This is a genomic window from Selenomonas sp. GACV-9 (genome assembly GCA_900116485.1).
GTDB classification, from domain to species: domain Bacteria; phylum Bacillota; class Negativicutes; order Selenomonadales; family Selenomonadaceae; genus Selenomonas_A; species Selenomonas_A ruminantium_G.
The window spans coordinates 57,672-115,342 of sequence record FPAX01000001.1 but is presented as its reverse complement, the minus strand read 5'-3'; the positions used below and the strand labels follow the sequence as shown (position 1 = coordinate 115,342).

The 57,671-nt window shown below is 51.9% G+C and carries 51 protein-coding genes (2 of these 51 cut by a window edge); 5 read left to right on the top strand and 46 right to left on the bottom strand.

All coding sequences use genetic code 11. The annotated features are described in order from the left end of the window. The 10 genes from BM322_RS00515 to recG all read right to left on the bottom strand — a co-directional run. Window positions 1-64 carry the start of an acylphosphatase gene (locus BM322_RS00515; protein WP_075427959.1) on the bottom strand. 212 nt of this gene lie to the left of the window's left edge, so the window shows 64 of its 276 coding nt (coding positions 1-64); it begins with the start codon at window positions 62-64; its stop codon lies beyond the left edge, outside the window. Window positions 65-157: 93 nt separating this feature from the next. Continuing rightward, complete coding sequence (locus BM322_RS00510; protein ID WP_075427958.1) at window positions 158-1,393, bottom strand: U32 family peptidase; 1,236 nt, start codon at window positions 1,391-1,393, stop codon at window positions 158-160. Window positions 1,394-1,412: 19 nt separating this feature from the next. Beyond that, window positions 1,413-2,033, bottom strand: a complete 621-nt coding sequence (locus tag BM322_RS00505; RefSeq protein ID WP_318254483.1) for an O-methyltransferase — start codon at window positions 2,031-2,033, stop codon at window positions 1,413-1,415. Window positions 2,034-2,056: 23 nt separating this feature from the next. Continuing rightward, window positions 2,057-3,169: an endolytic transglycosylase MltG gene (mltG, locus tag BM322_RS00500; RefSeq protein ID WP_075427956.1), complete on the bottom strand. Its 1,113-nt coding sequence runs from the start codon at window positions 3,167-3,169 to the stop codon at window positions 2,057-2,059. Between the two features lie 71 nt (window positions 3,170-3,240). After that, complete coding sequence (locus BM322_RS00495; RefSeq protein ID WP_075427955.1) at window positions 3,241-3,561, bottom strand: DUF1292 domain-containing protein; 321 nt, start codon at window positions 3,559-3,561, stop codon at window positions 3,241-3,243. 79 nt (window positions 3,562-3,640) lie between these two features. After that, a complete protein-coding gene (gene ruvX / locus BM322_RS00490) occupies window positions 3,641-4,057 on the bottom strand; it encodes a Holliday junction resolvase RuvX (RefSeq protein ID WP_075427954.1) in 417 nt (138 codons plus the stop codon). Further along, entirely contained in the window at window positions 4,058-4,309 is a 252-nt protein-coding gene (locus BM322_RS00485) for an IreB family regulatory phosphoprotein (RefSeq protein WP_075427953.1), read from the bottom strand. It lies immediately after the preceding gene. Window positions 4,310-4,458: 149 nt separating this feature from the next. Next, on the bottom strand, window positions 4,459-5,493 hold the full coding sequence (locus tag BM322_RS00480; RefSeq protein WP_075427952.1) for an aspartate-semialdehyde dehydrogenase: 1,035 nt from the start codon (window positions 5,491-5,493) through the stop codon (window positions 4,459-4,461). Between the two features lie 42 nt (window positions 5,494-5,535). After that, window positions 5,536-6,330: a 4-hydroxy-tetrahydrodipicolinate reductase gene (gene dapB / locus BM322_RS00475; RefSeq protein ID WP_075427951.1), complete on the bottom strand. Its 795-nt coding sequence runs from the start codon at window positions 6,328-6,330 to the stop codon at window positions 5,536-5,538. Window positions 6,331-6,433: 103 nt separating this feature from the next. Then, window positions 6,434-8,500 carry an ATP-dependent DNA helicase RecG gene (recG, locus tag BM322_RS00470; RefSeq protein ID WP_075427950.1) on the bottom strand — a complete coding sequence of 689 codons (2,067 nt, stop codon included), beginning with the start codon at window positions 8,498-8,500 and terminating at the stop codon, window positions 6,434-6,436. Window positions 8,501-8,637: 137 nt separating this feature from the next. On the opposite strand from recG, the gene BM322_RS00465 reads away from it, so the two are divergent. Further along, on the top strand, window positions 8,638-9,501 hold the full coding sequence (locus BM322_RS00465) for a Cof-type HAD-IIB family hydrolase (protein WP_075427949.1): 864 nt from the start codon (window positions 8,638-8,640) through the stop codon (window positions 9,499-9,501). Between the two features lie 61 nt (window positions 9,502-9,562). Here the strand turns inward: BM322_RS00465 and BM322_RS00460 are convergent, their stop codons facing one another. From BM322_RS00460 to thrC, 3 genes are all read right to left on the bottom strand, one after another. Then, window positions 9,563-11,167, bottom strand: coding sequence for a DUF4127 family protein (locus BM322_RS00460; RefSeq protein WP_075427948.1), 1,605 nt, complete (start codon window positions 11,165-11,167; stop codon window positions 9,563-9,565). Window positions 11,168-11,294: 127 nt separating this feature from the next. Further along, a complete protein-coding gene (gene pckA / locus BM322_RS00455) occupies window positions 11,295-12,911 on the bottom strand; it encodes a phosphoenolpyruvate carboxykinase (ATP) (RefSeq protein ID WP_075427947.1) in 1,617 nt (538 codons plus the stop codon). Between the two features lie 234 nt (window positions 12,912-13,145). Further along, on the bottom strand, window positions 13,146-14,657 hold the full coding sequence (thrC, locus tag BM322_RS00450; protein WP_075427946.1) for a threonine synthase: 1,512 nt from the start codon (window positions 14,655-14,657) through the stop codon (window positions 13,146-13,148). Window positions 14,658-14,873: 216 nt separating this feature from the next. Here thrC and nadE point away from each other — a divergent pair, with 216 nt between their 5' ends. Both nadE and BM322_RS00440 read left to right on the top strand, forming a co-directional pair. Continuing rightward, the gene (nadE, locus tag BM322_RS00445; protein ID WP_075427945.1) at window positions 14,874-16,763 is read left to right on the top strand and encodes an NAD(+) synthase; all 1,890 of its coding nucleotides are present in this window, start codon (window positions 14,874-14,876) and stop codon (window positions 16,761-16,763) included. 60 nt (window positions 16,764-16,823) lie between these two features. Then, complete coding sequence (locus tag BM322_RS00440; protein WP_075427944.1) at window positions 16,824-17,252, top strand: peptidylprolyl isomerase; 429 nt, start codon at window positions 16,824-16,826, stop codon at window positions 17,250-17,252. 44 nt (window positions 17,253-17,296) lie between these two features. Here the strand turns inward: BM322_RS00440 and BM322_RS00435 are convergent, their stop codons facing one another. The 15 genes from BM322_RS00435 to BM322_RS00365 form a co-directional block, all read right to left on the bottom strand. Continuing rightward, entirely contained in the window at window positions 17,297-18,019 is a 723-nt protein-coding gene (locus tag BM322_RS00435) for a metallophosphoesterase (protein ID WP_075427943.1), read from the bottom strand. 25 nt (window positions 18,020-18,044) lie between these two features. After that, window positions 18,045-19,265, bottom strand: a complete 1,221-nt coding sequence (locus BM322_RS00430) for a type II secretion system F family protein (protein ID WP_177220789.1) — start codon at window positions 19,263-19,265, stop codon at window positions 18,045-18,047. Next, complete coding sequence (locus BM322_RS00425; protein WP_075427941.1) at window positions 19,262-20,314, bottom strand: PilT/PilU family type 4a pilus ATPase; 1,053 nt, start codon at window positions 20,312-20,314, stop codon at window positions 19,262-19,264. The genes BM322_RS00430 and BM322_RS00425 overlap by 4 nt, the downstream gene beginning before the upstream one ends. Window positions 20,315-20,447: 133 nt before the next feature. Continuing rightward, window positions 20,448-22,061 carry a PcfJ domain-containing protein gene (locus BM322_RS00420; protein WP_177220788.1) on the bottom strand — a complete coding sequence of 538 codons (1,614 nt, stop codon included), beginning with the start codon at window positions 22,059-22,061 and terminating at the stop codon, window positions 20,448-20,450. Window positions 22,062-22,074: 13 nt separating this feature from the next. Further along, window positions 22,075-24,225, bottom strand: a complete 2,151-nt coding sequence (locus BM322_RS00415) for a sel1 repeat family protein (protein ID WP_075427939.1) — start codon at window positions 24,223-24,225, stop codon at window positions 22,075-22,077. Between the two features lie 228 nt (window positions 24,226-24,453). Further along, window positions 24,454-24,744 carry a hypothetical protein gene (locus tag BM322_RS00410; protein WP_075427938.1) on the bottom strand — a complete coding sequence of 97 codons (291 nt, stop codon included), beginning with the start codon at window positions 24,742-24,744 and terminating at the stop codon, window positions 24,454-24,456. Between the two features lie 2 nt (window positions 24,745-24,746). Next, window positions 24,747-24,959, bottom strand: coding sequence for a DUF1653 domain-containing protein (locus BM322_RS00405; RefSeq protein WP_082334345.1), 213 nt, complete (start codon window positions 24,957-24,959; stop codon window positions 24,747-24,749). A gap of 2 nt (window positions 24,960-24,961) precedes the next feature. Continuing rightward, window positions 24,962-25,474 (bottom strand): AAA family ATPase, encoded by a 513-nt coding sequence (locus BM322_RS00400; RefSeq protein WP_075427937.1) that lies wholly within the window; start codon window positions 25,472-25,474, stop codon window positions 24,962-24,964. Between the two features lie 54 nt (window positions 25,475-25,528). Then, complete coding sequence (locus BM322_RS00395; RefSeq protein ID WP_075427936.1) at window positions 25,529-26,122, bottom strand: hypothetical protein; 594 nt, start codon at window positions 26,120-26,122, stop codon at window positions 25,529-25,531. Window positions 26,123-26,145: 23 nt separating this feature from the next. Next, window positions 26,146-27,396 carry a GspE/PulE family protein gene (locus BM322_RS00390; RefSeq protein ID WP_075427935.1) on the bottom strand — a complete coding sequence of 417 codons (1,251 nt, stop codon included), beginning with the start codon at window positions 27,394-27,396 and terminating at the stop codon, window positions 26,146-26,148. A 109-nt stretch (window positions 27,397-27,505) separates the two neighbouring features. Further along, a complete protein-coding gene (locus BM322_RS00385; RefSeq protein ID WP_075427934.1) occupies window positions 27,506-28,522 on the bottom strand; it encodes a methyl-accepting chemotaxis protein in 1,017 nt (338 codons plus the stop codon). A gap of 12 nt (window positions 28,523-28,534) precedes the next feature. Further along, window positions 28,535-29,650 carry an FIST N-terminal domain-containing protein gene (locus tag BM322_RS00380; RefSeq protein ID WP_218154587.1) on the bottom strand — a complete coding sequence of 372 codons (1,116 nt, stop codon included), beginning with the start codon at window positions 29,648-29,650 and terminating at the stop codon, window positions 28,535-28,537. A 222-nt stretch (window positions 29,651-29,872) separates the two neighbouring features. Next, window positions 29,873-30,847 (bottom strand): asparaginase, encoded by a 975-nt coding sequence (locus tag BM322_RS00375; protein ID WP_075427933.1) that lies wholly within the window; start codon window positions 30,845-30,847, stop codon window positions 29,873-29,875. A 31-nt stretch (window positions 30,848-30,878) separates the two neighbouring features. Then, on the bottom strand, window positions 30,879-32,150 hold the full coding sequence (locus BM322_RS00370; RefSeq protein WP_075427932.1) for an SLC13 family permease: 1,272 nt from the start codon (window positions 32,148-32,150) through the stop codon (window positions 30,879-30,881). 225 nt (window positions 32,151-32,375) lie between these two features. Then, complete coding sequence (locus BM322_RS00365; protein ID WP_075427931.1) at window positions 32,376-32,945, bottom strand: class I SAM-dependent methyltransferase; 570 nt, start codon at window positions 32,943-32,945, stop codon at window positions 32,376-32,378. A 143-nt stretch (window positions 32,946-33,088) separates the two neighbouring features. On the opposite strand from BM322_RS00365, the gene BM322_RS00360 reads away from it, so the two are divergent. Together BM322_RS00360 and BM322_RS00355 are read left to right on the top strand one after the other, a co-directional pair. Then, window positions 33,089-34,204, top strand: coding sequence for an SLC13 family permease (locus tag BM322_RS00360; protein WP_082334261.1), 1,116 nt, complete (start codon window positions 33,089-33,091; stop codon window positions 34,202-34,204). Window positions 34,205-34,231: 27 nt separating this feature from the next. Continuing rightward, window positions 34,232-35,158 carry a ketopantoate reductase family protein gene (locus tag BM322_RS00355; protein WP_075427930.1) on the top strand — a complete coding sequence of 309 codons (927 nt, stop codon included), beginning with the start codon at window positions 34,232-34,234 and terminating at the stop codon, window positions 35,156-35,158. A 75-nt stretch (window positions 35,159-35,233) separates the two neighbouring features. On the opposite strand, the gene BM322_RS00350 is transcribed toward BM322_RS00355, so the two are convergent. From BM322_RS00350 to BM322_RS00265, 18 genes are all read right to left on the bottom strand, one after another. After that, window positions 35,234-36,592 carry a threonine/serine exporter family protein gene (locus BM322_RS00350; RefSeq protein WP_318254481.1) on the bottom strand — a complete coding sequence of 453 codons (1,359 nt, stop codon included), beginning with the start codon at window positions 36,590-36,592 and terminating at the stop codon, window positions 35,234-35,236. Next, window positions 36,589-37,374, bottom strand: a complete 786-nt coding sequence (locus tag BM322_RS00345) for an alpha/beta hydrolase (protein ID WP_075427929.1) — start codon at window positions 37,372-37,374, stop codon at window positions 36,589-36,591. Before BM322_RS00345 ends, BM322_RS00350 begins: the two co-directional genes overlap by 4 nt. A gap of 40 nt (window positions 37,375-37,414) precedes the next feature. Next, window positions 37,415-41,269 carry a PolC-type DNA polymerase III gene (locus BM322_RS00340; protein ID WP_075427928.1) on the bottom strand — a complete coding sequence of 1,285 codons (3,855 nt, stop codon included), beginning with the start codon at window positions 41,267-41,269 and terminating at the stop codon, window positions 37,415-37,417. Between the two features lie 30 nt (window positions 41,270-41,299). Then, a complete protein-coding gene (locus tag BM322_RS00335; protein ID WP_082334258.1) occupies window positions 41,300-41,914 on the bottom strand; it encodes a lytic transglycosylase domain-containing protein in 615 nt (204 codons plus the stop codon). Continuing rightward, complete coding sequence (gene coaE, locus BM322_RS13635; RefSeq protein ID WP_075427927.1) at window positions 41,895-42,503, bottom strand: dephospho-CoA kinase; 609 nt, start codon at window positions 42,501-42,503, stop codon at window positions 41,895-41,897. The genes BM322_RS00335 and coaE overlap by 20 nt, the downstream gene beginning before the upstream one ends. A 23-nt stretch (window positions 42,504-42,526) precedes the next feature. Then, entirely contained in the window at window positions 42,527-43,354 is an 828-nt protein-coding gene (mutM, locus tag BM322_RS13630) for a bifunctional DNA-formamidopyrimidine glycosylase/DNA-(apurinic or apyrimidinic site) lyase (RefSeq protein ID WP_075427926.1), read from the bottom strand. 1 nt (window position 43,355) lies between these two features. Next, entirely contained in the window at window positions 43,356-45,971 is a 2,616-nt protein-coding gene (polA, locus tag BM322_RS00320) for a DNA polymerase I (protein WP_143102136.1), read from the bottom strand. 68 nt (window positions 45,972-46,039) lie between these two features. Continuing rightward, window positions 46,040-47,287, bottom strand: coding sequence for a L,D-transpeptidase (locus BM322_RS00315; protein WP_082334256.1), 1,248 nt, complete (start codon window positions 47,285-47,287; stop codon window positions 46,040-46,042). Between the two features lie 139 nt (window positions 47,288-47,426). Then, complete coding sequence (fusA, locus tag BM322_RS00310) at window positions 47,427-49,490, bottom strand: elongation factor G (RefSeq protein WP_075427925.1); 2,064 nt, start codon at window positions 49,488-49,490, stop codon at window positions 47,427-47,429. A 135-nt stretch (window positions 49,491-49,625) separates the two neighbouring features. Next, window positions 49,626-50,063: a nucleoside-diphosphate kinase gene (ndk, locus tag BM322_RS00305; protein ID WP_075427924.1), complete on the bottom strand. Its 438-nt coding sequence runs from the start codon at window positions 50,061-50,063 to the stop codon at window positions 49,626-49,628. A gap of 35 nt (window positions 50,064-50,098) precedes the next feature. Continuing rightward, window positions 50,099-50,617, bottom strand: a complete 519-nt coding sequence (locus BM322_RS00300) for a gamma carbonic anhydrase family protein (protein ID WP_075427923.1) — start codon at window positions 50,615-50,617, stop codon at window positions 50,099-50,101. Between the two features lie 98 nt (window positions 50,618-50,715). Next, window positions 50,716-51,957 (bottom strand): HD domain-containing protein, encoded by a 1,242-nt coding sequence (locus BM322_RS00295; RefSeq protein WP_075427922.1) that lies wholly within the window; start codon window positions 51,955-51,957, stop codon window positions 50,716-50,718. A 70-nt stretch (window positions 51,958-52,027) separates the two neighbouring features. Continuing rightward, entirely contained in the window at window positions 52,028-52,960 is a 933-nt protein-coding gene (gene thrB, locus BM322_RS00290; RefSeq protein WP_075427921.1) for a homoserine kinase, read from the bottom strand. Next, window positions 52,960-54,258, bottom strand: coding sequence for a homoserine dehydrogenase (locus tag BM322_RS00285; RefSeq protein WP_075427920.1), 1,299 nt, complete (start codon window positions 54,256-54,258; stop codon window positions 52,960-52,962). The genes thrB and BM322_RS00285 overlap by 1 nt, the downstream gene beginning before the upstream one ends. Window positions 54,259-54,279: 21 nt before the next feature. Continuing rightward, window positions 54,280-54,726, bottom strand: coding sequence for an ACT domain-containing protein (locus BM322_RS00280; RefSeq protein ID WP_033170805.1), 447 nt, complete (start codon window positions 54,724-54,726; stop codon window positions 54,280-54,282). A gap of 141 nt (window positions 54,727-54,867) precedes the next feature. Then, the gene (plsY, locus tag BM322_RS00275) at window positions 54,868-55,464 is read right to left on the bottom strand and encodes a glycerol-3-phosphate 1-O-acyltransferase PlsY (protein WP_075427919.1); all 597 of its coding nucleotides are present in this window, start codon (window positions 55,462-55,464) and stop codon (window positions 54,868-54,870) included. Continuing rightward, complete coding sequence (der, locus tag BM322_RS00270; RefSeq protein ID WP_075427918.1) at window positions 55,464-56,795, bottom strand: ribosome biogenesis GTPase Der; 1,332 nt, start codon at window positions 56,793-56,795, stop codon at window positions 55,464-55,466. Before der ends, plsY begins: the two co-directional genes overlap by 1 nt. Before the next feature lie 37 nt (window positions 56,796-56,832). Further along, window positions 56,833-57,671, bottom strand: partial view of a DUF512 domain-containing protein gene (locus BM322_RS00265; RefSeq protein WP_075427917.1) — the 3' portion only. It continues 556 nt past the right edge of the window; 839 of the gene's 1,395 nt are visible here — the last part of the coding sequence; its start codon lies beyond the right edge, outside the window — the gene reads right to left on this strand; its stop codon occupies window positions 56,833-56,835.

The following is a 57,671-nucleotide window of genomic DNA, read 5'->3' as shown; positions in this document are numbered from 1 at the left end:
CGAACATGCGAAAGCCGACACCCTGAACCTGGCCGGCAGCGGTACCAAAATAACGAATAGCCATAATCAACACCACTTTCCCAATTTATTATTTACAATACATCTTTATCATAGCACGGTATGATTAAAATTTACAATATAAATCAGAAAATATGACTCACTGTTTCGTTTGTGTAATGTCGCGGCGCAGGATTGTGTACGGTTCTACAGGCTGTTCCATCTTCATGGAAAGAATCATCTGCGGATGCGGTGCCACGTCGATGCTCTCGCCATCGGCATTTTTCATCGCCGTGATCTTCTGGCGGTAAAGCGGACCTGTCGGCTGGAATACCTCGATTTCCTGACCGAGCTTCATATTGTTGCGCTGCTCAACCACAGCCCAACCTGTTGCCGCATCATAGGACCGCACTAAGCCGACGAACTCCGAGGTCTGGTCGTAGGACGTCTTGCCATAGATCTGATCGTCAGCCGTTGGCTGATGATAGTAGAATCCTGTCGTATAGGTGCGATGCGATACCTTCTCGAGCTCATCGAGCCAGAGCTGCTGCACCTCAAAATGCTCAGGATCAGCAAAATAAGCATCAATGGCCAGACGATAGGCCTTGACGACGCTGGCTGCATAATGCACGCTCTTCATGCGCCCCTCAATCTTGAGGCTGTCAACACCGCTTTCGATGACGTCGCGGATATTCGGCATCAGGCACATGTCCTTCGAATTCATGATATAGGTGCCACGCTCGTCCTCAGCGATGGGGAAATACTGACCGGGCCGCGTTTCCTCAACCAGTGCATACTTCCAGCGGCAGGACTGGGCACAGCTGCCACGGTTCGAATCACGTCCCGTGAAGTAGTTCGACAACAGGCATCGGCCCGAATACGAGATGCACATAGCACCATGCATGAACATCTCGAGATCCACGTCACATTTTTCGCGGATCTCGCGGATCTCGGCCAGTGACATCTCACGGGCCAGCACGACGCGCTTGGCACCTAGTTTTTTCCAAGCATTCACCGTCGCCCAGTTCGTGTTGTTGGCCTGGGTGCTGATGTGGAGCTCCATCTCCGGGATCAGCTCGCGGCACATCATAAATACGCCCAAATCAGCCACAAGCAGGGCATCGACCTTGATCTCGTCCAGATACTTCAAGTAATCTGGCAGCCCAACAAGATCGCTGTTATGCGGAAAGATATTGACCGTCACATAGACCTTGCGTCCCCGCGCATGGGCAAAATCCACCGCCTCCTTGAGCTCTTCGCGCGTGAAGTTGCCGCCAAAAGCTCGGAGGCCAAAGGCCTTGCCGCCCAGATAAACAGCATCGGCCCCGTAGAGTATCGCCATCTTCAATTTTTCCAGTGTTCCCGCCGGTGCTAAAAGCTCTGGCTTCTTTATCATAAACAGGATTCCTCCTAAATCAATCTTTTGTCAACCGCCGATACCGCGTAATCGCAAGTCCATCGCCATTTTCAAGGATTTCCGTCGCATAGCCTGGCATCTCTGTCACAAACTCTATATACTCGCGCAGCCGCTTGACGATGGTCCGGAACCGGCGCGGCGGCTTTTCCTCAGAACGCACATAGCCGCGGAACAGCACATTGTCAGCCAGGATGACCGCCTCATCTGCCAGCAACGGCTCAATCTTCTGGAGATAATCGACATACTGGCCTTTGGCCGCATCGATGAAGACAAAATCATAAGGCGCCGCCTTGGGCGCCTCCGTAGTCAATAGCTCAGCCGCATCGCCAGTATGGATATGGATGCGTCCAGCATATCTTGATTGGTCAATATATGCCTTAGCGATCTTTGACCGGTCAACACTTAGCTCCAGTGTCGTTATGTCTACATCTTCCGCGCCATTATGGGCGATCTGCAGGGCCGAATAGCCGATTGCCGTACCTACCTCCAGCACGCGCTTTGGCCGGCATTCCCTTATCACCTGCAGGAAAGCCACGCGCCCCTTCTCATTGATGATAGGCACATGGTTTTCCTTAGCATAGCGTTCCATTTCCGCAAATAATGTTTCTATCGTTTTCAAAATATCTCCTCTTTGTTGACCGGTCAGCGCACCTGCTCGACAATGACCTTATGGTCTTCGTAATTCGTCGAATAATGATTATGCCCCTTGCGGTCAGCGACAAAGTACAGGTAGTCCGTATCGGCCGGATAGAGTACGGCCTTGATGGCTGCCATGCCTGGGCTTGCAATCGGCCCTGGCGGCAGACCGCGATGCTGGTAGGTGTTGTAAGGCGACTCGATTTTCGTGTCCTTGATGGATACATCCTCCTTTGGCGCATCCATCAGATACTGCAGCGTCGTATCCGACTGCAGCGGCATACCAAGCTTCAAGCGCTTGAAGAATACCTGCGCGATGATGGGCCGGTCTTCCTCATAGAGCGCCTCTTTCTCCACCAGCGAGGCCAGTGTAATGACTTCAAAGATTGTAAGATTCATCTCTTCAGCCCGAGCGCGCAGTTTTGGCGTCAGCCGCGTATCGAAGTCCTCCGCCATCATCTTCATGATGGACTCCGGCGTAGCCTCTTCGTGCAGCTCGTAAGTGTCCGGAAATAGGAAGCCCTCACAGGCATAGCGGATCTCTGGCTTGCGATCGATATAGTCATAGGGCGCATAAGTCTTGGCCTTACGCAGGAACTCCTGCTCATCTACAAGGCCCTCATCTGCCAAGCGCTTGGCAATCTCCTTGATGCCAAAACCCTCGGGAATCGTAAACTTCACGACAGCTGTATCGCCTGCCACGAGCTTTGCGAGCACCTCTTCAGCTGACATGTTGGGATGCATGGCATACATACCGGTCTTGAAGGAGCTGGCCACATCGCTAGTCTTGACCTTCCACCAGAACGGCCACTTGCTGCTAAGCACGCCGTGCTGCACGAGCTTGTCGCAAATCTCATTCGCCCCCATGCCCGGCTTGACCGAGACATAGATGGTCTGATCTGCAGACAGCGCGGCCCGCGGCGCTGATTTTCCCTGGAACAGCCACATGCAGCTGCCAAGCAGCACCACCAGGGCAATAGCACTTGCCACACCCCAACGCTTCCACGTCATCTTGTCACTTATCTGTTCCAGCTTATCCGTTACCCAGTCTAAACTCTCCTGATGGTCCGACATCCACTTTTCGAGGCTTGCCTGCCACGCTTTGAGTTTCTCTCCCACAACAACATCTCCATTCCTTATAGATGCGAAAAAGCTGCCAATCCATCTGGATGGCAGCCCCGCAACAGGATTTACTCCTGCTCTGCTTCGTCAACCAAAGCGTTATAGGCCTTCTGAACCTCTTCGAACTCTTCGTCCGTCGGCTCAATGTATTCCTCTTCGCCATTCTCATCGACAACGATCTTGGCAATCAGGACATCCTCGTCACCGTCTTCACAGCCGCAACCACAGCCATGCTCATGCTCATCATTGTGCAGGCCAACAAGCAGTGCATACTTCTGATCGCCTACTGGGATGATCATCTCTTCTTCGTAGTAATATTCATTGCCCTGATCGTCCGTCATGACGACGACAACGCCGTCTTCGTTCATTTCTTTTTCCTTATCTGCCATTCTGGTCACCTCTCGTCACAAAATCAGTCTACATGCATTTTAGCTTATAATGAGAAAACTTGTCAAGCTAAACCACATATCACCGCAGGCTGTCAAGATACCCCTGCAGGATAAACACGGCTGCCATCTTATCGATGACCTTCTTGCGTTTCTTGCGCGAGACATCGGCCTCAATCAGTGACCGGGTAGCAGCCACGGTCGACAGGCGTTCATCCCAGAACACCACCTCAACATCCGGATATGTTTCCTTGACCTTGGCCATGAACTCCTTGACGATGCTGCAACGGTCACCTTCCGTGCCATCCATGTTCTTGGGCAGTCCCGAGACCAAAGATTTCGTCTCATACTGCTCCATAAGCTCACCAAGGCGCTTCAAGTCATCTTCTTCCTTGCGGCGGCGGATTGTCTCCACCCCCTGAGCCGTAAGGCCTAATAGATCGCTTACGGCAATACCGATGGTCCGGTCGCCGATATCGAGCGACATATAACGTTTCATTTACTTATTCTTCTCCAAATATGCTCTAACCAACTCTTCGAGCAGCTCGTCGCGCTCCAGCTTGCGGATCTGACTGCGCGCATCGTTATGGCTCGTCACATACGCCGGGTCTCCCGAAAGCAGATAGCCAACCAACTGATTGATGGGATTGTATCCCTTCTCTTCCATCGCTTGGCAGGCGTTACGGATAATCGTCGCGGCCTTGTTCTCATCATTGCCGAATTTAAACATCATAGTTTCTTCGCTGACCATATCTGATTCCTCCCGAATATGTTTTCGCTCTATCTATTGTATCATATTCTATCCGCATTTCCTAGAAATATTCTGAAAAGCCCTGCCCCATGCAGATAAAAAATACCGTCCGGCACAATGCGTGCCAGACGGTAAAGTTTTCTTGGCAATTATTTTATCATGTCGTGCTCGATCATGTACTCAGCAATCTGCAGGGCATTGAGTGCTGCGCCCTTGCGGATCTGGTCGCCACAGCACCAAAGGTTCAGAGCGTTCTCGCAGGAGTAATCCTTGCGGATACGGCCAACCTCAACATCATCCTTGCCCGACGTGAAGAGCGGCATCGGATATTCCTGCTCATCGGTGTTGTCTTTGACAACTGCGCCTGGGAAGGCATCGATAGCCTTGCGCGCTGCCTCGACGCTGACCTCATCCTCGAACTCGATATTAACCGATTCTGCATGACTGCGATAGACCGGTACGCGAACCGTCGTTGCCGTCACGCGGATATCCGGATCATCGAAAATCTTCTTCGTCTCATTGACCATCTTCATTTCCTCTTTCGTGTAGAGGTTATCCTGGAAGACGTCAATCTGCGGAATCAGGTTGAAGGCAATCTGATAATGCTTGTTGAGGGCCGCACCCGGCAGGATGTTTGCCGTTACCTCGCGGCCGTTCACGATATCATCGACCTGCTGCTCAAGCTCAGCCATAGCCTCTTTGCCACCACCCGAAACAGCTTGATAGGTCGATACGACAACGCGCTTGATCTTCGAGATATCATAGAGCGGCTTGAGTGCCATGAGCATGATGATCGTCGAGCAGTTCGGGTTGGCGATGATGCCTTTATGCTTGCTGATGGCCTCAGGATTGACCTCCGGCACGACCAGCGGGACTTCCGGATCCATACGGAAAGTACTGGAGTTATCGATGACTACCGCACCGGCCTTGACGGCAGCCGGAGCAAAGACCTTGCTGGCACCGCCGCCAGCAAACAGAGCAATCTGAACATCCTTGAACGAATCTTCCGTTGCCTCTTCCACCGTATATTCCTTGCCCATGAACTGGATCTTCTTGCCAGCACTGCGCTTGGAAGCGAGCATCTTGAGGTTGGCGAACGGGAAGTTGCGCTCCTCGATGAGATTGAGGAACTCCTGCCCAACGGCACCCGTGGCACCGAGGATTGCTACATTGTACTTTTTCATATAGATACATCCTTTCGATGATTGATAGCAAATGCTTCTGAATCAGAACTCCAACAGCTGGTCAAGACCAATCGTAAGGCCCGTAAGAGAACGTACCTTCTTGGCCGCCAGGCAGACACCCGGCATGAAGGACTCACGATTCATGGAATCATGACGGATCGTCAGCGTCTGTCCCAGGCCGCCGAAGATGACTTCCTGATGGGCGACATAGCCCGGCAGGCGGACACTGTGGATATGCATGCCCTCATAGTCAGCGCCACGGGCGCCAGCCATTTTTTCCTTCTCCTCCGGATGGCCCTGCTTATGCGCCTCACGGACTTCGGCAATCATGGCTGCCGTCTGGATGGCCGTACCCGACGGCGCATCGAGCTTATTGTCATGATGCAGCTCGATGATCTCCACCTCAGGCATATACTTGGCGGCCTGCTTGGAAAGAACCATCAGCAGCACCGCCCCGATGGCAAAATTCGGGGCGATGAACGCCGGCGTGCCATTCTTCTCTGCCGCCTGCCGGATCTCAGCCTTCTGCTCCTCCGAAAGCCCCGTCGTGCCGACGACTGGCGAGACCTTATGCTCCAGTGCCGTCATGACATTGCCAAATACGACATCCGGCCGCGTGAAGTCCACCATGACCTCCGGCTTGAGCCGTGTAAGTGCTGCGGCAAGGTCGGTCTCCACCAGAATTCCATTTGCCGGCAAACCGACGAGCGTGCCGGTATCCGCACCGCCACGAATGTCACAAGCTCCCACGAGCTCAAGGTCCTTATCCTCCTGGACCGCTTTGAGGACCGCCTGTCCCATACGGCCACAGGCACCATTTACGAATACTGTAGTCAAGCTATGCGCCTCCTAGAATTTTTTACGCACAAAAGATAACTTTATTGTATAGTATGTCCATCAATTATGTCAAGATGTTCTCGGATAAAAGACGGTAATTTTATCACGTTTCTGTAATGTTGAGGAATTGCTGCTGATATTGTAACGCCAAAATCGGCAGGATATCTTGCACATCGGCCTGATTTTCCATGGTCTCCAGTGCCGCCCGGCGCGCCTGCAGCAGGATGTCCATATCCTGCAGCACATCGGCAATCTTGAGATCCGGCAAGCCGTGCTGCATCGCACCGAAGAACTGGCCCGGGCCACGCAGCCGCAAATCTTCCTCGGCCAGCTTGAATCCATCAGTCGTCTCAGCCATGATCTGCAGACGCTCCTTGGCATTTTCCGTCTTCATCTCCGAGACCAGGATGCAGAACGATTGGTAAGGACCGCGGCCAATGCGGCCGCGCAGCTGGTGGAGCTGCGCCAGGCCAAAGCGCTCGGCATTCTCGATGACCATGATGCTCGCATTGGGCACATTGACACCGACTTCGATAACCGTCGTCGAAACCAGCAGCTTGATCTTATTCTCATAGAAATCCTGCATGACCTGTTCTTTTTCTGCCGCCTTCATCTTGCCATGCACCAGGCCGACAGGCACATCGCGGAAAATCCCGTAACGCAGTTCATCATAGATTTCCTCTGCCGATGGCAGCGGACTGTCCTCATTCATCTCAATCAGCGGACAGACGACATAAGCCTGCCGCCCGGCCTCAAGCTGCGTTAGCACATACTTATAGATGAGTTCACGCCGGTCAGGCTGACGGACAAAGGTGCGGATTGGCTGCCGTCCCGGCGGCAACTCCTGAATCAGCGACACATCGAGGTCACCATAAACCGTCAATGTCATCGTGCGCGGAATCGGCGTTGCGGTCATGACGAGGACATCTGGCATGAGCTCCCCCTTCTTCTCGAGCTCAGCCCGCTGGGCGATGCCGAACCGGTGCTGCTCGTCGGTAACGACAAGACCAAGTTTCGCAAAGCGCACCCCCTCCTGGATAAGTGCATGGGTGCCGATGACGATATCCACCTCGTGGGCTGCGATGGCCGCATACATCGCCTCGCGCTTCTTCTTGGTCAACCGCCCCGACAGGAAGCCAATGCGAACGCCAAGCGGCTCAAGCTGGGCCTTGAAGCCTTCATAGTGCTGGCTGGCAAGGATTTCTGTCGGCGCCATAAGCGCCCCCTGATAGCCGTTTTCCACTGTCTTGACGAGGGCCAGCATGGCAATGACCGTCTTGCCCGATCCGACATCACCCTGCACCAGGCGCCGCATCGGCACAGGGCTTTCCATATCGTGACAGATTTCCTGCCAGACCTTTAACTGGTCATGAGTCAGCTTGAAGGGCAGGCTTGCCTCCAGGCGATGTAGCAGCTCACTTGACAACAAATGACGGATGCCCTTCTTCTTTTCCCGTGACTGACGCTTGAGGATCAGCAGGCCGCACTGGATCAGATAAAGCTCCTCAAAAGCCAGGCGGTTGCGCGCCGCCTGGAGCTCAGCAAAGTCTGCCGGAAAATGGATTTTCTGCAACGCCTCGCGGCGCCCCTGCAGCTGATAGCGTGCCCGGATATCTGCAGGGATGACTTCAGGCAGCTCAAACTCCGCCTGCAAAAGCCCGGCCATGGTCTTGCGGAAGAATTTCTGATTGAGCCGTTCCGTTGCCGGATAGACTGGCAGGATGCCGCACATTTCTTCCGGCGTATCCTCATCATCAAGGATCTGAAATCCGCTGAGCTGGCTCATGGCAAACTGGCCGCGGCCGCCATAGGCATACTCAGCCTTGCCGGTCACGAACACCCGCCGCCCCGTCTGCAATTGCTTTTTCAGATACTTCTGATTGAACCAGGTCACCTGCAAAAAAGCGCTGCCATCGCCGATAAGCGCCGTTAGGATCGTCATACCGCGCCGGCCAGCCTGGCGCTCATTCACATTCATGATTACCCCTGAAACTGTCGCGCGCTCGCCTGGCTGCAATTCCGCAATCTTGGTCAGCACGCTCTGGTCCTCATAGGTACGCGGGAACCAGGTCAAAAGATCATAGACCGTGCGGATGCCCAAACGGTTAAGCTCCGCCTTCTTCTTTGGGCCAACGCCCTTGACATATTGAATCGAATCTCGTAACTTCACTCGCCATCACCTAAAACATTCGTTTGTTCCCTATCATTTTAGCAAATTACGCCCAGCCCTTCAATGGCAAAACCTGCCGGATACCTTGCCATCCCTGCTGCTTCTATTTATAATATTAGCAGTCAGGAGGGATATGTTTGATCAAATTAATTGCAACGGATATGGATGGCACGCTGCTCGACGGCGCCCATCGGATCTCGTCCGAAAATATCGCAGCCATCCGTCAGGCAGAGGCTGCCGGCATCAAATTCGTCATCGCCACAGGCCGTATCATGGCCGACGTCCGAGCTTTCATCGAAAGTTACGACCTGCATCCCTGCTATCTCACGATGAACGGTGCCGAACTCCACGATGAGCAGCATAAGCTTTTGCATGCCGCCTATATCGACCACGAACGCGGCCGCAGGATCTACGAGACCATCGCTAACTTCCACCGCTTCAATCTGGAAATCTACACCGACCAGGGCCATTATAGTGCCAACTCCCGTCTTAGGACATACCGCGGCCTGATTGACCGCATGCGCGAGGTACGCCCCGGCACGACTTTCTTCAAGAATTTCTATTGGGCACTTCGCAATCCCCACTTCCGCAAGCTGCAATACATCCACGACCTCGAAGGCTTCTGGCAGAGCGATATCCACATCGCCAAGTTCATCACCTTCAGCCAGAAGCCTGAGCTGCTCGCAGCACTCAGCGACAAGCTCAGGCAGGAAGTCCCGGGACTGGCACTTTCAGCCAGCTTCCGCACCAACATCGAAATCAACGACGCCAAGGCCACCAAGGGCAATACGCTGCGCGTACTGACCCAACGGCTCGGCATCCGCGAAGACGAAGTCCTCGTGCTCGGCGACGGCACCAACGACCTTTCGATGTTTGAGGCCTTCCCGACCCACGCTACCGCCATGGAAAACAGCGTCCCATCCTTAAAAGAGAAGGCTGCGCACATCACAGCAGACAATCTGCACAACGGCGTAGCCCAAGCGATAAGACGCTATCTATAAAACATACTGATAGAAAAAGAACAGGCTCACCACGCCATGCGTCGGTGAGCCTGCTTTTTTGTTAGTATTTGAAATTCGCCTCAAACATGCGATGCCACGGCAGCGTTACCTGAAGATTATCGAGGTTCGCAAAGGGCGGCAAGTTCTTGACGGCAAACTCGCGCATCAATGTGTTGATGCGGTTTACGATACCTGTCTCATAACTTCCCATGTTGCTGTAGACATCCCAGCGGCGGAAACCGGCAATGCTAGTTGCCATCTGCGGGCGGACGTTGGCCTGATACCCCCAGTCATCCAAATAGCGTTTGGTCAGGAGATTATCGCAGGCATCATCGGGCATCCGGCTCGACAACAGCCCTGTCGCAATGACAAAGCCCGTGCTGTTCGTCGGTGTATTCCAGCCCGCATAGGCACGGATCTTATAGAGAAGTCCACCAGCCTGCAAGGATTTGAGCAACGCGTTATCGGCGCCATTGGCAAAGGCGATGTCAGCCACGCCCACGGCCTTGCCAGCGGCCACATAGTCGTTGACCTGCTGCGTGAAGTATTTCGCTGTACCACGGTCCTCCCCATTATTGGCAAGAGTTCCTTTCGCCGCCGTTACAAGGTTGGCCTCGCCAGTACGGCCATCTTCATTCGTATTGACCAGCAGCACGAAGTCCGCCCGCTCCGGCGTATTGACGACCAGACCGCCAGCCGTGCGCACCGAGGCGCGGATGGTGTTATCGATGCGCGTATCGGAGTAACCCGGCACCGTATCAGCGCCTTTTCCCTTGTTGTACTTGACATAGATGAACGGAATCTCCTTTTCCGTATCGTTGACTGCGCGGCTGAGCAGCAGCGCGCCAAACTCATCGATGCCTGCGAGAACTTGATAGCGGGTATCTGGAAGATCCTTGCCATAATCCTCCAGCAAGAGTCCCTCATGATGGGTCTGCGAATATGGAGCGTTGTCATCCTTGCCGACCACCAGGTAATTGATGACACCTTGACGCGTCAAATCCACCAGCTGCTCGCTGACCTTGAGGTTCTTGGCACGGCGTGCGCGCCAATCCTGCCAGACCTCCTGCGGCACTGCTTGCTCATGCTGCTGGAGCGCCTGTTCTTCAGCAGCAGTCAGCCCCTGCAGCGACTTCTTGTCTGCCAGCGCCGAATACTGGAAGATATCTGCACCATAGGGCTGGTAATAAGCTGGTTCGGCGTTGCCTGAGTACATGCCGCTCTTCGGCGTGCGCATGATGGAATCAAACACATAGAGCTTGAGACGCGGATTTTCCTGCCGCAGCTGGGCAAATTCCTGCACACGCGCGGCCAGCGTATCCTCATCAAGCTCATGCTTGCGCGACGGCACCAGACCACCATAAACCATCGAGTCCGAGGAGAACATCGCCGCATCGGCGCCGCGGACATTTTCCTTGGCCCATTGCCAAAGCTTGTCCGGATCTCCCGGCTTATCAACACCACCACTCAACAGCTCCTGTGGCGGCGTGATGACCTCATAGCCCGCCGCCCGCGCCACATCAGCTGTATCCTCACAGGAAATGGGCCGGTTGTCGTGCGGGATAAAAACCAGCCGCCCTTTGCTGGCAGCCTCCACGCCGCCAAGCGAACAAGCCTGCAATGCCGTGATGAGCAATCCGCTAAGCACCATAGCCTTGATTTTCATTGAATCACTCCCTTTTTATCTATACTATCCATATTATACTGCAAAAATTTTAAAAATACCTAAAAAAGAGGAACCTCGCTCAGAGGTTCCTCCCATAGGTGAAGATATATTCGTGTCAGCGAATGAATCAGAGCTGCGGGCCAGCAGCGACGAGAGCCTTGCCTGCTTCGTTCGTCGTGTATTTGTCGAAGTTCTTGATGAACATCGATGCCAGTTCTTTGGCTTTCTTTTCCCACTCTGCCGGATCAGCATAAGTGTTTTTCGGATCGAGGATATTCGTATCTACGCCCTCGAGCTCCGTCGGAACTTCCAGACCGAAGAACGGGATCTTCTTCGTCGGTGCGTTAGCGATAGCACCGCTGTGGATTGCATCGATGATGCCACGCGTATCCTTGATGGAGATGCGTTTTCCCGTACCATTCCAGCCCGTGTTGACCAGATATGCTTTCGTGCCGTTGGCTTTGACGCGTTTTACGAGCTCCTGCGCGTACTTCGTCGGATGGAGTTCGAGGAAGGCCTGGCCAAAGCAAGCCGAGAACGTCGGCGTCGGCTCCGTGATGCCGCGCTCCGTGCCAGCAAGTTTAGCCGTGAAACCAGACAGGAAGTAGTACTGCATCTGCTCCGGCGTCAGGATGGAAACCGGCGGCAGGACACCGAAGGCATCAGCCGACAGGAAGATGACGCTCTTAGCTGCCGGGGCAGCGCTGCGATCGTTGACGAAACCTTTGACCGTCCCTTTGATGTGGTCGATAGGATACGATACGCGCGTGTTCTCCGTGATGCTCTTATCAGCAAAGTCGATCTTGCCTTTCTCATCGAGGACAACGTTCTCGAGCAGAGCATTGCGTTTGATAGCGCCATAGATATCCGGCTCCGACTCCATATCAAGGTTGATGACCTTGGCATAGCAGCCGCCCTCGAAGTTGAAGATACCTTCGTCATCCCAGCCATGCTCATCGTCACCGATCAGCAGGCGTTTCGGGTCCGTCGACAGCGTCGTCTTACCCGTGCCGGAAAGGCCGAAGAAGATAGCCGTATTCTTGCCTTCCTTATCCGTGTTAGCCGAGCAATGCATAGCAGCGATGCCCTTGAGCGGCAGGAAGTAGTTCATCATGGAGAACATGCCCTTCTTCATCTCACCACCATACCAGGTGTTGATGATGACCTGCTCGCGGCTTGTCAGATTGAAGACGACAGCCGTATCAGAATGGAGGCCAAGCTCCTTGAAGTTCTCGACTTTAGCCTTGGAGGCATTGTAAACCGTGAAGTCCGGCTTGAAGTTTGCCAGCTCTTCTTCGGTCGGTTTTACGAACATGTTCGTTACGAAATGAGCCTGCCAAGCAACCTCGACGATGAAACGGACAGCCATACGCGTGTCCTTGTTGGCGCCGCAGAAAGCATCAACAACATAGAGTTTCTTGTTAGAGAGCTCCTTCTTGGCAATCTCTTTGCAAGCTTCCCAAGCCTCTTTCGTTGCGCGGTGGTTATCGTTATGATAAGCCTCAGAATCCCACCAAACCGTGTCATGCGAGGTTTCATCATCCACGATGAATTTATCTTTCGGGGAACGACCCGTGAAGATACCCGTCTTGACGTTTACTGCTCCGAGCTCCGAAATCTGGCCGATTTCAAAACCAGTCAGACCTTCCTTGGTCTCTTCCTCGAACAACGTCTTATACGAAGGGTTGTGAAGAATTTCCGTCGTGCCCGTGATTCCATACTGAGTAAGATCGATGTTTGCCATTTTACATTCAACCTCTTTCATAAAATGTATTAACTGTTGATAAGGTTTTCACACTTCACTTTCCTTACCACGAATATTATATTAGCTTATTTTTCCATAAATGTCAACTATTTGCATGGTAAAATTTTAAAAATGCCATTTATCGAAATTGTTTGTCAATAAAATAAAACAAATGAAAAACGCAGTATGGATTGCTATTATTCCCACTGCGTTTTTCGTGTTCATATCATTCTATCATGCCTCAGCAAAGGCTAGCACGGCCTGACGCATACCCTCGCATGCACAGACACCATCGTGGCGCTGCGCCTTGGTGCGCAGCGAAGCAAGTCCCTGCGGCGTCGGATCATCATTGAGGTCCTGGAGCCTATCCAGCATGGCAAACTCATCAAGGCCTGCTGTATCCACGCCCAGTGCCTCCAATACACTGCCGTTGAATTTATACGGGCTCGCCGTCGAGGCAATGACCATGTAATGGTCATCCCCCGTCACCTGCTGATAGTTTTCGGCTACTTTCCAGGCCACAGCCGTATGGGTATCCGGTACATAGTGCTTGTCGTTATAGACACGGCCAATGAGCTCCTCGGTATCCGCGTCACTGGTCCAGTCAGCCCAGAAGGTCTGCTGGATCTTCTGCAACAGCTCGGCGCCGATATCATAGCGGCCCGTCGCAGACAACTCCTGCATCCAGCCAGCAACCTTAGAGGTATCCTCAGTCATATGATAGAGCAGGCGCTCCAGGTTGCTGGAAATCAAGATATCCATCGACGGTGTGATCGTCTTATAGAAATCACGGTTGCGATCATAAACACCCGTGCGCAGAAAATCCGTCAGCACGTTGTTTGCATTCGAGGCACAGATGAGTTTATGTACAGGCAACCCCATGCACTTGGCATAAAAGCCCGCTAGGATATCGCCGAAATTGCCTGTCGGCACCGTGAAGTTGATTTCCTCGCCCGCCTTGATCTTGCCAGCTTTGACAAGATCGGCATAGGCACTGAAATAATAGACAATCTGCGGCACAAGACGGCCCCAGTTGATGGAGTTAGCCGAAGAGAGTTTGACACCTTTTTCCCCGAGCTCCTCGTTGAAGGCCTTGTCGCCGAAGATGCTCTTGACGCCGCTCTGGGCATCGTCAAAGTTACCGCGCACAGCCGTGACATTGACGTTTTCCCCTTCCTGGGTAAGCATCTGGAGCTGCTGGATGCGGCTGACACCACCCTCAGGATAGAATACCATGATCTTGATCTGATCGACATCACAGAATCCCTCCAGCGCAGCCTTGCCCGTATCACCGGAAGTAGCCACGAGGATCAACACTTTATCTTTCTCGCCAGTCTTCTTGAGGGCCGTGCTCATGAGCTGCGGCAAAAGCTGCAGTGCCATATCCTTGAACGCACTCGTCGGGCCATGCCAGAGCTCCAGTACTCCCAGATCATCGAACACCTTGACCGGTGCCCGCATCACCGCATCGAATTTATTGTTGCCATAGGCGCGCTCTACACAGCCTTTGACCTCGTCAGCTGTATAATCCGTGAGGAACAGTCCGAGCACTTTAGCCGCACGCTCTTCATAACTGAGCTCGCCGAGCGATGCGATAAACGCAGCATCAACCTTTGGCATATTATCGGGCACGAATAAGCCGCCATCCGCTGCGAGTCCCTGGATAATGGCCTGCGCCGAGTCAAGTTTTACGCCATTGCCTCTCGTGCTGCTATACTTCAAATCAACCGCCTCTTTCTTTTCCATAATACTATAAACTGCTCATCTTTTGCGCCTGACTTCGTGTCAGAAATTGGTTCTAGACTGTATTCGAGGTTTATTATATCATATATTGAGGACGAATCCTATAGAAAATATAAGATTGTCGGCTGAGAAAATACGTTTTCTCGATAATATTACATTTTATTTCCATATTACATGATTTTATTTATTTTATGTAATTGATTAAGGAGTGTTTTTCTCTTGTTGAAAATTGCTATGGGCCAGATGGAAGTCATCCCTGGCCATCCTGACCAGAACACCGCCAAGATTCTCGCCATGATTGCTGATGCTAAGGCACAAAGCGCCGATATCGTCATCTTCCCGGAGATGGCTGTACCCGGCTACCTGCTCGGCGACACCTGGGAGCAGTCCTCGTTCCTCAAGGATTGCGAAAGCTACGGCCAGGATATCATCGCTGCCTCGGCGGGCATCACGGTCATCTTCGGCAACATCGCAGTTGACTGGTCAAAAAAGAACAACGACGGCCGCGTCCGCAAATACAACGCCCTGTTCACAGCGCAGAACGGCAAGCTCATCCAGCCTGACAACATGCCGTATCCATACGTCATCAAGACCCTGATGCCCAACTACCGGGAGTTTGACGATACCCGTCACTTCTTCAGCCTGCAGAAGCTCGCCCGCGAGCTCGGCACCACGCCGGACCAGCTGCTCTCGCCAGTGACCGTCAAAGTCAAGGGCCAGCACTACCGCATCGGCTGCCTGCTCTGCGAGGATGGCTGGGGCGATAACTACGAGCTTGAACCATTCACGATACTCGGCCGCCATAAACCTGACTTTTTCGTCAATATCTCAGCCTCACCGTATACGCTCGGCAAGAATGACAAGCGCAACCGCGTCTTTGGTGCCCAGGCGCAGCAGGCTGATGTCCCACTCTTCTATGTCAATGCCATCGGCCTGCAGAACAACGGCAAGACCATCTACACCTTTGACGGGTCAAGTACGGCGTACAACGCCCAGGGCCATGTCGTTGCCGTCGCACCAGAATACCAGGAAAACCTGGCCCTTATCGATATGGGGCAGATTGACAAGTCAAAGCCAGTTGACAAGTCAACGGAAAAAGACATCGCGCATATCTATCGCGCACTCCACTACGGCGTCAAACGCTTCCTCGAAAACATCCATATGAAAAAAGTCGTCATCGGCATCTCGGGCGGCATCGACTCAGCGGTCGCCGCTGCTCTCTACGCCAAGATTGTCGGCCCCGAAAACCTGCTGCTCGTCAACATGCCGAGCGTCTTCAACTCGGAAACGACCAAAGGTCTTTCGCAGCAGCTTGCCAACAATCTCGGTTGCCAGTATATGATTGTCCCGATCCAGCAGTCCGTCGACCATACCGTTGACCAGCTTGAGCACACGCCGATGACTTATCTGACCGATGGCAGCACGACGAATCTCTCTGTCTCCTCCTTTGTCACCGAAAACATCCAGGCACGCGACCGCAGTGCCCGCGTGCTCGCCGGTGCCGCGGCAGCCTTTGGCGGTGGCTTTACCTGCAACGCCAACAAAGCCGAAACGACAGTCGGCTACTCGACACTCTACGGCGATCAGTCAGGTTTCCTCGCTGCGCTCGCTGACCTCTGGAAACATCAGGTCTATGCACTGGCCTACTATATGAACGAAGAAGTCTATGGCCGCGAAGTCGTGCCGCAAGGCATCATCGACATCGTGCCGAGTGCGGAGCTCTCCAATGCCCAGAACGTCGACGAAGGCAAGGGCGACCCAATCAAATATCCGTATCATGACTACCTGTTCCGCGCCTTTATCGAGCGCTGGGAAAAAGCTGCGCCCCAGGATATCCTCGAATGGTATGCGGCCGGTACTGTGGAAGAAAACCTCGGCTGCGAGCCAGGCCTCATCGCCAAATATTTCCCGACAGCCGCAGATTTCATCGCTGACCTTGAGCGCTGGTGGAACCTCTTTTGCGGCATGGCAATCGCCAAGCGCATCCAGGCACCTCCAATCCTTGCCGTCAGCCGCCGCGCCTATGGTTTTGACCATCGCGAGGCCCAGAACGGTCCCTACTATACGCGCCGCTATCGCGAATTAAAAGCTCAACTGCTAAACAAATAAGGCCTGGCTATGGTATACTGATAAGGCTTACGCAATACACAAAGAATGGAGATTCATTTCATGAGCAATGAAAACAAGAAAGTAAAAGTTCATTACACGGGTACCCTCAACGATGGCACGAAGTTCGATTCCTCCTATGACCGCGGCGAACCACTCGAATTCGTCTGCGGTGCCGGCATGATGATCAAAGGCTTTGATGAGGCCGTAAAAGACATGTCCGTCGGCGACATCAAGGACATCCATCTGATGCCCGAAGAGGCCTATGGCATGCCATCTGACGAAAACATCGTCACCATGGAAATCAGCCAGCTGCCTGGCTCCGAGGGCCTGGAAGTCGGCCAGCGCGTCGCCCTGCAGAACGCCTATGGCCAGCCAGTCCCCGTCACGGTAATGGAAAAAACCGAAACGTCCATTACCTTTGACGCCAACCATGAAATGGCCGGCAAGGAACTGAACTTCAAGATTGAGCTTGTAGCTATCGAAGACTAACCATAAAAAACACGAGCATTTGACCGGTCAAATGCTCGTGTTTTTTATTCTGACTGATAGATTGTCCGGCTAAGCAAATCGACACAGGTAACACGTCCATCGGCAAGATAGCTGCCCGTATCCATCAACACCAGCCTGCCATCCTGCAGCCACTGCGGTTTTGCCTGGTACCCAAGCGTCTGCACAGGCGTATGGCCTAAGACAATCACCTGCCGGCCTTGGTGCTGGCTCGGCCTTGCGGCCAACTGCCGATGCCACAGAAGCGTTTCCGCTGGCTGCTCTTCCAGCGGTTCCTCAGGATTGCAATCTGCATGCATGAACCAATATACCTGCTTTTCCGTCTCGACCTTCGCATATAATGGCATCCTTTCGATTAGCTCCGCCCAGCTGCGCCGGAGCTCTTGCCCTGAGCCTGTCTTTTCTATCTCAGCGTCGGTGATGCGCCCGCCATTCATTAGCCAGAGACTTTGCGGCGATCCCCACAGGAACGCGAGCAGTCCCTGTGGCTGCGGCTTTTGCTCTGCCTGCATCGCATCCAGGAACATCTGCTCATGATTGCCGCGTAGAAAAATCATATGTTCTGCGTCAAAATGCGCCATCACCCACTTCATGACCGGCACAGGACTTTCGCCGCGATCCAGATAGTCCCCCAGAAATACCATCATATCTTTTTGCGGATCAAAGGCGGCGCGTTCATATGCCTGCTCGAATTTCGTCCATTTCCCATGAATATCGCCAAAGACCAATAGCCGTTCGATTTTGTCCATGGTATCACCTCCCACCAGACCAGGATCACATCAGTACATCCATCATCTCCAGTAACGGCAGTATCACCGACAAAACGAAAAAGAACACCAAACTGCCCACCAGGAAGATTGCCGCAGGCTCAGCCATCGCCTGCAAGCGCTGCGATTCATTTTCAGCGATTACTGCACAAAGTTCTGCGCCCTTCTTCAACATGAACTCCAGCTCGCCCGACTTCTCGCCAGCCATGACCATTTCCTGCAAAGCAGCTGGAAACACCTGGCAGCCTCGCCATGCTTCCACCAAGGATCTGCCACGCTCAACGCTCTTGTGCGCGCCTGCAATCACTTCACGCAAATAGAAATTGTCCGTTACCTCCGGCAAAAGCTGCAGCGCCTCATGCAGCCGGATGCCGTTTTCGAGCAACACCGCCAGTGTCCCGAGCAACATCAGCCACTCGGAATAGCTGGCCAGCCGACCATAAAAGGGAATCTGCAGCCGCCACCTGTCAACATGGACGCGGATGCGCGGCTGACGCCAGGCAAAAATTACAGTCAGTAGCAACAGGCTCAGCAGCAGCAGTACGCCCCCGCCATGCTGTTGCATGATGGCGGCAAGCTGCAACAAGATCCTGGTCGGCAGCGGCAGCTGAGCCTGCAGATTCGCCAGCATCGCCGCAAAGGTCGGCAGGATAAACACCGTCATGGCTACAAAGGCCAGGAAAGTCGTCACGCCCAAGATAAACGGGTACAGCAACACCGACCGCAATTTTTCTCGTGCGGCAAATGACTTTTCCATAAAATCGGCCAAGCGCGAGAACATCCCATCCAACGAACCTGCCAGCTCCCCCGCCTTTACGAGACTCACCATGCGGACAGAAAACACCTGCGGGAAACTCCCCATCGCCTCATGCAGGGACTTTCCCTGCATGACATCAGCCAGCATTTTCTCCAGCATCCGTTGATAGCTGCTGCCAGACGACTGCTGTCGCAAAGCTCCCAGCGCCTCATGGACTGGCAAGCCAGCCGAAAGCAGCACCGCCAGCTGACGGCAAAACAATACGACCTCAAGCTTTGCCGGCCGTGCATCAAACACCTGCCATACTTTTTGACCAGTCAGCGGCCTTGCAGGTTTCAATTCTTTTAGACTGGCCACCCAGAGTCCCTTAGCCCGGATCTGATGTGCCGCCTCCTTGCGCGAATCCGCTCTGATTTCGCCCGTGAATAACTCGCCAGTGCGGTTGCGCGCCTCATAGGCAAATGCTGTCACGCCCATCCGCCTCCCCTCTCATCCCAGCAGCATTTCTCTGCTGTCTCCCGTGTGATAAGGCCTTGCTGATAGAGCATCTTCCGTGCCAGCGTCTCGGTCTGCATCCCCTGCTGCTGATGACTCAGCATCACCGACTCCAACTGGCTGTATTTCCCCTGCCGGATAAGGCTGCGCACCGCAGGATCTGTCAATAGCACCTCAGCCATGCAGACACGGCCGCCACGCCTGCACGGGAGCAGCCGCTGGGCAAAAACACCGGTCAATACCTCAGCCACCTGTGCCCGGATTGAGTCCTGCTGGTCAAGCGGAAACATCCCCTCAATGCGCATGACCGCATCGACTGCCGAACGCGTATGCAAGGTGCCCAGCACCAGCACGCCAGAGGCAGCAGCCATAAGCGCTGTCTGCATGGTTTCCCGATCACGGATTTCGCCCACGAGGATTACATCAGGCATCTCGCGCAGCGCACTGCGAAGTGCCTGCGAAAAGGAGTAAAAGTCCCGCCCATATTCACGCTGACTGATAAAACACTTTTTAGGTTGATAAACGAACTCTACAGGATCTTCTAACGTGATGATATGATACGATTTCTCTTGATTGAGCTCCTCGATGAAAGCCGCCAGCGTCGTAGTCTTGCCCGATCCCGTCCGGCCCGTAACCAATATAAGCCCCTGCTCAAGCATCTTCATCTTCTGCCACGCCTTAAGCGCGCCAATCTCCGCCAGGCTCAAAATCCTCTCTGGCAGCAGGCGGATAGCAAGCGCAAGGTGTCCTTGCTGATAATAAGCATTGACACGAAACCGCCGCCCCGCAAAGCTCCATGACAAGTCAATATCCTTTTCCTTGGCCAGCCGCGCCCTCTGTTCCTCACTCATAATGACCGAACAGAACTCTGACATAAATTGCTCTGTCAGCGAGAGGTCATCCATAGGCGCCAAGACACCATCACAGCGCATATGCGGCCGCTGGCCTACGGTCAAATGAATATCCGACGCTTCTTTTTTGATTGCTTTATTGATAAAATCCTGCCAACTTATGTCCTCGCACATATCATCACCCCGTAGCTTCAATGATAATGTACTTCTTCTACATACACAGCCAAATACCTGCAAGGAAAAAAACTCCAATGTTTGATACTATAATCCGCAAACCATAGCTATCGTCCCATGCATCTTTCCTACCTCAAATATCATGGCATGCTATGGCAATTTTATTCTGTGCTGACCAGTTTCTACATGCGGTTAACAAGTTGCCTTGTAGTCGACGATTATATCTACCCAAGCATTGCACTAAACTTAGCTTATTTACCAACCCTTCTTCATTCTTACCATCAATGGTAATTTCCATGCAAACCTGGTAATCTTTACTGTCTGAAGCCGTCACAATAACACAAAGTCCTTTCAACATACGATCAGCGTAACTGGCTACACAATTTGATAAATGCCGGCCAATAATAGGAAGTTCAGCTGTATCAGTAACAACATGGAACTTCAATCCATCAAAAAAAGAATTCATGCCTTGAATCATCGGCGACTTATAATCAATAGAAATCCTTTTCATATCTACTGCATAGGATTCATGTACCAAAGCATCATGTGATTCTCCACATATGCCTCTTTTCTTTACAATTTGCTTTGTTTCTTCAGACAAGAAAGGATAGTATTGATGGAACATTTTAAGCATATCATCATACCACCTTTGCCATCCATCTGACAAAAGCTTTACTATCTGCCTGGCAAGATACATTTCACCTTTACCATTACGTAGCATCCAGCGTACATAAAAGACAAAATCCATACCACTTCCAGTACAAGGAAGGCTAAATCGGCGTATCAAACGATATTCAGAATCAAAATACACTTTGCCAAAATAGGTCCTTCCCACGATAGCTTCACAGAAAAACAATCTTATTGCATTAATATCTTTAAATCCCAACCTTATTAACCAAAAGTATATGATTATTGCATACGGATTCTTTAAATACTCTTTTCTTATACTGTCAGGTGGATTAATCCCAATGTACGAGCACACTAATAGATAGTGATCAGCACATTCATCCAAACAGTTTTCTTCAAAAAACTGCTCTCCTAAGAAATTCTGCAAATAACTTATATGCACATCATTTGGAAATTGTGCTATTCTGTGCAGGTCACTAGTATAAACTCCATACTTTTCCATACATTGAGGCAGCATTACATAACGTCCACAGATTATACGTAGCAACTCTGTGATGATCTCCAACACCCTTTTTGTCACTGCTTCTGGAAATTTATCTTGGTATCTACGTGCAAATAACCCTTCCTCAAAACCTATTCTGCTGAATAGGTTGATTTTATATCCAGCTTGACTGACTTTCACAATATGCGGAATAAGCACTGACCCCAATTTCGACAGAATAAATTTCTTTTCACAGGTTACGCTTATCCACTCAGCCAGTATCCTCAAATCATCCTGTGGCGATTCTTGCAATATCCACCAACGCCATATCCCCGTAGCAAAAATCATCTTTTGGGCTTGAGGTACGGCATCAAGTATGCAGTGTTTTTGCTTTAAGTTACAGTGTTCCTTCCTAACTCCACTTGTCCACGGTTCATATCTAAGATGCAAAGGACACCATACCACCTTCTTAGAATCACCACTCCATAAACTATTCCTATTAGCTGGAAAGATTAGGGAAATCTCTTCATCCGTAGGAGGACTATCGCTATGGAGGCCACTTTCATCAGCAATCCACTGCCCTATCTCCGCATCAAAGTAAAAGCTTTCACGAATTGGGAAATGCAGTTTGCTGTCCATGACTAATCCCTCCTTACCCCAGGATAGCATATTCAACAGGAGTTACATTCTCCACACACCATGAAAATGCACTATCGCTCCCCAATTTAGCGGCTTTAACCATTATTTCTTTACCATACTGCTTATTCCCATCTTGTAAGGCACTATTCGCCAACTTTTCCATAGCTGGTAAATATCCATGTCTTGCGGATCGCTTAAGCCAAAATGCTTCACGTTCTTTATTAACAGGTATATATCGACCAGAACTGTAAATAAGCCCTAAAATATATTCAGCACCAGGATTTTCATGTTGTGCATCTTCCCATATAGGAGTTATCCACGGCAATAGATACTGCAAGTAAGATGACTCATCATCAGCACTTTGCCAAGATGCCATTGACATACGTTGAATATTCTCCTGTTTTCTTAATCGGCGCTCTAAAATAACATAATATCCCGTTGTCCTAGTATAGGCTGGAAGATCTAGCATTTCATCTAGATGATAATTATCGTAGACGACACTATTGGGGTCTAACTGCTGTACTCTGTATTTTGTCCGCCTATAGAGCCATTTCTCTTCCCTATCCAGTTTCAGCGCTCCATCAGCCCCATAAAATCTATTCAATGCAGCCCAATAATAGCATAGTAGCTTTATAAAAAGTGGAACCGGCCTATCGTTAGGACCACATAGGGAAATAACTTCGAACTTATTTTTCTCAGTGTATCTATCTACATCCCATCTTACTTCAATATAAGCAACATATATTCCGTTAATATCTATAGTGAATAATATAGTACTGTAATCGGCTATTTCCTGCCACCGGTACTCAAGTTTACTATCCATAGCTTCACTTATACGCCGAAGGTATAACGTATGACGAACAAGTCGAAAATTATAACCATTTATGTTACATTCAAATTCCTGAACACCTACAGGAATGTTTAAATCCATATATAGGAAATTTTGAAGAAACTCAGTCCGCTTCAACACATTATAAACTTCAAAGGTAAAACCTTCTTTTTTAAATTGCTCTAAAACAGGCTTGGGTAATCGCTTTTTAGACCTACTGAATATATCCAGCATTTCCTCAGTATCTATCTCTTCATAAGAATGATAGTACGTATTACTAAGCATCTCTGCTATTACAACTTCATCGCTATCTTTCAGCAACCACGCTATGAAGTTCGCTGTCCGTTTCCACCAAAAGCTCGTTTTATCTGCTTCATCATACTTAAGATCTAACAGCTTTTTCCCAAAACAACTTTTATTATTCCATAACCGCGCTATGGCTTTCTCAGACTTAAACCCAAAAGCTTGATAAACTTTATAGTTTAACGCAGCATATATATTTTCAGAACATGTATCTACCAGAGATTGGGGAGGATTATCTATTCCTATGTATTGGCATAATGCCGCACCAATATCTCGTTGATTCCTAGGAAACAATTCTTGAAAATCATTACTTCTCTCTCGTCTATTATCTCGTATCTTTTGTATCTCAATAACATTTCTATTGAGTGGATACGCCATGAAGTTTTTGATTTTTACAAACCCTGTATAAGCATCATCTTTTATAGGCTCAACTCCATAATACATTTCAGCGTCGTTAATCAACATTGAAAACAATTCGTTTGTGATTTTAGCAGGAATCGGAATAAGCTCATAACGGTACCGATATTTTATGTGTCTCTGTGTATACAAGCTGTTGTATATAAATTTGTCTTTTGCAACATCTATTGATATACTTCTGACTACCCATTCAACCCTAACACCAGACAAAAAAGCAGGCGTCTCACCTTTACCTGGTGTCACCATAAATCGCAATTTTGCCACATCTGCAGCCACAAATATTGGAGATAACGTCTTTTTTTGATAGATACGCCACCTGGTTGGTTTTGCTTCTATAGCATCCTCTTGATGTATATCATCAGGTGTCTCCATAACTAACACATATACTCCGGTAAATTTACATCCAAAATCCGATATGGTTTCTTCTTGAGAATCGGACCTAACGGCTTCAAACTGTCTGTGTTTCTGGCACCAGATAAGCTGTTCCTGTATGGAGCTTTCTGAACCAACAATCAATCTATAGGGAAGTTCTGTGATGTCAGTTTCTCTGAACACTCGATCAGAACTTTTTTGCCATTCATTGTTTCTTGTTAACATATAAGCCTTATCAACCACAGTTCTCCCCCCCTTCACAGTATGACTGCCTTCACATGAGTGTACGGAGTTTCCTTTATATATTCGACTCATGCTAGGAAAAACCTGCTAAAGGACTTATGGTGCCTACATATCGCCTCATATCCAGCTACTAGCAGTTAAGTTTCCCACCTATGATCAGTTCGCCCCGATATCAATGCCATTACCTATACCATATAAATGACAATAGGCAGCATTCCCTCTACACTTTTATGCAAAGGAGACACTGCCTGTTTTGATGGTCATATTTACATTATTCCATTTATTTACCAACCACGACTTCACAAGATAATACACTTCCTTGTGTGAACTGGAGCCAAATTCCTGCCAGCCCCATTTACTTCCTTCCACCTTGAAGTACAGCTTCCCTGTTTTCTTGTTTTCCCGGAACTGGACAACGCCTTTTGATGCCATGCTGTCTGTATCAAAATTAACCGAATAATCCAATACCGCAATCAAGCATTCACGGCTGCTGTCCGCCTTCAATACAGCAGAACTCAAGTCTATGCAGGAGCCGCCATGGTTGCCTGCATCCCAGATTGGATAGTTTTTATCGCCATTCCAATAAACGAGTCGCCATACAGTGCCTGATATACGCAGTAAGGCTCCTCGGTCTCGGTATGGATTGCCGGACAGGCTATGATTTTATATTCCTTCTGCTTGAAATGCTGCCATATTTCTCCCGTCTGGGGAATCGCACGCTTATCTTGTTCCATCTTCATTTCATCTTCAAGTCCAGCAGCACTTTATCGGTCTCCCACGGAGATATGACCGAATAGCTGATGCCAGCTCCCTCCAAAACTTTCTTGATTTCCTCGTCTTTTACCTTGGCCCGCTCCAGATTGGTTTCCTTACGGCCATCGATACTGATGAAATCATCATTCCGCCGCAAAAGATATTCCACGTTATCAAACTTGGCATGTTCATGCAGCACGAGCTGGTCAAATAAATCATCCGGCTCGCTGTTGTAGATGATGTTAAGCGGCAGCGGTGAATCGCATACCGCATACTCCACGCCATAACGTTCCAATGTCTTGAGCCGATGTACCTGCTCAGCAAAAAGGTACAACTGATCCTGCACGATATCCGTGGCATTCTGATACCAGAGCCACTTGGCATACTCTCCCACCAGTTCCGTCTTGTGCCCTTTGCGTTTCAGTTTTGAAAAAATGTCTGCGGCGATTGTGCTTTTGCCAATCCCTGCACCGCCATAAAAATTGATTACCTTCAAACTCTCACCTCGAAATATGCTATATCCATTATAGCACGTTCGCAAGCGATTTACTCATTTCACTCGCGCTTGAATAAAATCAAGTACAAACGCGAAATCCTCGTCAGCTGCATACACCTGATTGTAGTTCATCGGTTCATTGAGCTTTATGACATTGCGGCTGCGCAGGACTTCTATGCTTTTCACATCACGGAACCTTGAATACGTACTGCTGCGCGAAGCCGCCAGAAGGCCTGACCCCATCGTCGTCAGATTGCCCGCAGACGCCCCTGCCAAGAGAGCCAGGATTCCGATAGCCTGTGCTTTTTTTATCTGATGTGGCAGCTGCGTATGTTTCACGCCCTGCTCATCCATCTCAAAGAGCACACAATATTTGCCGCCCATGATAAACGCATAGACAAGATAGCCTACGGCTGTCAATAGCAGCATCCCCACCACGAAACAGGCAAAGCCAAAGGCAAGATCCTCCAAGAGTTCCAGCCGGAAACCATTCTCGATAACATCCAGCAGCAAGATAAAGATATTGATTGCCACCGCTATCCCCAGGAATATCTTGCTGACCAGCAAGAATATCGTCGGATTCGTATAGAGATTCAACTCATATACCCAGCGGTATACGCCATCTTTTCCCCGCTCAATTGTCTGCATCCTAAGGCCCTCCTCTCCTGCACTTATCCATAAAGCACCCGCTTGACTTCCGCTAGCGTCGTCAGTCCTTGCACAGCTTTTGCTACGCCATCCTGCCAAAGATCTTGCATTCCCTGCTGCGCGGCCAACTTGTCTACTATCTGCCGGCTGCTCATAGCAAGTATTGCCTGGCGGATAGGCTCATCAATCAGCAAGACTTCCTGCAGAGCCAGCCGCCCGCGATAGCCTGTACCACCGCAATGGTTGCATCCTCGTCCGCGCCATAAATGCATCCCTTCCTGATACTGCTCACCTAGCAGCAATGCCTCTGTCGAATCGGACGCCAGCTCATATTCCTCCCGGCACTGGGGGCAGATCCTTCGCACCAGCCGCTGGGCCACGATGCCCGACAGCGTCGCCGCCAACAGATATGGCTTTACCTCCATCTCGAGCAAACGAAATATCACGGCCGACGCCGTCTCCGTATGCAGTGTCGTCATGATCTGATGACCGGTCAAGCCGATGCGCACCGCCATTTCCGCCGTCTGCGCATCTCGGATTTCCGACAGTAGCACCACCTGCGTATCCTGCCGCAAGGCCGCTTTCAGCCCGCTCAGATAGTCAAGTCCGGCCTTGGGATTGATCTGCACCTGATTGACGCCAGGGATTTCCCGCTCCACCGGATCCTCCAGCGTAATCAGGTTGCGCTCTGGCTGATTCAGTTCACTGAGCGCCGCATAAAGCGTCGTGGTCTTGCCAGCACCCATCGGCCCTGCTATCACTAAAAGCCCCGCGGGCCGATGAATTAGCGCCTCGAATTTTGACTGATTCTGCGCCGAAAAGCCGAGACTTGCGATATCCAAGAGCTCCGACGCGAGATTCATGAACCGCAGTACCATCATCTCTCCATGAAGCACTGGCATGACCGCTACGCGGATATCGAGCTCTGACTTTCCGCTAGCCTCATAACGGATATGTCCGTCCTGTGGCCGTTGCCGCTGGGCAATATCCATCCCCGCCATGACCTTCAGCCGCGAAAGGATTGGTGCTACAAGCTCATGCGGAATCTTATAGGGCGCCTGCTGCAGGATGCCATCGAGGCGGTAACGTATGCGCATGCCGTCAGCGAGCGGCTCAAGATGCAGGTCGCTTGCTCCATACGCGATTGACCGGTCAATCAGCCAGTCAACCAGCCGCACCACTGCCGATGATTTTCCTGCCAACACACGCCCCTGTCTTACCTCCCGTAAGGCTTGACCGGTCAACAGATTCCAACTGCTTTCTTCCCCCAACATAAAAATCACTGTCCTCAGTACATGGATTTAAACAACGTTCCATTTCTACAGGACAGTGATTTTTTCCTTCTTCATCAGAAGATTAAGTTTTATATTTGGACGGCAGCTGTCAATGACGCTCTTTGAGCAGCACCTTGACCTGTCGCAGGAAGTCGATCATGCTGCAGGCAATCACGTTCTTCTCACTCATGAGTTCTTTCAGGCCTTGGATATTCTGGCGCATGGAGGTAACGAGTCCGCCAACGGAGTTCGTACCATCCGTCACACTACCCATCATGTCACTGGTCTTCTGGATACCTGCTACGATCTTGCTGCTATAGGAATTGACGCTTTCTGTCTTTTTCGCCACGTCAGTAAAACTTGCCTGCACGCGATCGACAAAGACTGCATTTTCCGCTGCCTTCTCTTTGGTTTCATCGATAACCGCATTGAGGCTGGACAAGGACTGACGCAAGGATTTGATGTTGGTATCAATGCCCTCGACCATATCTTTCGTCGATGCTGCCAGCTCGCGGATATTTTCTGCTACGACACTGAATCCGCGGCCAGCCTCACCAGCCCGCGCTGCCTCAATCGAGGCATTGAGGGACAACAGATTGGTTCGCGTAGCGATGCCTTCGATGCCTTCAGACATCTTGTTGATGTTATCGAAGTTCTCTTCCAGCTGTTTGAAGACCTGCATGATGCTGTCGAGCTTTTCTTCGATTTCCTGCGTCTTGGCCGACAGCTCACCAACTTCGCTGCCAGCGGCGCTGACGACTTCATTTGACTCGTGCATGATCGTAGAGATGTGCTGCGCATAGTCGTTGAGGTCATTGAAGTTATCATTGAGGGAGGAAAAGTCCTCATTGACCTGGCCAATGCCCGCGTAAGTCTCACTCATCTTGCGCACATATTCAGCAATACCTGCCTCTGCCTCAGTGAGTTCTTTCATGCGCGTGTCCAGATATTCAATACCATAAGCAAGCTGTTTCTCGTTGCTTGCAGCAGCTTGCTGCGATGCGCTGACAGGCTTTGCCGCTCTGGCAGGCACAGCTGGTTTTGCCGTTTCCCTTGCCAGCGCTTTTTCTTTTGCCCGCTGATTGTACAGCGGTTCCTTTGGTTTGCCAAAATTAAAGAATCCCATGCCGTTCCCCCCTTACTCGAATACCGCAGCAATCATCGTCTGATTGAAATGCTGCTCGTAAATCTGCTCGCCATAGCCGCCCCAGCCGATATACTCGCCCAGCGCGGTGCCCATGCTGCGGAAGAACTCATCGGCATACCCTTCGCTCTTGAACAGCAGCGTCCGTGCCAGACAGTTTACCATGATCGAGAATGCAGGACGGGGAACATCACGGCGGATCCTGGCCATGGTCTCTTTATTGACCTGACGGTAATCATCCGGCTGCAGCATGACAATCTGATCGTTCTCATAGATGCGCGCATGATATTTCATCGTCTGCCGATCAGAGTCGATATCGTCATTGGCGATGATATACATATCCTTGCCGATAATGCGCCCGACCGGGTTGCTGTCGAGGAAAGCGCGGTCCATCTGCGTGACTGTAAGTGCATGCATCTTCGCCTCCATCTCCGAGGCTGGACGGCCATCGTAGGCCATGACCTTGCGGGAGAAGGCATCGACCTTCGTCGCCGTAAGCGGCTCGCAGATCGGCTTGTAGATGTTCTCACGATAGAGATGGATCCGCCCACCGAGATTGCGCAGCAGGACAAATACGCAAGCCGTATCATAGACCTTGCCATCAAGTGACACATAGGTCTTTTCTGCCAGCCCCTTATCGCCAGCCGTTCCGCCGAATACCGGGATGTTTTCCTGACGCAATACGGAATTGAGCACCGACAGGACCGATTCTTCACAAGCAATCAGCCCATTCGTCGCCGTAAGGCAAATCGTATCGCCATTTCCATGGCTGCCCAAGGAACGCACCGCATCCTGCACACGTCTGACATATTTGAGCGGGCAGTGATTTGCCTCTTCGAGGACATTTGCCACGCAGTTGATGCCGCTTTTGATGGCCAAGACTTCTAAGGAATCATGGAAGATGCCTTCATGGGAGAACGCCGCAATCGATGTCGTTCCCATGACAATACTATGAGGGAAACGCTGCTGCATCTTTTCCGAAGTTTCCTTGAATGCCTCCACCGTTGTCGTAAACCATACGAACTTTGGCTCCGTCATCCCCTGACAAGCCTTTTCGATGGCAGAATCAATTGGCTGTGCTGCACTGCGGCCAATTTTGAAATCTATCATACTCATATCGCCTTCCTTAATCTCTTCATAATCATTATCTTACTATACAGTCAAATCTTTTCCAATGTATTTTTTTACTAATTAAGCATTATTTTTTGTATTCATTGCACATCGGCTGTAAAAGTCCATAACAAAAGGCACTGTCCTTTTCCCGATGGATCCAATCATCACTCCATGTTCCCAGGACAGTGCCACTTTCGCGTCAAACATATTCAACAAGATTTACGGCTTGAAATATTCCTTTAACTTCTCATTATCATCGGTCAGCCCCAGGGCCAGCATCAATTTTAGCCTGGCCTTCTGGCCATTCAATTCTCCTGCCAGGATGATTCCTGATGACAGCATCTCGCCAGCACTGCCCGTATACGAATAGCAGGGTACGACGCGCCCGCCATAGACTCGCGTAGCCAGTACCACAGGAATTCTCGCGCGTCTTACTGCCAGAATGCCCGCACGCACACCTGGTGGCACATTGCCACAACCGAACGCCTCTACGACCAGACCCTTAATCTTTTTCTCGATTAAGCACCGAAATAAAAAATCATCCATCCCGGCTACGCATTTCAGCAGATAAACATCAGGAACCAACTTTTCTGGCTGAATCTTTTGTCGAGCTATAGGCTTACGCCGAAAGACGACTTTATCGAAATACACATGACCAACAGCCCCCCACCAAGGCGAGGCAAATGTCGCAGTATTTACCGAATGTGTTTTTGTCACTTCACCAGCCGCATGTATCGTATCATTCAATACCACCAAGACGCCCTGGCCAACTGCCGCATCACAGGCAGCCGTCTTTACGGCAGCCAGGATATTTCCCGGCCCATCCCAACTGGTATCTGACGCGCCGCGCATGGCCCCGGTCACGCATACGGGCTTTTCCGTATGCAGCGTGAGGTCCAGCAGATACGCTGTCTCTTCTAACGTATCGGTCCCATGCGTCACGACAAAACCCGCAATGCTGTCATCTTTGGCTAGCTCATCGATTTTCCGCGAAAGGTCCAACATCATCGCAGGCGTCATATGCCCACTGGGAATGTTTGACTGCTCAACGACTTCAATCTCGGCAATATCCTTCAGTGCAGGAACTGCATCGAGCAAATCTTTGCCACTTACAGCAGGAATGAGCCCGCCTGTACACGGATCCAACTTCATCGCAATCGTGCCACCAGTCGTAATGGCAACAATCTTTTTCATTTCATACCCACCTTTCTGCTGATGCTCACCATCAACGAACTATCAGCAATACACTTACAAGGACAAACAAAACCAATAAGCCAAACAACATCGCCGGGCGCTGAAATTTATTGGCATCCTTTAGATTTGAGTCCTTGACCACAGGAATAACGGTAGACAGCGCTGCCACCGGCCCACCAGTCAAATAGTACTGCGTGACAGCCGAACCGCCAGCTGCGGCACAAGCTGCCGTGAGCGGATCTGCGCCAGCAGCTAACACGACTTGCAGGAACGGTACATCTATAGCAACTGAGGCGGCATTTGACTGGGTGATAAATCCTGCCAGCGCTGATACAAACAGCATCGAATAAATCGGCGACACCGTCACGAACGGTCCCATGATATCTGCGATGACATCCACAAGACCAATCTTATTGATGACACCACTCATAAATAGGAAACTGATTGTAGCCACGATTGGAATCGCTGCTTTCTTCACTCCATCAATCATCTCATTTTCACTCTTATGCAATTCCATCTTGGCTAAAAGACCAACTAGTATTGCACAAACGGAGCCGACGATAAATACGGGAAAGCCAAGCACAAAACCGGCACAGAAAAGCAAAAACGGGAAAACAGCCAAGCCGAAACTATATTCAGAAACATTCGCAAAAGAACGCTCCACTTCATTTTTTGTTTCTTCATCAAGGACTGGCGGATTCTTTTTCATTGCGCTTGCCACACGAACGAAACTGAACAATATGATGGATATACCCACGATAGCGCCAACGACATTGATTGCACCAAAGCCAATAGCAGCCGTTGCCACTACAGCAACCTGGGTAGGATGCGTAAAACCAGCAAAGTTGCCAAAATGACCTGCATGAGCAGCCAGGCCAGCAGTCTTATTGGGATCCATTCCCAACTTTGTCGCAGCCGGACCAGTAATAGCTGCTGTAACTACAGGCTGCGTAAAGCCTGTCAAAGCACCAATGCAGCCAGCAGCCAAGCTCCCTGCAGCAGTAATTCCCGGTGCCCCGCCTAACTGAGACCCCCAAGCCATTATCTTATTGATGATAACTTTTAAAAAGCCAGAACTCTCAAGAATCCCCACAAACATAAGGACTCCTGTGATATCTGCAATAACAGGATTCAACCCGCCGTTGACCAGCTTGATCAATGTAACATCTGCCTTGCCAGAAATAGGAAAACCAGCAGCCAGGGCCGCAATCGTCGATCCAACAATTGCAGTCAAGTAAAGCGGTGTCTTCCCCCATACCATGAATATCAAGGTAATGACCATCAAAATCTGAGCCAGTTCCATAATAACATCTCCTTGTAAGCCCAACGTCTTCCTACAATCCCTTCACCAACAGCTTATCTGTTGCGGCAAATAAAAAACGTCAAAAGCAACCTGTGCTTTTGACGCCTTTGTCATTTTCTATAGAAAACTTATCCATGGATACTTGCAAGTATATCAACTTATATTACAAATGATATATCTTTATCACTGTTTTGTCAATATTTTGTTAACCTTTATCAATCTGATTCAGTCAGTTGACCTGACACGCTCAATTACATACGCATATGGAGCAGTCTCTTTGTGATTCACCAACCGATAACAGCCTACTGTAAAAATGCGGCAAGGCAATGATGCAAAATACGTGGCAAGCATATCGGCCTCGACTTTTCCCTCGGGATGTCCGGGATAGACGACGACTACCGCGAGGCCATTTACCTTGAGTTTCTCCAGTGCTTGCTCCACAGCTTTTTCCGTGCTTTCCTGCCGTGTCACGGCCGTATGCTCAGCCCCCGGCAGATAGCCGAGATTGAATAGTATGACGTCAATCGGTTCATGAACATGCTCTCCGAGATGTTCATGACTGTCCAAGATATAGCTGATACGCGACGCGTGCTTTTCCGTGCGCACCTTAGTGTTTGCGATGGCCTGGGGCTGGATATCAAAGGCATAGATATGTGCTGAGGCTGGCGTGTTCTCGGCCAGGAACAACGTATCATGGCCATTGCCAGCTGTCGCATCCACCACATTTTCGGCCCGCCCCAATACGGGAACGATTGCCAGATGCATAAGTTCCAAAACATTGCTTACTGTCTGCATGCATACTCTCCTTTGCTGCTCTTCATTACCAATATTCGTTACCAGCTGCCCGCGTCCTTCCCTTGCAGGCAAATTCTCCTTGGACTTCGGCTAAATCTATATTAAAATAGGTCTATCGTTATTTTAAAGGAGACTTGATTCATATGTCCTTCACGGCTTGCCGTAAATATTTGCGCCGCAATCCCGACCTTGCGGCCGCCCTTGCCTTTGCCCTTATAACCATTGCCCTGGCACCGGCACCGCCTGCCAGTCTGCTGGCGAGCATCAACCTGCCGTTACTCGGGCTGCTGTTCTGCCTGATGAGCATCGTCGCCGGCCTTCGTCAAAGCGGCCTGTTTTCTGCCATCTACCTAAAGCTGTTCCATGGCGAGACTTCGAGCCGCACACTTGGCCGTTTCTTCATCTTCAGCTGTTTTTTCAGCTCGATGCTGATTACCAACGACGTCGCCCTCATCATCTTCGTGCCGCTGGCCATCCTCGTATTGACAGAAGTCCGCGCCATCCGCCTGCTGATTCCTGTAGTCATCTGGCAGACGATTGCCGCCAATATGGGCAGCATGCTGACACCAATCGGCAATCCGCAGAACCTCTTCATTTACTCCTACTACGGCCTGCCCCTTACGGATTTCCTGTCCATCACGGGCCCCATCGTGCTGCTCAGCGGCATCATCATCTATCTTGCCACCTATCTTTTACAGGATAAGCCGGTAACGATAGCGGCCCAAAATGAAGAATTTCTCCACTGGCGCCGCATCATGCCGCTGCTCTTCCTCTTCACGCTCTGCCTGCTCAACGTGCTGCGGCTATTGCCCTTTGCCGCGCTTATGGTCATCGTCGTGCCGGGCATTGCCCTGCTCGACCGCAAGTTATTCCGCGAAGTAGACTACAAACTGCTGCTGCTCTTTACCTTCCTCTTCCTCGGCGTCGGCAGCCTTGCCCGCATCCCCTTCCTGCAGACCGGCCCTGCTGAGCTGCTCGCTGGTCATGAGTTTCTCGTTTCCCTGCTGATGAGCCAGGTGCTCAGCAACGTGCCGACCACAGTTATGCTCGCCCAGTACACGACAGCCTCCGGACCGCTGCTGCTCGGCGTCAATATCGGCGGCCTCGGCACCATCATCGCCTCGATGGCCAGCGTCATCTCCTTCAAAGCTTATCAGGGTACGCGATTCCATAAGACCGGTCCTTATCTTTCCCTCTTCACCCTGGCAAATCTCGGTCTGCTTGCCATCCTGCTCATTTATTATTATCTCTGCCTGTGATAGAATAGTCCTCAAGGAGGGATTTTCATGAAATTTGCAATCGTTGGCACGGGCGGCACTGGTGGTACGCTCGGCGCCTATCTTGCCGCCAGCGGTCAGGACGTGACGTTCATCGCCCGCGGCAAACACCTTGCCGCCATGCAGCAGCATGGCCTGACCGTCCGCACAGAGCATCGCGGCGATATCGTCATCCAGCCGGCCAAAGCCTGCACGATGGCAGAATACAACGATGTCCCTGACGTCATGCTTATCTGCGTCAAATATTACGGGCTAGCAGACGCCATCGCGCTTGCCCGCCGTACCGCCGGCCCCGACACCTTGATTGTCCCGATCCTCAACGTCTTTGGCACCGGCGAAGTCATGCAGCAGCATCTGCCGGACCTCACCTGCCTCGATGGATGCATGTACGTCTTTGCCAAGATTGGCGAACCTGGCGTCATCCTGCAGCCCGAAAAGATCCTACGCGTCTTCTTCGGATTCCGGCCCGGACAGGACCAGCGTCTTTCTGCCAAAGCACAGGAGCTTGAGCAGATCATGAATGACGCCGGTATCCGCGCGCATTTCACCGCCCATATCCAGCGTGACGCCCTGCAGAAATTCGCCTTTGTCTCGCCGATGGGAGCTGCCGGCCTCTACTATGATGCCGTAAGCGACGACTTCCAGCACGAAGGCGAGGTACGCAGCCTGTTTACTGGGCTGATTGCCGAAGTCGTCGCCATTGGTCACGCGATGGGTCTCGAATGGGAAAACGATCTCGTCGCCACAGGACTCAAGATGATTGATGCCTTCAAACCTGGCCTGCGTACTTCGATGCAGCGCGACGTCCTTGCAGGCGGCGTCTCCGAGTTTGACGGTCTCGTCAACCGCATCGTTGCTCTAGGCCAAAGATACCAGGTTCCCACGCCGCTTTACCAGAAAGTCAGCGACTGGGGCAAGGCAAAGCATATCCGCTGAACAGTCAAATAGAAGAGGCGATGCCGCAAGTCTTTCCTGCTTGCGGCATCGCCTCTTTCTGCTTTCCTGCCTGTATCAATCGTCCATTTCCGCATAGCGCTGCGCGAGCAGGCGCTGCTCAGCACTGTATTTGCGCTGCTGGATATAGCGATGGATAAAGATATTGGGAATCGCCACACCGACGGCAATCGCGATGATGATGATGACGGCCGATACGCCGCTGCGGATACCAGCCAGCAAGGCCTCGGAAGTAATCGACTCGATATTGAGCAAGGCAAACAGCAGCCGGTAAAGCAATACGCCTGGAATCATCGGGATAGCCGATGGGATGGTCATGATGATATTTGGCGTATGGAACCAATGGATGGCCTTGAGCGCAATGATGCCGACAACAGCTGCCCCGAAGAAGGAACCAGCTGCCTGGGACCAGCCGAGCTCCAATACCGTGATATTGCGCAGCAGCACCGTGATGATACCCCCCACAGCCACCACCGGCAGCAGGCGTTTCGGGATATTGAAGATGATGGAAAAGCCCATCGATGCAACGGCTGCGGCAATCGCCTGCGACATATAGAAGGTATCAGGGGTCAACCCCACGCTCGTGAAGTCCGTCACGCCGCCCAAGCGGATAGCTGTCACGATGCCAAAGGTCATACTGCCGACAACCAGCAAGGTATGCATGGCCCTTGTCATACCGGAAACGATAAAGTTATTCAAAAGATCATCGACAGCATTGATAAGCGGAATACCTGGAACCAGGAACAGCGTGCAGGCTATGAGCGGATACCAGTTGAGTCCCCCCGTCAGGAACTGCGTCGCCCAGGCCAGCATCGTCGTCGCAAAGGAGGTGATTGCAATGGCCGCATAGGTATTGAATCCATAGCCCACACAGCAGCGGCGGATCAAAAAGCCCAGCAGCGCACAAACTGCCGTCAGTACGAAATCGAGCCAGCTGCCGCCAAAGAGCTTGCAGAACCCTCCGCAGGCTGCGCCAGCCCCTAAGGCCGTAAGCCATACTGGATAGTTGCGCGGCAGATTGCGGATGTTATCGAGCTGCCGCTCGTAGTCCTGCAGCGAGTAGTTTTTCGCCATGGCCCGCCAGGTCAGCTTGCTGATGGCCGACAGTATCGTCATGTTGACGCCATGTTTCGTACATTTGCGAAACTCCGTATAGGATCGTTGCTCGTCATTGACATTTAGCATCAGCGTCGTATACATGACATGCTGATGGATATTCTCCTTCGGTATCCCCATAAAGGCCGCCGCACGCATCATATCGCGAACCGTGCGGTCCGAATCGGCGCCATTTTCCATCAACAGCTGGCCCGTATGCAGCAGCAGATGCATCTTCGGCCCGATTTCGGCAAATGGCTGGCTGAAAACCTGCTCTTTATTCTCTTGTTTCTCCCCCAAGCGTTCCATGCTTTGGTTCATTCCTCCCTATTATGCTCTTTCACTTGAAAAAATTCCACGATCTTGCTGATGGCCAGTGCCATGTGATTCTGATTCTGGAATGGATGGTTCGCCCCCTCAACCGTCACGAACTCGATAACATTGTTCTCGGCAAACTCCTGGGACTTAGCGAGCGGAATCATCTCATCCTTAGTTCCATGAATGATTAGCATATCATCGGCAAAATCGAAATACTCCTGCTCCATGACATCAAAGGCAGCCAAGTCGTCAAGAAAGCTCTGGTCAAGTTTCAGCTTGCGCTCAAAGCCAACCTGTATTTCTTTGCCCTTGGCCAGTTTTGACCGGTCAGCCTCGCTGATATGATTGCGCATGGAATCAAGCATCGTGACCGCCGGACTGCGCAGCGCAATCTTCGCGAAGGGATTCTCCTGCTCGCGGATATAACGCAATGTCAGATACGCGCCAAAGCTCGTCGAATAATTGTAGACATGCTGCGCCTGCAGCTCCTGCCGGACGTAGGCTGTCACGAGCCGCAGGTACGTCAGGCATTCGGCAATCGAAAGTTTCTTGCGCGCATCCTCGCCGTGGCAGGGCCAGTCAAAGGCAATGGCCGCATAACCCTTGTACTTATTGACAAGGTGCTCGCCGAAATTTGCCGTACCGGAGGTATCCTTATGGCTGCCAAAACCGTGCGTGATGATGGCAACATCCTCGAACGTCCGCGTAGTCTTGTCACTGTCACGTACGAACAGCTTGCAGCGGATGCTATAACCTTCTTCGTTGATATCAAACTTCTTTTCCATGGGGTACTTAGACTTCCTTTATTTAGATAACCAATTTGCTTTAACTGAACAGCGCGATCTGATCGCTCTCGCCCATACCGTCAAGACAACCATGGTCACGCAGGATCTCAATGTTGGTCTTCGAGATACCCGTGCGACGGCGCATGTCCTCAATGCTTGTGAACTCACCGTCCTTGCGCGCCTCGACAATGCTCTGGGCAGCTTTCGTACCCATGCCGCTAAGGCTCGCGATTGGCGGCAACAACGATTTCTCATGGATGACAAACTTCTCCGCATCCGACTCGTAGATGTCCACATACTCGCAGCTGTAGCCACGCAGATACATCTCCCAGGCCAGCTGCAGGACGATAAGCGTCGCATTCTGCTTGGCATCGAGTTTCTTCTCCTTGGCCGCCAGCTCCAGCTGGTGGATCTGCTCGCCAACGTAGTCTTTGCCACGGGCAATGACATTGGCATCAAACTCGGCCGCGCGGATTGAGAAGTACGCCGCATAGTATGCCAACGGATAATGCACCTTGCAGAAGGCAATGCGATAGGCCATCATGACGTAGGCTGTCGCATGGGCACGAGGGAACAGGTACTTGATCTTCTGGCACGATTCGATATACCATTCCGGGATACCGCCCTTGCGCAGGATCTCGACCACATCATCCGCTATTCCCTTGCCCTTGCGGACTTTCTCCATCGTCTTGAAGGAGAGCAACGGATCGATGCCGTTATGAATCAGATACATCATGATATCGTCACGCGCCGAGATAGCGTTCTTGATGGTGCACTGGCCGCCACGGATAAGGTCCTGGGCATTGCCGAGCCAAACGTCGGTACCATGTGAGAAGCCCGATATGCGCACGAGATCCGAGAACACGTCTGGATTCGTATCGTCAATCATCTGCCGCGTGAACGGCGTGCGGAACTCGGGGATACCAAAGGTACCCGAAGTCGCCCCGAGCTCCTCCGGCGAAAGGCCCAAAGCCACCGTCGAATTGAACAGCGACATCGTGGCCTTATCATCAAAGGGTATCGTCTTCGGATCACGGCACGTGAGATCTTCGAGCATCTTGATGACCGTCGGATCATCGTGCCCAAGAATATCGAGCTTGACGAGACGGCTGCTTATCGAGTGATAGTCGAAGTGGGTCGTGATCGTGCCGCAGTTCATATCATTGGCCGGATGCTGGATTGGCGTGAAGAAATGCACATCCATATTGCGCGGCACAACCATGATGCCGGCCGGATGCTGGCCCGTCGTTGACTTGACACCCATGCAGCCATGGGCAAGCCTGTCGATATACGAGATATGTTTCTTGACGCCCTTCTCCTCGAAGAACTTCTTGACGTAGCCAAAGGCTGTCTTATCGGCGACGGTCTGGATAGAACCTGCGCGATAGACGTTGTCCTTGCCAAACAATACCTCGGTGTATTTATGCGCCACCGGCTGATAAGTACCGGAGAAGTTCAGATCGATATCCGGGACCTTATCGCCATCGAAACCGAGAAAGACGGCAAACGGGATATCGTGGCCGTCCTTGATGAGCGGCTCGCCGCAAACCGGACAGGTCATATCTGGCAGGTCATAGCCGCAGCCATAGGAGCCATCGGTGATGAACTTGCTATACTGGCAATGCGGGCAGCGCCAATGGGGCGGCAATGGATTTACCTCGGTGATGCCGGTCATCGTCGCAATAAAGGACGAGCCGACCGAACCACGGGAGCCAACCAGATAGCCGTCGTCGTTGGATTTCTTAACAAGACGCTGCGAGATGAGATACAAGACCGAAAAACCATGGCCGATGATAGGTTTCAGTTCCTGCTGCAACCTTGCCTCGACGATTTCGGGCAGGTTCTCGCCATACATAGCCTTAGCCCGATTGTATGACATCGTGCGAATCTCATCGTCAGCCCCGGGAATCATCGGCGAATAGAGGTCATCAGGAATCGGCTTGAAGGACTCAATCATCTCGTTGATCTTGCGCGGATTCGTGACGACAGCCTCATAGGCCAGTTCCTCGCCGAGATAGTCAAACTCTCTTAGCATTTCCTCCGTGGTGCGCAGATAAAGCGGCGGCTGCAGCTCAGCATCATCAAAGCCCTTGCCCTTCATCAGGATAGCACGATAGATGCTGTCCTCAGGGTTCAGGAAATGCACGTCACAGGTCGCGACGAGCATCTTGCCGAGTTTCTGCGCAAGCTCTGCTACCTTGAGGTTGATGTCGATAAGGTCCTGATCCGTCGTGATGTCGGGAAACTTATCGCTGCGCTTCAAGAAGTCATTGTTGTGGATTGGCTGGATTTCCAGATAATCGTAGAACTTGGCAATCTCAATGAGCTCCTCATCCGACTGTCCCTCAACAATGGCGCGGATGAGTTCCCCCGCCTCGCAGGCCGAGCCAATCAGGATGCCCTCGCGGTACTCCTGGACAATCTTCTTGGGCAGGCGCGGCTGACGATGATAATACTTGACATGGGCCAGCGAAACCATCTGATAGAGATTGCGCAGACCGTTGGGATTCTTCGCCAGGAAGATGATATGGTTGGCGCGTTTCTGCTCATAGTCATCGCCAGTCAGATAGCCCTCCATACCATAGATGACCTTGATGCCAGCGTCTTTGGCTGCTTTTGCCGCATCTGGATACGCCTGCACGACACCGTGATCGGTGATAGCTATGGCTGGCCATCCCCAACGGCCAGCCGTCTTGATGAGATCCTTGACCGATACGACAGCATCCATCGCACTCATAGTCGTATGCGCATGTAGCTCAACGCGCTTGACCTCAGCGGTATCCTCGCGCTGTTGTTTTTCTTTCTTAGCCATCGCATCGATGAACAATACATACTCGTTCATATAGGTATCAAAGCGCACCGATCCCCGCACGCGAACCTCCATGCCCTCTTTGAGCCGGCCGATGATCTCGTCGTAGTCCTCCTCGGGACCATTCTTGCCGCGCTTGGGCTTGAAGAACTTCTTGCAGGCAATGCCGTTGGACTCGTCAGCCAAACAGAACGTCAAAAGTTTCGTGCCCGTCTTGAACTCGATTGTCTTGAGGCCAGAGCCAGAGCCCTCACCAATGAAACCTTCTAAGATGACATTTTTCGTCTCGCCCTCGAGCTCATCGATAAGCTTGCGCTCACCCATGACGCCGCGGCCGAAAATCAAGTTGCCAGCGCCCTGTACCACGACTGGCTTGTCAAAATCGTCATGATGCTTGGGCAGTTTCGGCTTGTCGGCAGCAGCTGCCGGCTTAGCCACCGGTTTGGCTGCCGGACTTGCGGCCTTCTTCGCAGCCTGATCCGGCGCTGCTGCGCGGGTCTCAGCCACCCGCTCCTGCCGGCAGGCCGCCAGGTATTCGGGCGTATTGAAACTATCGTCAACCTCAAGATTCTGCAACACCTCATCGCTGGCATTGCACTCCACTGGGCAACGATAGCCGAGCATCTGCTTGATGGCGCGGCTCATGAGCTGCGTGACCGAATGGGCACGCATGATTTCGCCGCCGAGCTCCCCTGGCACATCGATGATGAGCTTGCTGCCATCGACGCTGTACTTCGAGCGCTTGAGCAGCTGGAACACCGTCGGATTGCCCTCAGAGACCACAGTCACGAGCTTGGGCCAGATCTGCTGGATGCCGTCCTCGATGTTGATGACATCCTGATAGAAGACGACGCTTTCGAGCTGGCATTTGCGCCGGATCTGTACCGCCGCCTCCTGCAGCAAGGCATCGGGAATAAGGGTCTGACTTGTCAGCGCGATTTCCCAGCTGCTTGTCTTCGTGCAGACCTCCACATGCCGGATGGTCGCTGCTTTCATGAGCTCCTTCTGCCCATCAGCAAGCGACATTCCCTGAACCAGCTGCCAAAACATATTCTCTTGTTTCGGGACAATCCGATACTTCTGCATGTTGCCAAACTCCCTCAAATTGCACATCTATTATTCGGGATAAAGCTCCCGGTATTTCTTCTGGTCTGCCAAAACCTGACGGACATATTCGCGCGTCTCCTTGAACGGAATCGCCTCGATGTCGGCAAAATCATAGGACCAGTCATTTTCCTTCATCCATTCCTGCACATTGCCACGCCCGGCGTTATACGCCGCCAGTGCCAGCACATCGTTGCCATGGAATTCCTTCTGCAGCGTGGCCAGATACCAGGTACCATAACGGATATTGCGATCAGGCTCGTGGAGAGCCTCCTCGGAATAGCCCGTATCACCCAGCTGCGTCGATATCCACTTAGCCGTATCGGGCATGATCTGCATGAGCCCGATTGCCCCGCGATGGGAATGCACATCGCGCTTGAATTTGCTCTCCTTCTTGATGACCGCAGCCGCCAAATTGCTGTCCACCCGATACATGGACGCATACTTCATCACAGTATCATGGTAGGGATACACATAGAAATAGCTGCGCTGCACCGGTTCAAACTGCAGGATCAGATAGGCACTGAGGCTCATCACCAGTATGAACAATGCGACGCAAAAGCAGGCAACCATGCGGCGATGCTGCATCTGCCTGCTTTGCCGGACCCTATTGTGAAAATCCGTCATGCGTCCACTCCTTCCATAAGCGGTCAACCTGCCGCAGGGTCGCCGGCAAGTCACCATTATTGTCAATCAAGCGGTCTGCCCGCCGCCGTTTTTCCTCAAGAGGCATCTGCGCGGCCATGCGCGCACGTGCCGCCTGCTCGTCATAGCCATCACGCTGCATCAGCCGCTTGAGCTGCACCATTTCACTGACATCGACAAGACAGTTTTCTTCTGTCATTTTATCCCATCCTGCCTCAAAGAGCAATGGAACATCCAACACGATAAGCGGCACCTCACGTTGTTTTTCTACAGCGAGCTGTCGCTCGATTTCCGCCTGGATCAGCGGATGCGCCGCCTTGTCCAGCCATTCTTTTTCGGCCGGATCCGCAAAGACGATCTTGCCGATGGCCGCCCGATCCAGGCTGCCATCGCTCTGCAATATCCCATCACCGAAATGACTGCGATACGCACAATAGATACTGCCCCCCGGCTCTGCCAGCGCATGAGCAATCGCATCAGCATCGAGAACGGCTGCGCCCTTTTCACGCAGGTACTGCGAGACGGTGCTCTTGCCACTGGCAATGCCTCCCGTCAGCCCTATTACCTTCATATACTTCCCATCCCTTTTATCCCTTAGGACCGCTGACAGTGCGGGCAAAAATGGGTCCCCCTCCCGCCAACGGTTATCTTCTCAATCTCCGTGCCACATTTGTGACATGGTTCTCCCTTGCGATTGTAGACATACAGCTGTTCCTGATGGCTGCCCTGCTTGCCCTCGCCGTTCTTATAGTCACGGAAGGTCGTACCGCCGTCGCGTATACCGGCAGCAATGACTTCATTGACGGACTCATGCAGCTTTTGGCATTCTGCCGCTGACAAGCTGCCCACAGGCCGCAGCGGATGGATGCCCGCTAGGAACAATGCCTCATCGGCATAGATATTGCCGATGCCGCCGATATATTTCTGATTGAGCAGGAACGACTTGACCGCCGTCCGGCGGCCCTTGGCCGTCTGCTGGATATATGCTGGCGTAAAGTCCTCGGTAAGCGGCTCTGGCCCCATTTCAAAAAGGCCATGTATGCGCCAGCGCTCGCCTGGGGATAACGCATAGAGCGTCCCCAGCGTGCGGGTATCGCCATAGACCAGCAGGCCGCCGCCATCCAGATGAAAAAGCAGCCGGGCATAGCTGTCGTGATTTACGCCATCCGGCTCATAGACTAGCCTTCCCGTCATGCGCAGATGGAAGACAAGCTCACTGCCGTTATCAAGCACCAGCAGCAGATACTTGCCCCGGCGGTTCATGCCAGCAATCCTGCGGCCAATCGCCATGGCCCGATAGCCTTCGGGCTCCGGCCACTTGATCTGGCGTGATAACAATATGTCAATTCCCATGATGCGCTGACCGGTCAATTCCTTGTCCAGATAGCGGCGGATAATCTCCACCTCAGGCATTTCCGGCATCTTATTTCGCCTCCGCCCAGTCTTTACCGCTATGGATATCGATAATAAGCGGCACCGAAAGTTCAACGATGTGTTCCATCGACTCTTTGAGGATGGCACTGACCTGCTCAAGTTCCGTCTGAGTCGTCTCGAGCACGAGCTCATCGTGCACCTGCAGCAACATGCGGCTCTTGACACCCGCTGCCTGCAGCCGCTTGTAGGCATCAATCATCGCCAGCTTGATGATGTCAGCAGCCGTACCCTGGATTGGCGTATTCATGGCCATGCGTTCAGCCAGCGAACGCTGCATGAAGTTGCGGCTCTTGATGGCTGGCAATTCACGGCGGCGGCCATACAGGGTCTTGACGCCCCCCGTCTCATGGGCCTCAGCTACCGTATCATCGAGAAACTTCTTGACGCCAGGATAACGCGCAAAATAATTCTTGATATACTCAGCCGCCTCTTTCTTCGGGATATGCAGGTCGCGCGACAGCCCATAGTCACTGATACCGTAGACAATACCAAAGTTTACCGCCTTGGCCTTGCGGCGAAGATCCGGCGTGACCTCCGCAAAGGGCACCGCGAAGACTTCAGCAGCCGTGCGCGCATGGATGTCCTGATTCTGGCAGAAGGCATCGACAAAACTTGCGTCCCCCGACATATGGGCCAGCAGCCGCAGCTCGATCTGCGAGTAATCCGCCGAAAGCAGGCAGTCATAGCCCTCGCCTGGTTCAAATAGCGCGCGGATTGTCTTCCCCTCTTCCGTGCGAACCGGGATGTTCTGCAGGTTCGGGTCCGAACTCGACAGTCGTCCCGTCGCCGTGACCGTCTGATTGAAACTCGTATGGACACGGCCCGACTCCGGATGGATGAGCTCGCCGATGCCATCAAGATACGTCGATTTCAATTTCGTCCACATGCGGTAGGCCAGGATCTGCTCGACGATAGGATGCTGGAACCTTAGCGACTCCAATACCTCCGCATTCGTGGAATATCCCGTCTTCGTTTTCTTGGTGGCCGGCAGCCCCAAGCGCTCAAACAAGACCTCGCCAAGCTGCTTGGGCGAATTGATATTGAATTCCGTCCCGGCCAGCGTATAGATATCCTGCTGGATTTCCTCGATCTTGGCTCCGACCTCAGCTGCCTTACGCTCCAGATGGTCACGATTCACATAGACGCCATTCTGTTCCATGGCCGCGAGCACCTCAACCAGCGGCAACTCAATCGTTTCATATAACGACTTCATGCCCAGCGACTCCAGCTCAGCCATCAGCTTATCCTGCAGCTGCGCGAGCAGTCTTGCCTCCCAGACTGCCTGCTCGATTTTATCGGCAAACTGCTCGGGAACGCTCTGCTCCGGGAAATACTGATGGGAAAGATTCGCCAGCTCGTATTTTGAAAGCTCAGGCTGCAAAAGATATGCCGCCAGCTTGACATCAAAATAATGATTGGCGGGCTTAAGTCCCGCATGGTAATAGCGCTTGAGTTCAAACACCGTCACAGGCTTTGACTCCATCGCTGCCAAAAGCTGCACAAAAGATTTTGAGTCTGCCGTTACAAAACCGGCTTCGCCGCCTGGCGATGTCACTACAGCTACACCATCAAGCTGCTCAAAGGGCGCCTTACCGGAGAACATGCCGCTTACGGCCAGCTTTTCCGCCTTGGCAAGATAAGCCGCAGCCTCGTCCTGCTCCCAACGGCGATATGACAAGTCAACCGTGACCGTCTCAGGAATGTCCATCCCCGCAAACAGGCCATCGCCCTCTGCCCCGTAGATTTTCGTGAAGTTTTTCCAGACTGCCTTGAGCTCGTAACGATCACAGAACTGTTTCATCCGCGCATGATCTGGCGTGATGGCATAGCTATCCATCTGCAGCACGATACCTGGCACCTGCAGTTCGATCGTAGCCAGTTCCTTCGACAGGATGGCCTGCTCACGATTCTCGGTCAGGCGCTCCTTGAGCTTTTTGCCCGAAATTTCCTCGATATGTTCCAAGACATTCTCAAGCGTCCCATATTCGACGAGCAGTTTCGTCGCCGTCTTGGGGCCTACCCCCGGAACGCCTGGAATATTATCGGAAGTATCGCCCATAAGTCCCTTGAGATCAATCATGCGAATCGGTTCAAATCCGTATTCCTCGGTAAAGACCGCTTCATCGTAGGCCTTGAGTTCCGATATGCCCTTCTTCGTCAACATGACGCGCAGGTTCGGTCGCACGAGCTGCAAGGCATCCTTATCCCCGGTCACGACCATGACATCATGACCAGCCGCCGCAGCTTTCGTTGCCAGCGTACCGATGATATCATCGGCCTCGTAGCGCTCCTTTTCGATGAATGAAATGCCAAAAGCTGCTGCAAATTCATGCAGCAGCGGGATTTGGGCGAGGAGCTCTTCCGGTGTCTTATCACGCGTTCCCTTGTACTCAGCGTAACGCTCCGTACGGAACGTCTTTTTTCCCTTATCAAAGGCGATGACCAAAGCATCAGGATTCAGCTCTCCCAGAAGCTTCGTCAACATATTGGAAAAACCGAATATCGCATTGGTCGGCTCGCCCTGGGAATCCGTTAGCGGTGGCAGCGCATAAAACGCACGATACATAAGGCTGCTGCCATCCAAAATCACAAAACGCTGGCTCAACAGGATTCCTCCTCTATATTGTTCAATTAAATAATGTACCAAAAAATCATCAACCATCCGAATGCTGGTTACTTCGTGGCCTCCTGATAGATTTCTGTCAACGACTTCTTACTGGCGCTGCCATCGGTGAGCACAGGCTTTTCTTCTTTCTGCTCTGCCTTGCCTTCTGCTTTCTTCTCTTCAGCAACTGGCAGCTTGTTTTCCGTGACCTCAGCGCTTACGGCAGCAAGCGTGAAGTGCTTGTCCTTATCAATACCGCCAGCCAGGTGGAATAACGTACGGACATCTTTATCCTTGCAATAAAGCACATCACGTTTATCAAAGCCCTCGGCTTTGCCAAACGTGCTTACCAGCGTATTAGCCTCCGGCAGCCAGCCGAGATTGACCTTGACGGCATCAGCCAAATCAATCGCCGGCAGATACGTGACGCCATCCTGCTCTACAGCATTGTTCTTCAAACGCTTGCCATTCACATAGAGCGGATAAACCTTACCTACATAGGTAGGATTGCCATCTGACTCTGCAATCTTCCTGTCGATTTCCTCATCGCTGACAAAGTTGCCTACGCCATAGCCAGCCAGCCATTTATGTACCTCTTCTGTAGATACTTTCTGCCAGCCATATGCATCCGGGTAGATGTAATATACTACCGTATCATCAGCCGGTGCCTTTTCCACAACGACGCGGTTGTAGGTAATCTCAATCGGCGTACCAAGACTTACGAGGCTGTAAAGCTCCTCTACATCCTTTTCAAACATGCGCATGCAGCCATGGGAGGCATAGGTGCCGATGGAGCTCGGATTATTCGTACCGTGGATGCCAATGTTGCCCTGCACGCCAATCCAGCGATATCCCAGCGGGCACTCGGGGCCCGTCGGGATAGACACACCGGTCTCAGGATCCGTCCAGGTCGGGTTGACTTCCTTCTCACGTACTTTATAGTAGCCCGTCGGCGTCGGCGTTGATGCTTTGCCTGGCGCAATCGGATACAAACGCACTTTTTCCGCACCGCGGTACAAAGCCAAGGAACGCGCTGCCAGATTGATGGATATCTTCAGCGGCTCTTCCTTCTTCTGTACCTGTGCCGGTTCCTCGCCTGTCGTCTTGGCTGGTTCAGCAGCAGCCTGTGCGGCGGTTGCCGTCGTCGCCTCAGGCGCCTCCTTCTGCTGTGCTGCCTGCGCCTGCTCAGCAGGAGCCTTTGCCGTTACTGCTACCGGCTGCTCAGCCTGTACTTTATTGACCCCAGCAGCCGAAACGCCTGCTGTCCCCGTTATCATCATCGCGCCAAGCATACCAGCGCATACTTTTTCCCACATAATACACTATCTCTTTTCTTACTTTATTTTCTGCTCATACAGCAGTAAGTACTTTATTAGCTTAACATCTTTACCCACCGTTTGCAAGTAAAAAGGGTCTTTCCGCGAATCGGAAAAACCCTTGCAAATGACAACCTGTTCAGTGTTCCTGCGCCTCAGCAATTATGTCGGCAGCCGCTTTTTCCGGTACCGGCTCATAGCGGGCAAACTCCAGCTGGTAAGAGCCACGCCCCTGCGTCAGCGAGCGCAGATCTGTCGCGAACTTATAGAGCTCAGCCAGCGGAATCAGCGCCTGGATCTCGCTCATATCACGCTCCTTGCTGTCAACGCCGAGCACATGGGCACGCTTGCTGTTGAGACGGCCCATGACATCGCCGAGATAATACTCAGGTGTCAGCACCTTGATGGTTTCAATCGGCTCCAGCAGGATTGGCTTTGCCTCCATGACTCCCTTGCGGATGGCCAGAGCTGCTGCCGTCTTGAAGGCCGCCTCTGAGGAATCGACAGGATGATAGGACCCATCATAGAGATTGACCTTGACATCGACAACCGGATAGCCAGCCAGCACGCCCTGAGCCAGCGTCTCAGCCGTTCCCTTTTCCACAGCTGGTATATACTGTTTTGGCACGCTGCCGCCGAAGATTGTCTCGGTAAACTCATTGCCCGAACCGGCCTCACGTGGGCCGATTTCCAGCCAGACATCGCCGAACTGGCCATGTCCGCCACTCTGTTTCTTATGGCGTCCCTGTACCTTGACGCTCTGACGGATAGTCTCACGATACGGTACCCGTGGTTTCGACAATTCGATTTCTGCACCAAATTTTCGCTGGAGCTTTTCGGCCATGATCTCAAGATGAACCTCGCCTACTCCGCGTACCAATGTCTCACCAGTCTCCTTGTTCTTCGTCACCAGCAATGTCGGATCTTCATCCTGCTGCTTGGCCAGTGCGCCAAATACCTTGTCCTCTTCACCTTTCTTATGTGCTGAGGCAGCCATTTCCAGCATGGCCTCAGGATATGCGATTGGCTCATACTGGATAGCATCGCTCTTATCACAGAGCGTATCGCCAGTCTTTACCTGCTGCAGCTTTGTCGTCACGACAATGTCGCCAGCGGCCACCTGGTTCAGATTATGCTGGGCCTTGCCCTGTAGCGTGAACAGCGTTCCAATGCGCTCTTCATTCTCCTTGTTCGGATGATAATACGATGCATCGCCGCGCATATCGCCTGACAAGATGCGGATATAGCTCTGGCGGCCCACAAACGGATCGACAATGGTCTTGAACACCTGGGCCGAGAAGGCATCCTCCGTATGACGTTCCTTGAGTTCCCCGCTAACAGGATCCAGGCCTATCGATACCTTGAAGTACGGTGTCGGCATATACTCGACAATGCCGTTCATGAGTTTGCGCATGCCGATGTTCTGCTTAGCTGAGCCGCAGAATACAGGGAAGATCTTGCCTGCCTGGATACCTTCAATCAAGGCAGCGGCAATCTCCACCTCAGTGATATCTGCCCCTTCGATATATTTCTCCAGCAATTCATCGTTAAACTCTGAAATCGCCTCAATCATCTTCTGCCGTGCCTGCTCGACCTCTGCCGTCATATACTCAGGCACATCATCTTTGATGACCTCTTTATCATGCGTGACAATCTTCATATGCAGCGAGAGCAGGTCAACGACGCCCTGGAACGCCGCCTCTTTGCCGATGGGCAACTGGACAGGGACGACGCCATCGCCAAAACGGACCCGCAGCTCTTCCACGACACCGTCAAAGTCAGCATGCTCGCGATCCATCTTATTGATGAAGAATGCCCTTGGCAATTCATTCTCTTCTGCATAATACCAAGCGTTTTCTGTCCCGGATTTAATGCCCGATGATGCTGAGATGACAATCAAGGCACTATCAGCTGCTGCCATAGCATCCTTGACTTCCCCGACGAAATCGGGATACCCCGGCGTGTCAATGAAATTGAGCTTGAAGTCCCGCCATTCGCAGGCCGCCAGTTTCAGGTTGATCGTCATGCCACGTTTTGTCTCTTCGGGCTCATAATCAAGAGCGCTCGTGTTATCCTCAACACTTCCGAGACGCTTTACGGCTTCCGTGTTGAACAGGCAAGCATCCAGCAGGCTCGTCTTGCCCGTTTTCCCATGCCCCACGACAGCAACATTGCGGATATTGGTACTTTTATAGTTCTTCATTGACATTCCCTCCTATTATTATGATATTATCTGTATTCTCCGAAAATTTATAATATCCTGCTTTAATTGCTATTTTTTTGTATACAATAAAAGAACTCCAAACTATAGCCTGGAGTTCTTGCTTATAAGCAAATATTATTCCTTTGCGTGATACTCGCCATCAAGGATTTCCGTCTCATTGAAGAAGATGTGGATCTCACGGTTGGCATTTTCGACGCTGTCCGATGCATGGACTGCATTGCGGCTGCCGCTGGCAGCAAACTGCTTGCGGATTGTCCCCTCTTCAGCCTCGGCCGGATTGGTCTTACCATGCAGCTTGCGCACGCGAGCAATGGCATCCTCGCCTTCGAGCACCAAAGCAATCAATGGTGCCGACGTCATGAAGCTCACAAGATCCTCATAATAGGGACGGCCGATATGCTCTTCGTAGTGAATGGAGGCCAGACGCTCATCCATCTTCAAGAGTTTCATCGCTACGATGCGGAACCCTTCCTGCTCATAGCGCTTGATGATATCCCCGCTGTAATGTTTGCTGAACGCATCTGGTTTGATGAGTACGAGTGTTTTTTCCATTAAAACAAATCCCCTTGCCTAAATATTAAAATCAATCAAAGCAATTCTGCCTTGTAATTTTCTGCTACCTTGCGATAATCGAGTGCCGAGTCATGCAGCGCCTCCATCTCGTCTTCACGCAATGCACGGATAATCTGTGCCGGATTGCCATAGACGAGCGAATTGTTTGGTATCTTCTTGTGCTGGGTAATCAAGGTTCCCGCACCGATCACGACATTGTCGCCAATCTCCGTGTAACCGAGAATGATCGATCCCATGCCAATCAGGCAGTTATTGCCAATCTTGCGGGCATGGACGATTGCATTATGACCAATGGTAACCTCCTCGCCAATCTCCGTCGGAACATTTGCCATGACGTGAATCACGGCATTGTCCTGAACATTGGTGTTCTTACCGATGCGTATAGGCTGGAAATCCCCGCGAACCACCGCATTGAACCAGATACTTGCCCCTTCGCCGATTTCAACATCACCGACCACTGTGGCTGATGGTGCCAAAAATACACTGGAATCAATCTTTGGTGCAACCGATTTATACGGAATGATGCAGCTCATGAGCTATCGCCTCCCCATAATCTCCCTATCGCCTGGCGCCATATGTTATACGCCATTTATTATCTTAATTATAGCGACTTTTTGAAAATTTGGCAACATCAATCGGCGCAATCCGAATCAATCACGATATTTCGATAAAGAAGGACCTGTTGGTTCCGTATCCACTCCCCCACCCTGGGGCCTGTAATTTCCGCTGGGCAATCCTTGCCACGTATCGCCTTCAGCTGACAGACAATCTGCTCTGCCTTCTCCAAATAATGCGGCAGGCTGTGATGGTCGGCACGAATCACGGCCTTGAACTCCGCCCAAGTAAGGCAGCTCTTTTCCACCGCCAAGAGCAAATCGACAATCTTGGCCGGCTTGGTAAGCCGTGGGGCACGCATATGTTGGGCAATGATGAACAAACCGCCCTGCAGCCAGTCTCTCGGCAGTGTCATGCGCGCATTCCAAGCTTTCAGCACCTCAAGCCCGCGCTTTTCATGACCATAGTGATGCGGCTCCATCGCTTTTGGCGTCAGCCCCTTGCCTAAGTCATGGACAAGGCCGACAAAGCGCGCCAAGACCGAATCCGTCGCTTCAGCTACCGTATCAAGCACCAGCATAGTATGCTCAAAGGCATCACCTTCGGGATGAAAAGCTGCTGGCTGTGTCTTGCCAATCAGCGCCGCAAGCTCTGGAAACGTCACAGGCAAAAGCCCCGCCTGTGCCAGGCAGCGGAAATAACGTGATGGTTTCGGCGTCTGTAAAGCCCGGCGCAATTCAGCCAGCAAACGCTCCGCCGGTTCTGCCTGCAATTCATCGCGGCATGCACGCATCAAATCATAGGTTTCCTCGCTGATCGTAAAATCAAATTCAGCAGCCTGCCGCGCAGCGCGCAGTGCCCGCACCGGATCTTCGCAAAAATGCGCCGACACTGCCCGGATGCGCCGCTGATGGACATCATCGATGCCGCCATAAAGATCGATGATATTTCCCTGTGGCAATTCCATCGCCAGACTGTTCATTGTCGTGTCACGGCGATAAAGATCTTCCTCGACAGTCACCGACGAATCATAGTCGACGGCAAAACCGCAATAACCGCTGCCGGTCTTCTTTTCCTTGCGGGCAAAGGCGACCTCGGAATTTACACCATCAATTTCCACGAGATAGACCGGAAAGGATTTGCCTACCTTCACTGCCTCCGGCAGCAGCTCGGTAAAGGTTTCTTCGGTAATGCCCGTCACCATATAATCCTTGTCATGTGGCTCCACACCGCGCACATAGTCCCGCACCCAGCCGCCTACGAGAAACACCCGCGCTCCGGCCCCCTTAAGCCGCTGTGCAAATTCAACTTCCTTCATAACCATCCTCATATCTTTTCTCATATCGGCAAAAAAACCTTCCCCATAGGGAAGGCTGCTTGCATTGCTTTTATTTTACGATATGTGCACCGCGCGTATCAAGATCCATGATGAGTACCTTCGCATTGACCTCATGCTTGCGGAAGGCCTCCTGCATTGCTGCACCAACCGCCTCTTCACAGTGACGCCGCTCCAAGGCGTAGGCAATAAGGCACGGGCCTGCACCGCTGAGATTCGCTCCAAGTGCCCCCGCCTTGCGAGCGGCCTCAAATACATCATACATGCCCGGAATCAGCTTGGCACGATACGGCTGATGCAAAGCATCATCAAACACATTGCGCAGGAACTTATCATTGCCCTTGCAAAGTGCAGCTACGAGCATCGCTGCCCGGCCAATATTGTTGACTGCATCTTCCATCGGTACATGTATCGGCAGCACTGCACGCGCTTTGCGCGTCGACAGCGGGAAGTCCGGCACCGCCACGATTAGCTTCATGCGGAACTTCGGCAGGAATGAGAAACACTCCACCTTACCCTTCGTCACCGTGCTGACCGTGAATCCACCGAACAGCGCCGGTGCAACATTGTCCGGATGTCCCTCGATATCCGTGGCAAACTGCAGCAGTTCACGGCGATTGAAACGGTTATTGATCAGCACATTGGCCGCTTTGAGCCCGGCAACGATTGCCGTGGCACTGCTGCCCAGGCCACGCGAGAGCGGCACCTGATTATCCATATGAATCATAGCACCTGGATATTCATCGGCAAGGCCAGCCTTGCGCAACAGATACTGCACGGAACGCCAGACGATATTGCGGCCATCACAGGGAATATTCATGGCTCCTTCGCCGCTTATCGTGATTTTTACACCTGGTTCCTTCTTGAGCGTGAGTTCCAAGTCATTATAGACCGTGCAGGCCAGCCCAATCGAATCGAAACCCGGCCCGCAATTGGCACTTGTGCCCGGAACGCGGATCTTTATCGTACGATCTGCAAAAGACATCAAACCTGCTCCTTTTCTACGCGAATGACATTACGGATCTCATCGACTACTGGCATACCCTTAAGCTCTTCCAAGGCTTTCTGGATACTTGCATGACGGACCGTATGCGTGATGGCCACGATCTCAGCATGGTCGACGATATTGCGCTGCGTCTGGATGACAGACTTAAGGCTGACACCAGCATCGCCGAATGCCGTAGCAATAAGGCCCAAGACACCAGACTTGTCATCGACAAGCAAGCGCACATAGTAGGAAGACTCCGTATCATCCAGCGGGCAAAGTGTTTTCTGCTCATAGCAGGTGCAACGGACACGGCCGAAGGTCTTGTTCACGATATCACGCGAAACATCGATGATATCGGAGACCACCGCCGAAGCCGTCGGTAAGGAACCGGCGCCCTGGCCATAGAACATGGCCTCACCGATAGCATTGCCGCGCACGAAAATCGCATTGAACACGCCATTTACTGCCGCCAGCGGATGTTCCTTAGGCAGGAACACCGGATGAACGCGGACATCAACGCCGTGTTCAGGCGAGTCCTTACCAACAGCCAGCAGTTTCACGACATAGCCAAGATTACGCGCATACTCGATGTCATCAGGGGTAATCTTCGTGATACCTTCAACCGATACGTCTTTGAGCTCCACGCGCGTATTGAAGGCCAGCGATGCCAGGATGGCTGCCTTGCGCGCAGCATCGAGACCATCCACATCAGCCGACGGATTCGCCTCGGCATAGCCCTTGGCCTGTGCCTCCTTGAGCACCTCGTCGTAGTCGCTGCCGCATTCGGTCATCTTCGTGAGCATATAGTTGGTCGTTCCATTGACGATACCCATGATTTCCGTGATCTTATTTGCCGTCAAGCACTGCTTGAGTGGTGTGATGATAGGAATGCCGCCGCCAACACTGGCCTCAAACATGAAGTCAACATCATGCTTCTCAGCCATTGCAAACATTTCTTTGCCGAACTGGGCCACGACATCCTTATTGGCTGTTACGACGCTCTTGCCATGTTCCATTGCCTTGAGCATATACTCCCGGGCAGGCTCCAAACCGCCCATGAGTTCAACGACAATATCAATCTCATCGTCATTGACGATATCCTCAATATTATCTGTAACCTTAAATCCATCAAGCTGCGGACGTTTCTTGGCCGCATTGCGGACCAGGACAGTTTTCAGCTGAATCTGTGCGCCGACGCGCTCGGTAATCTGCCGCCGATTCATCGCCAAGACCTGAATGACACCCGAACCGACAGTACCGGCTCCGAGTAACCCCACACGAATGACTCTTTCCATATCAGCGCACCTCCTTTCAGCTTAAGCCTGTCCCAACACTTCTAAACGTTTCACGCCATCAACCATGCGCAGTTTATCGAGCAATGCCTCGAGATCTACACTGAGGTTGGCCGTCTCGATCGAAACCGTCGCATTGGCAACGCCCTGCAAAGGAATGCCCTGATTGATCGTCATGATGCTGCCCGAATCCGAGGAAATCGTGTTGAGTACACTCGAAAGCACACCCTTCTTATGCTCAAGCAGGAAAGTCAGCGTAACGATCTTGTTCTGGCTGGCTTCATAGAACGGGAAAACATAATCCTTGTACTTGTAATAAGCACTGCGAGAAAGCTCCATCTTTTCAACGGCTTCGTTAATCGTACGAGCATCACCGCGTTTAAGCATCTCTTTGACTTTGATTGTCTTTTTGATAGCCTCTGGAAGGATTTCTTCGCGAACGAGGAAGAATCCGCTCTTTTGATTATTCATATATTGCGCCTCCAATGGATATATTTCTACTGACAAAAGATAGTATACCACAACTCGTGGACGATTGCCAATATATTTTTTACAAATGTCCATCACACTTGTAAAATACGTAAAGTTTTATCTAAAATCTTGCAAAAATTGTCAACGATGTCCAGCCTTGATCTTACTTTCTGTTCCACTCAGAAGACGGCCGATATTCGCATGATGGCGGATAATGATAAAGGCCGCGGCGAGCACGCCAAAGCCGATATACTCTGTCGGATAGTCAAACTGCCAGGCAAGAACCGGTACCAAAGCCGCAGCAACGATCGATCCCAGCGATACATAGCCGCTGACCTTGACGATAACCAGCCAGACCAGAAAGACGATAAGCGCCGGCAGCGGCATCATCATAACGATGACACCGAGCCCCGTCGCTACGCCCTTCCCCCCCTTGAACTTCAAGAATAGCGAGCACGAATGGCCAACGATTGCCAAAACGCCAGCCAGTACCATGGCTAGCGGCGTGCCGACGAGCAGTGAGCCCAGCCAAACGCTGAGTGCGCCCTTCAGGAAGTCAAGCAGAAAGATCAAGAAGCCCGGCCCCTTGCCCAGCGTGCGCCAGGCATTGGTCGCGCCGATATTGTGGCTGCCATGCTCGCGCAGGTCAATGTGCCAGATCAGCTTGCCAAAGACAAGACCGTTCGGAATCGAGCCCAGCAGATACGCAATGAGGCAGGCAATTGCCATATTCTCCATCAATACTCATCCTCCTCATCCCGCGCACGCACGATCAGGCGCAGCGGCGTACCCTCGAAACCGTACATTTCGCGCAGACGGTTCTCGATGAATCGCAGATACGAGAAGTGCATGAGCTCCGGATCGTTGACGAAAATGATAAACTTCGGCGGTTTGACATCGGCCTGAGTCATGAACAGGATCTTCAAGCGACGGCCACGATGCATCGGTGGCGGGTTGATCGATACCGCATCGCGGATGAGTTCGTTGAGAACGCTGGTCTTGATGCGCATCGACTGCTGCTCAGCCACATACTTGACTAGTTCCGTCACACGGCCGACGCGCTGGCCAGTAAGTGCCGAGGCATAGAGGACTGGTGCATACTGCAGGAAACCGATTTCCTCACGCAATTCCTCGGTAAAGCGCAGCGTCGACTTGTCATCCTTGTTCGGATAGATATCCCATTTATTGACGACGATGACAACACCGCGCCCCGATTCATGCGCATAGCCAGCAATCTTCTTGTCCTGCTCCGTGATGCCTTCCGAGGCATCAATCATCATCAAGACGACATCCGCACGGTCAATGGCGCGCAAGGAACGCATGACACTGTAACGCTCAACCGGCTCATCAATCTTGCCGCGACGGCGCATGCCGGCCGTATCGATCAGCATGAACTTCATGCCGTCCTTGACAAAATGCGTGTCGATGGCGTCACGTGTCGTACCAGCCATATCGCTGACGATGACGCGCTCCTCGCCGAGCAGCTGATTGACGATAGAGGACTTGCCCACATTCGGACGGCCAATGACCGCAATGCTGATCTCATCCTCATCCTTGTCCTCAACTTCATGCTCTGGGAATGCGGCCACAATAGCATCGAGCAGATCACCAAGGTTCATGGCATTCGATGCCGACAGAGGAATCGGATCGCCAAGGCCAAGATTGTAGAACTCATAGGCATTCATGGAAAGCTGCGTGCTGTCTATCTTGTTGACGCCAAGGATAACCGGCTTTTTCGTGCTGCGCAGGATCTTGGCTACCTCTTCATCAGCCGTCGTCAACCCCGCACGGCCGTCAACGAGGAACAGGATGACATCGGCCTCCTCCATGGCAATCTGTGCCTGATCGCGCATGGATTTCAAGATATGATTGCTCTCATCAAGCTCGATTCCCCCCGTATCGATCATCGTGAACTCATGGTCGAGCCACTCGGCATCGAGGTAGATGCGGTCACGCGTTACGCCCGGCATATCGTCGACGATGGATACGCGCTTCTTGCCAATCTGATTGAACAAGGTCGACTTGCCAACATTGGGGCGGCCTACAATAGCCACGATTGGTTTGCTCATGTTATTACCTTCTTTCTTATCATAAATGGTTCCGTTATCAGTATTGGATATTTTTCGTATAACCGGCATTGCTCTGCCACGTATAGGCAGTCTCGCCGCTGCGGTCCTTATGGTAGCTCGTCCAGCCCGACAGGGCAGCCCGGAAATCCTTGCCGCCCTGTACCGGCTCAACGCGCGCTGCTGGATAATGGGCCTGCATCTGCTGCAGCGTCACATCATCCAGGAAAACATCTTCCCCCGAGCGAAGTGCTGACTCGGGAATCAGGATGCCCGTACGCTTGCCTGACAGGCTGTCCAATTTACGCATGATATCCTTAGCCGTGAGCAGCCCCGAAACATTTACCGTATGGCCAAAGTGATCGTTTTCCACAGGTACGATGCGCACATGCAGGTTCTCTTTGTCCAGCGATGCGGCCAGCTTTTGCAACATCGGTGCCACCGACGTCCCCGTGACCACATCGAGATAGACTGGCTCATCATATACATCGGGCTGATCTGGAGCTGCTTCCCAGTCGTTGATGAAGTTACGCGTAAGGCCGATGCCATTATCGAGCTGGGGAAAACCATCGTAAAAGTCCGATGGCGGCACGTCGCGGCCAGCCAGCAAGTAGAACTCATCACCAAGATAGATGAACGTACGCCCCTCTTCCTGCTGGATCTTGCGCTGCCATTTCTCCACCTGGTCAATCACGCGGGCCGCCCCCTGCGCATCAAACTGCTCAAGAGGAAATGGATCGGTACGATACTTCGTGATGCCGACTGGCACAATGGCCAACGATTGCGCATGAGGCCGCCGTGCAACAATCTCCCGGATCGTGCGCTCAAGCTCCTCGCCATCATTGAGGCCACTGCAGAGAACGACCTGCGTATGATATT

What these genes read in the sequence shown, in the direction of transcription:
- BM322_RS00295 (WP_075427922.1), bottom strand. Translation starts at nt 51,957, where the DNA reads ATGAAGGAAGTTGAATTTGCACAGCGGCTTAAGGGGGCCGGAGCGCGG.
- BM322_RS00460 (WP_075427948.1), bottom strand. Translation starts at nt 11,167, where the DNA reads ATGAAAATCAAGGCTATGGTGCTTAGCGGATTGCTCATCACGGCATTG.
- BM322_RS00285 (WP_075427920.1), bottom strand. Translation starts at nt 54,258, where the DNA reads ATGGAAAGAGTCATTCGTGTGGGGTTACTCGGAGCCGGTACTGTCGGT.
- BM322_RS00425 (WP_075427941.1), bottom strand. Translation starts at nt 20,314, where the DNA reads ATGTGCGAGGACATAAGTTGGCAGGATTTTATCAATAAAGCAATCAAA.
- BM322_RS00495 (WP_075427955.1), bottom strand. Translation starts at nt 3,561, where the DNA reads ATGGCAGATAAGGAAAAAGAAATGAACGAAGACGGCGTTGTCGTCGTC.
- BM322_RS00420 (WP_177220788.1), bottom strand. Translation starts at nt 22,061, where the DNA reads ATGGACAGCAAACTGCATTTCCCAATTCGTGAAAGCTTTTACTTTGAT.
- BM322_RS00395 (WP_075427936.1), bottom strand. Translation starts at nt 26,122, where the DNA reads ATGCAGACAATTGAGCGGGGAAAAGATGGCGTATACCGCTGGGTATAT.
- BM322_RS00345 (WP_075427929.1), bottom strand. Translation starts at nt 37,374, where the DNA reads ATGGAAAAGAAGTTTGATATCAACGAAGAAGGTTATAGCATCCGCTGC.
- BM322_RS00370 (WP_075427932.1), bottom strand. Translation starts at nt 32,150, where the DNA reads ATGGAACTGGCTCAGATTTTGATGGTCATTACCTTGATATTCATGGTA.
- BM322_RS00365 (WP_075427931.1), bottom strand. Translation starts at nt 32,945, where the DNA reads ATGCAGACAGTAAGCAATGTTTTGGAACTTATGCATCTGGCAATCGTT.
- BM322_RS00485 (WP_075427953.1), bottom strand. Translation starts at nt 4,309, where the DNA reads ATGGTCAGCGAAGAAACTATGATGTTTAAATTCGGCAATGATGAGAAC.
- BM322_RS00405 (WP_082334345.1), bottom strand. Translation starts at nt 24,959, where the DNA reads ATGGAACAAGATAAGCGTGCGATTCCCCAGACGGGAGAAATATGGCAG.
- mutM (WP_075427926.1), bottom strand. Translation starts at nt 43,354, where the DNA reads ATGCCGGAAATGCCTGAGGTGGAGATTATCCGCCGCTATCTGGACAAG.
- BM322_RS00280 (WP_033170805.1), bottom strand. Translation starts at nt 54,726, where the DNA reads ATGAATAATCAAAAGAGCGGATTCTTCCTCGTTCGCGAAGAAATCCTT.
- fusA (WP_075427925.1), bottom strand. Translation starts at nt 49,490, where the DNA reads ATGAAGAACTATAAAAGTACCAATATCCGCAATGTTGCTGTCGTGGGG.
- thrC (WP_075427946.1), bottom strand. Translation starts at nt 14,657, where the DNA reads ATGGAAAAGAAAGAGGCGGTTGATTTGAAGTATAGCAGCACGAGAGGC.
- BM322_RS00300 (WP_075427923.1), bottom strand. Translation starts at nt 50,617, where the DNA reads ATGAGCTGCATCATTCCGTATAAATCGGTTGCACCAAAGATTGATTCC.
- coaE (WP_075427927.1), bottom strand. Translation starts at nt 42,503, where the DNA reads ATGAAGGTAATAGGGCTGACGGGAGGCATTGCCAGTGGCAAGAGCACC.
- BM322_RS00480 (WP_075427952.1), bottom strand. Translation starts at nt 5,493, where the DNA reads ATGAAAAAGTACAATGTAGCAATCCTCGGTGCCACGGGTGCCGTTGGG.
- plsY (WP_075427919.1), bottom strand. Translation starts at nt 55,464, where the DNA reads ATGGAGAATATGGCAATTGCCTGCCTCATTGCGTATCTGCTGGGCTCG.
- BM322_RS00355 (WP_075427930.1), top strand. Translation starts at nt 34,232, where the DNA reads ATGAAATTTGCAATCGTTGGCACGGGCGGCACTGGTGGTACGCTCGGC.
- BM322_RS00390 (WP_075427935.1), bottom strand. Translation starts at nt 27,396, where the DNA reads ATGTTGGGGGAAGAAAGCAGTTGGAATCTGTTGACCGGTCAAGCCTTA.
- pckA (WP_075427947.1), bottom strand. Translation starts at nt 12,911, where the DNA reads ATGGCAAACATCGATCTTACTCAGTATGGAATCACGGGCACGACGGAA.
- BM322_RS00375 (WP_075427933.1), bottom strand. Translation starts at nt 30,847, where the DNA reads ATGAAAAAGATTGTTGCCATTACGACTGGTGGCACGATTGCGATGAAG.
- ruvX (WP_075427954.1), bottom strand. Translation starts at nt 4,057, where the DNA reads ATGAAACGTTATATGTCGCTCGATATCGGCGACCGGACCATCGGTATT.
- BM322_RS00380 (WP_218154587.1), bottom strand. Translation starts at nt 29,650, where the DNA reads ATGATAGATTTCAAAATTGGCCGCAGTGCAGCACAGCCAATTGATTCT.
- BM322_RS00340 (WP_075427928.1), bottom strand. Translation starts at nt 41,269, where the DNA reads ATGCAGAAGTATCGGATTGTCCCGAAACAAGAGAATATGTTTTGGCAG.
- der (WP_075427918.1), bottom strand. Translation starts at nt 56,795, where the DNA reads ATGAGCAAACCAATCGTGGCTATTGTAGGCCGCCCCAATGTTGGCAAG.
- BM322_RS00350 (WP_318254481.1), bottom strand. Translation starts at nt 36,592, where the DNA reads ATGAACCAAAGCATGGAACGCTTGGGGGAGAAACAAGAGAATAAAGAG.
- BM322_RS00385 (WP_075427934.1), bottom strand. Translation starts at nt 28,522, where the DNA reads ATGGGATTCTTTAATTTTGGCAAACCAAAGGAACCGCTGTACAATCAG.
- thrB (WP_075427921.1), bottom strand. Translation starts at nt 52,960, where the DNA reads ATGTCTTTTGCAGATCGTACGATAAAGATCCGCGTTCCGGGCACAAGT.
- BM322_RS00440 (WP_075427944.1), top strand. Translation starts at nt 16,824, where the DNA reads ATGAGCAATGAAAACAAGAAAGTAAAAGTTCATTACACGGGTACCCTC.
- BM322_RS00435 (WP_075427943.1), bottom strand. Translation starts at nt 18,019, where the DNA reads ATGGACAAAATCGAACGGCTATTGGTCTTTGGCGATATTCATGGGAAA.
- BM322_RS00510 (WP_075427958.1), bottom strand. Translation starts at nt 1,393, where the DNA reads ATGATAAAGAAGCCAGAGCTTTTAGCACCGGCGGGAACACTGGAAAAA.
- BM322_RS00335 (WP_082334258.1), bottom strand. Translation starts at nt 41,914, where the DNA reads ATGACGGATTTTCACAATAGGGTCCGGCAAAGCAGGCAGATGCAGCAT.
- BM322_RS00315 (WP_082334256.1), bottom strand. Translation starts at nt 47,287, where the DNA reads ATGTGGGAAAAAGTATGCGCTGGTATGCTTGGCGCGATGATGATAACG.
- BM322_RS00360 (WP_082334261.1), top strand. Translation starts at nt 33,089, where the DNA reads ATGTCCTTCACGGCTTGCCGTAAATATTTGCGCCGCAATCCCGACCTT.
- ndk (WP_075427924.1), bottom strand. Translation starts at nt 50,063, where the DNA reads ATGGAAAAAACACTCGTACTCATCAAACCAGATGCGTTCAGCAAACAT.